At 61.7% G+C, this 43,275-nt stretch carries 34 protein-coding genes; 15 read left to right on the top strand and 19 right to left on the bottom strand.

Annotated elements, in window-relative coordinates:
* Positions 1-491 precede the first annotated feature (491 nt).
* The 5 genes from K9857_RS13165 to K9857_RS13145 form a co-directional block, all read right to left on the bottom strand.
* Entirely contained in the window at positions 492-3,569 is a 3,078-nt protein-coding gene (locus tag K9857_RS13165; protein ID WP_224536373.1) for a multidrug efflux RND transporter permease subunit, read from the bottom strand.
* A 14-nt stretch (positions 3,570-3,583) separates the two neighbouring features.
* Positions 3,584-4,732 carry an efflux RND transporter periplasmic adaptor subunit gene (locus tag K9857_RS13160; RefSeq protein WP_224536371.1) on the bottom strand — a complete coding sequence of 383 codons (1,149 nt, stop codon included), beginning with the start codon at positions 4,730-4,732 and terminating at the stop codon, positions 3,584-3,586.
* Between the two features lie 201 nt (positions 4,733-4,933).
* Positions 4,934-6,034 (bottom strand): DUF1513 domain-containing protein, encoded by a 1,101-nt coding sequence (locus K9857_RS13155; RefSeq protein ID WP_224536370.1) that lies wholly within the window; start codon positions 6,032-6,034, stop codon positions 4,934-4,936.
* Between the two features lie 14 nt (positions 6,035-6,048).
* Positions 6,049-7,113, bottom strand: a complete 1,065-nt coding sequence (locus K9857_RS13150; protein WP_224536368.1) for an imelysin family protein — start codon at positions 7,111-7,113, stop codon at positions 6,049-6,051.
* 24 nt (positions 7,114-7,137) lie between these two features.
* On the bottom strand, positions 7,138-8,565 hold the full coding sequence (locus K9857_RS13145) for a di-heme oxidoredictase family protein (RefSeq protein ID WP_224536366.1): 1,428 nt from the start codon (positions 8,563-8,565) through the stop codon (positions 7,138-7,140).
* A gap of 199 nt (positions 8,566-8,764) precedes the next feature.
* Between K9857_RS13145 and K9857_RS13140 the strand changes: the two genes are divergently transcribed.
* The gene (locus K9857_RS13140; RefSeq protein ID WP_224536363.1) at positions 8,765-12,940 is read left to right on the top strand and encodes a dermonecrotic toxin domain-containing protein; all 4,176 of its coding nucleotides are present in this window, start codon (positions 8,765-8,767) and stop codon (positions 12,938-12,940) included.
* An 87-nt stretch (positions 12,941-13,027) separates the two neighbouring features.
* Here the strand turns inward: K9857_RS13140 and K9857_RS13135 are convergent, their stop codons facing one another.
* From K9857_RS13135 to K9857_RS13115, 5 genes are all read right to left on the bottom strand, one after another.
* Positions 13,028-14,383 (bottom strand): imelysin family protein, encoded by a 1,356-nt coding sequence (locus tag K9857_RS13135; protein WP_224536361.1) that lies wholly within the window; start codon positions 14,381-14,383, stop codon positions 13,028-13,030.
* A gap of 241 nt (positions 14,384-14,624) precedes the next feature.
* Positions 14,625-16,676 (bottom strand): putative bifunctional diguanylate cyclase/phosphodiesterase, encoded by a 2,052-nt coding sequence (locus K9857_RS13130; RefSeq protein ID WP_224536359.1) that lies wholly within the window; start codon positions 16,674-16,676, stop codon positions 14,625-14,627.
* Positions 16,677-17,522: 846 nt separating this feature from the next.
* A complete protein-coding gene (locus K9857_RS13125) occupies positions 17,523-18,119 on the bottom strand; it encodes a superoxide dismutase (RefSeq protein WP_224536357.1) in 597 nt (198 codons plus the stop codon).
* A 210-nt stretch (positions 18,120-18,329) separates the two neighbouring features.
* Positions 18,330-18,932 (bottom strand): LysE/ArgO family amino acid transporter, encoded by a 603-nt coding sequence (locus tag K9857_RS13120; RefSeq protein ID WP_224536356.1) that lies wholly within the window; start codon positions 18,930-18,932, stop codon positions 18,330-18,332.
* 5 nt (positions 18,933-18,937) lie between these two features.
* Positions 18,938-19,339 carry an ACT domain-containing protein gene (locus tag K9857_RS13115; RefSeq protein WP_224536354.1) on the bottom strand — a complete coding sequence of 134 codons (402 nt, stop codon included), beginning with the start codon at positions 19,337-19,339 and terminating at the stop codon, positions 18,938-18,940.
* Positions 19,340-19,435: 96 nt separating this feature from the next.
* Between K9857_RS13115 and K9857_RS13110 the strand changes: the two genes are divergently transcribed.
* From K9857_RS13110 to K9857_RS13100, 3 genes are all read left to right on the top strand, one after another.
* Complete coding sequence (locus K9857_RS13110; RefSeq protein WP_224536353.1) at positions 19,436-20,335, top strand: LysR family transcriptional regulator ArgP; 900 nt, start codon at positions 19,436-19,438, stop codon at positions 20,333-20,335.
* An 88-nt stretch (positions 20,336-20,423) separates the two neighbouring features.
* Complete coding sequence (locus K9857_RS13105) at positions 20,424-21,416, top strand: NAD-dependent epimerase/dehydratase family protein (protein WP_224536351.1); 993 nt, start codon at positions 20,424-20,426, stop codon at positions 21,414-21,416.
* Positions 21,417-21,521: 105 nt separating this feature from the next.
* A complete protein-coding gene (locus K9857_RS13100) occupies positions 21,522-22,397 on the top strand; it encodes an ATPase (protein ID WP_224536377.1) in 876 nt (291 codons plus the stop codon).
* A gap of 122 nt (positions 22,398-22,519) precedes the next feature.
* Here the strand turns inward: K9857_RS13100 and K9857_RS13095 are convergent, their stop codons facing one another.
* Together K9857_RS13095 and pobA are read right to left on the bottom strand one after the other, a co-directional pair.
* A complete protein-coding gene (locus K9857_RS13095; RefSeq protein ID WP_224536349.1) occupies positions 22,520-24,037 on the bottom strand; it encodes an MDR family MFS transporter in 1,518 nt (505 codons plus the stop codon).
* Between the two features lie 79 nt (positions 24,038-24,116).
* Complete coding sequence (pobA, locus tag K9857_RS13090; protein ID WP_224536375.1) at positions 24,117-25,301, bottom strand: 4-hydroxybenzoate 3-monooxygenase; 1,185 nt, start codon at positions 25,299-25,301, stop codon at positions 24,117-24,119.
* A gap of 190 nt (positions 25,302-25,491) precedes the next feature.
* On the opposite strand from pobA, the gene K9857_RS13085 reads away from it, so the two are divergent.
* On the top strand, positions 25,492-26,388 hold the full coding sequence (locus tag K9857_RS13085) for a helix-turn-helix domain-containing protein (RefSeq protein WP_224536348.1): 897 nt from the start codon (positions 25,492-25,494) through the stop codon (positions 26,386-26,388).
* Positions 26,389-26,408: 20 nt separating this feature from the next.
* Here the strand turns inward: K9857_RS13085 and K9857_RS13080 are convergent, their stop codons facing one another.
* Together K9857_RS13080 and K9857_RS13075 are read right to left on the bottom strand one after the other, a co-directional pair.
* The gene (locus K9857_RS13080; protein ID WP_170948630.1) at positions 26,409-26,585 is read right to left on the bottom strand and encodes a hypothetical protein; all 177 of its coding nucleotides are present in this window, start codon (positions 26,583-26,585) and stop codon (positions 26,409-26,411) included.
* A gap of 249 nt (positions 26,586-26,834) precedes the next feature.
* Positions 26,835-27,740: a LysR family transcriptional regulator gene (locus tag K9857_RS13075; RefSeq protein WP_224536347.1), complete on the bottom strand. Its 906-nt coding sequence runs from the start codon at positions 27,738-27,740 to the stop codon at positions 26,835-26,837.
* A 227-nt stretch (positions 27,741-27,967) separates the two neighbouring features.
* Here K9857_RS13075 and K9857_RS13070 point away from each other — a divergent pair, with 227 nt between their 5' ends.
* Complete coding sequence (locus K9857_RS13070; protein WP_224536345.1) at positions 27,968-28,846, top strand: MBL fold metallo-hydrolase; 879 nt, start codon at positions 27,968-27,970, stop codon at positions 28,844-28,846.
* A gap of 84 nt (positions 28,847-28,930) precedes the next feature.
* Positions 28,931-29,545 (top strand): NAD(P)-dependent oxidoreductase, encoded by a 615-nt coding sequence (locus K9857_RS13065; protein WP_224536343.1) that lies wholly within the window; start codon positions 28,931-28,933, stop codon positions 29,543-29,545.
* A gap of 165 nt (positions 29,546-29,710) precedes the next feature.
* On the opposite strand, the gene K9857_RS13060 is transcribed toward K9857_RS13065, so the two are convergent.
* A complete protein-coding gene (locus tag K9857_RS13060) occupies positions 29,711-30,592 on the bottom strand; it encodes a LysR substrate-binding domain-containing protein (RefSeq protein ID WP_224536341.1) in 882 nt (293 codons plus the stop codon).
* A 158-nt stretch (positions 30,593-30,750) separates the two neighbouring features.
* Here K9857_RS13060 and K9857_RS13055 point away from each other — a divergent pair, with 158 nt between their 5' ends.
* The 6 genes from K9857_RS13055 to K9857_RS13030 all read left to right on the top strand — a co-directional run bounded on the left by K9857_RS13055 (position 30,751) and on the right by K9857_RS13030 (position 38,175).
* On the top strand, positions 30,751-32,388 hold the full coding sequence (locus tag K9857_RS13055; RefSeq protein ID WP_224536339.1) for a 5-guanidino-2-oxopentanoate decarboxylase: 1,638 nt from the start codon (positions 30,751-30,753) through the stop codon (positions 32,386-32,388).
* Entirely contained in the window at positions 32,385-33,833 is a 1,449-nt protein-coding gene (locus K9857_RS13050) for an aldehyde dehydrogenase family protein (protein ID WP_224536337.1), read from the top strand. The genes K9857_RS13055 and K9857_RS13050 overlap by 4 nt, the downstream gene beginning before the upstream one ends.
* 217 nt (positions 33,834-34,050) lie before the next feature.
* Positions 34,051-35,154 (top strand): ABC transporter substrate-binding protein, encoded by a 1,104-nt coding sequence (locus K9857_RS13045; RefSeq protein ID WP_224536335.1) that lies wholly within the window; start codon positions 34,051-34,053, stop codon positions 35,152-35,154.
* A gap of 193 nt (positions 35,155-35,347) precedes the next feature.
* Entirely contained in the window at positions 35,348-36,256 is a 909-nt protein-coding gene (locus K9857_RS13040) for an ABC transporter permease (RefSeq protein ID WP_224536333.1), read from the top strand.
* Positions 36,253-37,101, top strand: coding sequence for an ABC transporter permease (locus K9857_RS13035; RefSeq protein WP_224536330.1), 849 nt, complete (start codon positions 36,253-36,255; stop codon positions 37,099-37,101). Before K9857_RS13040 ends, K9857_RS13035 begins: the two co-directional genes overlap by 4 nt.
* 18 nt (positions 37,102-37,119) lie before the next feature.
* A complete protein-coding gene (locus tag K9857_RS13030; RefSeq protein WP_224536328.1) occupies positions 37,120-38,175 on the top strand; it encodes an ABC transporter ATP-binding protein in 1,056 nt (351 codons plus the stop codon).
* 125 nt (positions 38,176-38,300) lie between these two features.
* On the opposite strand, the gene K9857_RS13025 is transcribed toward K9857_RS13030, so the two are convergent.
* The gene (locus K9857_RS13025; protein WP_224536326.1) at positions 38,301-39,233 is read right to left on the bottom strand and encodes an AraC family transcriptional regulator; all 933 of its coding nucleotides are present in this window, start codon (positions 39,231-39,233) and stop codon (positions 38,301-38,303) included.
* A 337-nt stretch (positions 39,234-39,570) separates the two neighbouring features.
* Between K9857_RS13025 and K9857_RS13020 the strand changes: the two genes are divergently transcribed.
* Together K9857_RS13020 and K9857_RS13015 are read left to right on the top strand one after the other, a co-directional pair.
* Positions 39,571-39,924, top strand: coding sequence for an antibiotic biosynthesis monooxygenase family protein (locus K9857_RS13020; RefSeq protein ID WP_224536324.1), 354 nt, complete (start codon positions 39,571-39,573; stop codon positions 39,922-39,924).
* Between the two features lie 40 nt (positions 39,925-39,964).
* Positions 39,965-40,195, top strand: a complete 231-nt coding sequence (locus K9857_RS13015) for a hypothetical protein (protein WP_224536323.1) — start codon at positions 39,965-39,967, stop codon at positions 40,193-40,195.
* Here the strand turns inward: K9857_RS13015 and K9857_RS13010 are convergent, their stop codons facing one another.
* The 3 genes from K9857_RS13010 to K9857_RS13000 all read right to left on the bottom strand — a co-directional run bounded on the left by K9857_RS13010 (position 40,196) and on the right by K9857_RS13000 (position 43,082).
* A complete protein-coding gene (locus K9857_RS13010) occupies positions 40,196-40,825 on the bottom strand; it encodes a flavin reductase family protein (RefSeq protein WP_224536321.1) in 630 nt (209 codons plus the stop codon).
* Positions 40,826-41,068: 243 nt separating this feature from the next.
* The gene (locus K9857_RS13005) at positions 41,069-41,440 is read right to left on the bottom strand and encodes a heme utilization protein (RefSeq protein WP_224536320.1); all 372 of its coding nucleotides are present in this window, start codon (positions 41,438-41,440) and stop codon (positions 41,069-41,071) included.
* 322 nt (positions 41,441-41,762) lie between these two features.
* A complete protein-coding gene (locus K9857_RS13000) occupies positions 41,763-43,082 on the bottom strand; it encodes an MFS transporter (protein ID WP_224536318.1) in 1,320 nt (439 codons plus the stop codon).
* Positions 43,083-43,275 lie beyond the last annotated feature (193 nt).

Raw genomic sequence — 43,275 nt, 5'->3', positions numbered from 1 at the left:
CACGGCGCTGCGCGCCTGACCCCCGGATGAACGCCTCCACTCAGCCTGCCGACGGGGCGGGTGGATCAAAATCAAAAGCGAGGCGGCCTACCGGCCGGCCTGATCGGGATTGGTCCGTGTAGGAGCTGCCGAAGGCTGCGATCTTTTGATCTTGAAAGATCGCAGCCTCGTTCCACTCGACAGCTCCTACAGTGATCCGGGTCACCCACAGATCCTGCGTCCACCACAAAACCTGTAGGAGCGAGGCTTGCCCGCGAATTCGTCACCACAGACGACGCTGATTCTGTAAATGTACCCAATCCCATTGTGGGAGCGAGCCTGCTCGCGATGAATTCCCAGACACCGCGTGCATTCAGGCGCCCCGCGTTATCGTTGACCACCATCGCGAGCATGCTCGCTCCTACAGTGTCCGGCGTCGGCCACAGATTTTGCATCCACCACAGAACCTGTGGGAGCGGGCTTGCTCGCGAATTCGGCGGGGCAGTCGACATCTATGTATCTGATCCACCGCCTTCGCGAGCAAGCCCCACGCCTACGGGGGTTGCAGGCTTGTCGGGTTTGGCCAGCAGGGTGTAGACGCAGGGCAGTACGAACAGCGTGAACAACGTGCCAATCGACATCCCCGTCGCGATCACCGTACCGATGTCGAATCGGCTGACCGCGCCCGCGCCGGTGGCGATGATCAGTGGGACCATGCCGAAGACCATGGCGGCGGTGGTCATGAGGACCGGGCGCAGGCGGATGGAGGCGGCTTCTTCTACGGCTTCGCGGGCGGTCAGGCCTTTTTCCTTGCGCAGCTGGTTGGCGAATTCGACGATCAGGATCCCGTGTTTGCTGATCAGGCCGATCAACGTCACCAGCCCGACCTGGGTGTAGATGTTCATGCTCGACCAGCCGAGGAACAGCGGCAGCAAGGCACCGCAGATCGACAGCGGCACGGTCACCAGAATCACCAGAGGGTCGCGGAAGCTTTCGAACTGGGCGGCCAGGACCAGGAAGATGATGGCCAGTGCCAGGGCAAAAGTTACCCACAGCGCACTGCCTTCCTGCACGTATTGCCGCGAGGCGCCGGCGTAGTCGACGGCGAAACCCGCGGGGGCTTCTTCCCGGGCAATCTGGCGCACGGTGTCGATGGCTTCGCCCATGCTGACCAGGGGAACGCCGGAGAGGATCGCCGAGTTGAGTTGCTGGAACTGGTTCAGCTGTCTCGGTCGGGCCCGGTCCTTCACCGTGATCAGGGTCGAGAGGGCCAGCAGTTCATTATTGTTGTTCCTGACGTAGTAGTTGTTCAGCCAGTCAGGGTTGTCCCGGAACGGTCGCTCGACCTGGGCGATGACCTTGTAACTGCGGCCCTCGATGGTGAAACGGTTGATTTCCGCCTCGCCCAGCAAGGTCGCCAGCGTTCCGCCCAATTCCTGCATCGACACGCCCATCTGTGCGGCCTTGGCGCGGTCGATGTCCACCACCACTTCCGGCTTGTCGAAGGCCAGGTCGACGTCGACGAAGGCGAACTTGCCGGATTCGATTGCACGCTTCTTCACCCGGTCGACCACTTGTAGCAGCAACTCGTAATCGTTGGCGGTGTTGATGACGAACTGGAACGGCAGACCCTCGCCCGTACCCGGCAAAGAGGGCAGGTTGAAACCGAAAATCTGCAGGCCCGCGATGCCTTCGAGCTTGGCCTGAACATCGGGCAGGATCTGCATCTGGGTCCGGTCCCGGTCGTTCCAGGGATTGAGCAGGAAGCCGCCGATGCCCGATTGCACGCCGTTGAAGCCGTTGATCTGGAATGAGGAGTAGTACTCGGGGAAGGCCTTGAAGATCGAAATGAATTCGTCGGTGTAGGCATTGAGATAGTCGAGGTTAGTGGGTTGCGGGGCGCTGGCAATCATGAAGATGATGCCCTGGTCCTCGTCCGGTGCCAGTTCCGACTTGGTGAACTTGAGCAACACCGGAATCAGGCACAGCACGATCACGGCAAATACCAGCACCACCGGCCGGGTGTTGAGCGTGCCATGCAGCATGCTCTGATAACGACGTTTGAGGCTTTCGAATATCAGGTCGAGGCGGTGCGCCAGGCCGGTGGGGTTTTCGTCGTGGCGCAGCAGGTAGGCGCACATCATCGGTGACAACGTCAGGGCGACGACGCCGGAGATCACCACCGCTCCGGCCAGGGTCAGGGCGAACTCCTTGAACAACGCGCCGGTCAGCCCCGTCAGGAAGCCGATCGGCGCGTACACCGCCGCCAGGGTGATGGTCATCGAGACCACCGGCATGGCGATTTCCCTCGCGCCTTCGAGGGCGGCGTCAAACGGTGTCTTGCCTTCCTCGATATGCCGGTGAATGTTCTCCACCACCACGATGGCGTCGTCCACCACCAGACCGATGGCCAATACCATCGCCAGCAGGGTCAACAGGTTGATCGAATAACCCATCATCTGCATGAAGAACATCACGCCGATCATCGACAGCGGGATGGTTACCACCGGGATCACCACCGACCGCAGCGCGCCGAGGAACAGGAACACCACCACGATCACGATCAGCACCGCTTCGAACAGGGTTTTCACCACTTCGTCGATCGACGCCTGGATGAACAGTGTGGCGTCGTAGGCGATTTCGGCCTTGAGGTTGGGCGGAAGCTGGGCCTCGAGGTCCGGCATGATCTTGCGCACTTCCTTGATCACGTCCAGCGGGTTGGCGCCGGGCGTGGCCTTGATGCCGATGTACACCGAGGGCGTGCCGCCGAAGGAGCTGATGGTGTCGTAGTTTTCCGCGCCCATCTCCACCCGCGCGACATCGCGCAACAACACCCGGCTGTCGCCATCGACCTTGAGCGGGATCGCCGCAAAGGCCTCGGCGGATTTGAGTTCCGTGCTGGCGTTGATGCTGGTGACCACGTACTCGCCTTTGACCTCGCCGGCGGCGGAGAGGAAGTTGTACTGGCGCACCGCATTGGTGACATCGCTTGCTGTCAGGCCGAAACCGGCGAGCTTCACCGGGTCCAGCCACAGGCGCATGGCGAACACCTGATTGCCGAGAATCTCGGCTTCGGCCATGCCGGGCAGGGTCGCCAGCTTCGGCTGGATGACCCGCGACAGGTAGTCGGTGATCTGCGGGTTACTCAGTTCCTTGCTGAAGAAACTGATGTACATCAGCGCCGAGGCGTCTGCCGCTTCCTTGCTCAGGACCGGGTCTTCGGCGTCCTGAGGCAGTTGGTTCTTTACCTCGTTGGCCTTCGCCAGCAATTCCGTGAACAGCCGGTCGCTGTTGGCGCCGATGCGGGCGTAGATCGAAATCACCGAGAAATTCTGGCGACTGACCGAGGTCATGTAGTCGATGCCCTCGGCACTGGCCAGGCTCTGTTGCATCGGCTGGGTGATGTAGCCCTGGATGGTTTCGGCGTTGGCCCCGGGGTAGGCGGTGGTGACCGTGATCAGGGCGTTCTCCATTTGCGGGTACTGGCGCAGCGGCAGCTTGCTCCAGGCCTGGAAGCCCAGCAGCACAATCAGCAGGCTCACTACGGTCGCGAGGACCGGGCGGCGGATGAACGGATCGGTAAAAGCCATTGGGAGTTCCTTGATCAGTCAGCGCGTGGCTGGCTGTTCTTCTCGGCCAGGGTCTTGTCATCGCTGATGGCGATGTGTGCACCGTTATCCAGTTTGATCTGGCCGGCGGTGACGACGGTTTCGCCGTTCTGCACGCCTTTGGTGATCATCACCATGCCGTCGCGACGTTCGCCGGTTTCGACGAAACGTCGTTCGGCCACCAGGATCGGCTGGCCCTTGTCGTCCTTCTCGACGCTGCCGTCTTCGGCTTTCTTCTGCGCGGCGACATACAGCGAGTTGCCATAGAGGGTGTAGGTGATCGCGCTTTCCGGTACGACGATGCGCGGCTGGGGATTGGGCAACATCACCTCGAGGCTGGCGAACATGCCCGGCAGCAACTTGCCGTCGGGGTTGGCCAGGGTCGCGCGCACCTGCATGTTGCGCGTGCTGTTTTCCAGTTTCGGGTTGATCGCGCTGATGGTGCCGGGGAAGGACTGGGTGGGATAGGCCGCAACGATGATTTCAACCGGCTGGCCGAGGGCGATTTTCGGCACCGACTGCTCGGGCACGAAGAAGTCCACATAGAGGCTGCTGAGGTCTTGCAGGGTGGCGATCTTGGTGCCGCTGGCAAGGTAGTCGCCGATGTCCACCTGACGAATGCCGATGGTGCCGCTGAAAGGGGCAACGATGCTCTTTTTGCCCAGAGCGGCCTTGAGCTGATTGACCGTGGCCTTGCTCTTTTTCAGCACGGCGGAGAGGCGGTCGAATTCACCCTTGGATATCGCCTGGCTGCCGACCAATTGGCTGCCTCGGCCAAAGTCCAGCTGGGCCAGCCCCAGATCGGCCTGGGCGGTTTCCAGCAAGGCGGTTTCCACGGCGCTGTCGAGTCGCAGCAAGGGTTGACCGGCCTTGACCTTCTGCCCTGACTCGAACTGCAGATCGACGACCGTGCCGTCGGTCTCCAGGCTCAGGTCCACGCCCTGCAATGCCTTGAGCGTGCCGACGGTCGGCAGACGGGCCTGCCATGGCTTTTCGGCGGCCGTGGCCACGGCGACGCTGATGGGCGGCTTGGGCGCGGAGAAACCCTGGATCATCGTATAGATGGAGAAGGCTTTGTACCCGGCCAGTACCAGCACGATCAGCAGCACAACACCCAACATGATCAGCATGCGGCGACGCAGCATATTTCCAGTTCCTTGGAGAAAATCAGGTGAGACAGGAAGGCACATTACCGCGAGTGGGAAGGGGATTCCAACTGCGGGTCGTCAAGGCTTGAGCGCGTGGCAGGTTGCGGATGGGAAAGATCGCAGCCTTCGACAGCTCCTACAGGGTGGACATCATGCCCGAGCGGGAGTTGGCGAAGGTTGCGATCTTTTTCGCAGGATTTACGCCATCAAATGCAGATGGTTGTCCCAGAGCCCCGCCGGCAGCTCCAGTGGTTTTGCAACAAGGTTTGTCTGGCGGCAATCGTAGTAGCGGCAGCGGCCCTGGCCGGAGGTCACGACGAAGCCGTCGGCCACGGCGCCCACGCCTGCGCAGTCAGGAAGTGGCGCGTCGAGGCGTACTTCGCCGCTGTCCAGGTCCCAGATGAAAAAGCGGTTGCCCCGTGGCGCGGTCAACGCCACCAGGCGCAGGTCACTGTGCACCGCGACGCTGGCGGTGTAGTGCCCCATGGCCTGCAACTGGTGATCGGGCACCGGGAACGCCACGAACGGCTTGCCCGGACGCTTGATCGCCAGCAGCTCCGAACGCTCGTGGGAGGCGCCCATGAATTGCTGGCCGGCGACGATGGTGCCGTCGCTGGCGATTCCCAGGTGCCGCACGCTGTTCATCTGCTGGGCCAGGGTTTCCTTGCTCAGCAGGGTGCCGTCGCGCTGCATCAGCACCAGGCTCGGCTCCATGGCGTCGAGGTTCATGTCGACGCGACTTTCCGCCTCGGTGCGAATGCCGCCGTTGGCCACCACCAGGGTTTCGCCGTCCGGCATCCACGACACCTGATGCGGGCCGAGACCGTGGGTTGAAATCTCGCCGCTGTGCACCAGCCGCTCGCCTTCGAACTTGTACACACCGAGCAGGCCGCGACCCGGATCGGTGGTGTCGTTCTCGGTGGCGTACAGCCAGTCGCCGCTCTTGTGAATCACCGCATGCCCGTAGAAATGCCGATTCGGTTGCGAGGTGATGGTTTGCAGCAGCGTGCCGTCACGCAAGTCGATCAGGTAGCTCTCGGTGCCCGGGCGCCGGGCGACGAACAGGGCGATGGGCTGCGTCGGGTGATTGATGATGTCGTGGCAGCGCTGGCCGACCTGGGTGGCGAACACCCGGGTGCCGTCCAGCCGATAGCCGACGGCATAGTGTTTGCCGTCGGTATCGTCCCGTGCCGACAGCAGCAGCGGGCTCTGATCCTTGCGCTTGAACAGCGTCCAGCCGCCCAGTGTCACTGCTCCCAGCAGCAAACTACCTAAAGTCAGAGCCTGACGTCGCAGCATGGCACTTGTCCTCATCAGTCACCGTCGTTGGCGTTGAAGCCCAGTTGGATGCCCAGCGCCTTGGCCAGTTCGCCTTCGTGCAGGCGGTGGACGACGTTCAGGCTGTCGTAGATATCGTTGAGCTGCTGGCGACCGGCGTCGTCGTTGAGCATTTCGGTCAGCGAGCGCTGGTTGCTGGCGAACAGCTTGAGCGACGCGGCATAGGCGGCGTCGATCTTGTCGGCCAAGGCTTTCTGCTCGCTCGGCAGCAGGCCGCGCAGGCCTTTGTTGTCGACGCCTTCCCAGACGGTCTTGGCGGCCGCGAGGCTGGCTTCCATGCTGGTCAGGGACGACTGGCTGCGCCAGGCATCGGCCTGGAACGGCTGTGGCACGCCCTTGGTCTGGCGGCCCATCGGCGTGCCGAGTTTCTTCTTCAGGCTGTCCAGTGCGGTGACCTGTACGCGCAGCAGGTCGGCGATCGCTTCGTGGGAGTCGGCGTAACGCTGGTTCGGGAACTTGCTCATCTGCGCGAGCATGCCGTCAGTGTTGTTCCAGGTTTTCAGGATCTCTTCGGCCAGTTGCTTCTGACGCTCGCCGATGGCGATCAGCAGCGGGCAGTACTTGGCTTTCTGTTCGGCATTGGCCACATCGGGCTTGCTGTCGAACAGGATGTACTCGTAGGCGGAAAGGCCCTGGACCACGACGCTGGACTTGGCCAGTTCAGCGGCATTGATCTGCGGCTGGGCGGTGACCAGTTGCTCGACCTGACGGCCGACGAGGTTTTTCTTGTCCGGCCAGAACTGCACCTGCCACGAACGGTTGCCCTCGGCCAGCGGCCCGATCAGCAGCGGTTGCAGTTCGGCCCAGGCTTTTTGCGCGTGAAGGAAGTCGGCACGGGCGGTTTCCAGAGTTTCCTTGCCTTCGCAGTAGGCCAGGGCGCTGACGGCCAGCTGACGGTCGGCTTCGACCCAGCGGGTGTAGGTCGGCAGGATCACCGATTTGGCGATGGCTGCCGAGGTGACGGCTTGCGGGTCCTGGGGCGAGCAGGCGCCCAGGGCAAGCGCGGCAAGGCTGGTGAACAACAGTTTGGGACGGAACATGTCGGGCTCCCGCGGGAATGGGTATTAAAGGGAATTCAGGAACGCCAGCAACGCAGCGCGCTGCTCGGCATTGAAAGTCAAAACCTGTTGCTGCGCCTTTTTCGCTTCGCCGCCATGCCAGAGCACGGCTTCGAGCAGATTGCGGGCGCGGCCGTCATGCAGGAACTGGGTGTGGCCACCGACCGCTTCGGTCAGACCGATGCCCCACAACGGCGGCGTGCGCCAGTCGCGGCCACCGGCCTTGAATTCAGTGCGGTTGTCGGCCAGGCCGTCGCCCATGTCGTGCAGCAGCAGATCGCTGTAAGGGCGAATCACTTGATTGGCCAGTTCAGGTTCGGCGGCGTTGGCGGCGGTGGTGTATTTGGGGGTGTGGCAGGACTGGCAGCCAGCCTGATAAAACAGGTTCTTGCCGGCCAGCACTTCAGGCGCGCCGACATCGCGGCGCGCCGGTACGGCGAGGTTGCGGCTGTAGAACAGCACCAGGCGCAGGATGTTGTCGCTGACTTCAGGCTCGCCCTGCGGTCCATTGCCGTTCGGGGCCTGCTTGCAGGCAGTTTGCGCGTCCGTGCAGTCATCAAAGGGTCTCAGGCTGGTGGTGAGGCCCATATCACCAGAAAACGCGTGAACATTTTGTTGATTGAGGTTCGGTTGCCCGGCTTTCCAGCCAAACCGGCCGAGAACGGTTTTCTGCTGGGCGTCATCCCAGACCTGGTTCGGGCGGCCGGCGATGCCTTTATTCTCCTTCGCCTGAGCCTCGGCATTGGCCAGGATGGCCTCGTCGGGAATGGCTTCGAGCAGTCCCAGGCCGATCATCGGCGGGGCGACCCGGGCGGAAAAACGGGTGTCGGGATGCATCGGGCCGTAGCCCAGTTGAGTGATGTTCAGGGTCGGCTTGCGCAACTCGACTTCGGTGCCGTCCTTGAAACGCACCGACACCGGTGTGTAATCGACCCGCACCTTGCCTTCCGGAACGACACCGGGAATGGCCATGTCCTGGAACTGTCCGCCGTAGACCGGCTCGGGCAGGACGCCCTGTTGCTCGATGATTTTCGCGTAGGCCGGGTCATCGGGAATCGACAGGCGCACCAGCATCGACACGGCGCTGGTCGCATCCGGTCCCGGCGGATGACCGCGACCGTCCTTGACGTGGCAGTTCTGGCAGGCGTTGGTATTGAACAGCGGGCCGAGGCCGTCGCGGGCGGTGGTGGTTGCCGGCGCGATCACCCAGGGGTTGCGAAAGAAGCTGTTGCCGACGCTGAAGTCCACGCGCCGCGAGGGCGGCAGGTTGGCGGAGGGCAGCGAAAAGGCGTTCTGATCGGTCTTGCGCACGGTCGCACTGCCCCCGGAGCGGGCTTCACCGGGCTCTGCCTTGGTAAAACGCGGGGCGTCATCGCAGGCACTCAGGCCCAGGGCCAGAACCAGTGCGGACAAGCGAAGAAGCAGCGGGGGCATCAGAGATCCTGCAAGACGAGCAAAACAAAGGCGCAAAGTCTAACAGGGCAGGGGAGTTTGAATAAGAGGAATTATCGTTTGCTTGCACGTCGAGCGGCGCCAGATGCCGCGTAGACCCGCTTTTTCATAGATATGTACCGCCCCGGGCATTTGACGCGCGGACAGGATGCCGGTCCTCTTTCAACCGGAGTTATGCGCCATGCCTCATCACACCCAAGCAACCGTGCGGACCGCGTTGTCCATCGCCCGGGCCACCCCGGCCCAGATCACCCTGCAAGAACGGCTGTCGGAAGTGGACATTCGACTGGCGGAGCGATTTGCCGCCCAGCCTCGCTTTCATGAGTTCGTCCGGCAGGCCTTCGACAAACACTTCCCCACCCTGAGCCCCGCACCGGATTTGTCGCTGACCTTCATCAGCCATGAAGACACCCGGCAGATCATCGAGCCAAGCCTGATGGACGCCGTGGTGCGGCGCATCGTCAGCGGCAAGGCTTCGGATCTGGCTGAACGCAAGGCCATGTTCCTCCGAGCCACCGACACGGGCGCAGAGCCCGCGCCTTACACCGCGCTGACACCCGAGGCGTTCGATGCCTTTCTCGACAAGTTGGCCGCAGACCTGCCGGCGCAATACACGCAGTACCTGAAGCGCTACTGGACCACGGCCTGCAGCCCGACGGATGTGCGCACCTACAAACAGTGGCTGGTGGCGACACGCATCGATCAGTTGAAGGCCGAAGTCGCTCTGCTCAAAAGCGATGGTCTGTTCAGCGCCACTGCCGCGACCCTGTTCGAAAAGATCCTGCGTTACCCCGATGCAAAGTCCCGGCAGGCGCTGGAAGACTATCGCCCATGCGTTTACGCCGTTGCCCTTCAAGACGCCGAGGCGAATGCAATGACGCTGCATGGAGCGTTCATTCTGACCTCGCGAGATCCGCAGGACGGCGAAGTGCGCTGGGAAAGCGAAGTGACCGCGCCGGTGGTGCGGCCCGTCGAGCCAAGCGCCAATGTCGGCACGGTGGTGCTGTTCACACCGAACAATGGCCTGGAAGAGTTCGAGTCCCTGGCCACTCTTGATCGCGAACTGCACCGTCGCCTGAGCCACGCCATGGAGTTCGCAACCTTGAGCGAATTGGTCACCGACACCGATCAACCACGAGTGCTGGCGCTGCAGGGCAAGGCGCCGGAACGCGACTCGCTGAAATACCTGGAGCACCTCGATTCTCCCTTCGAGTACGGCATCGAATCGCAATGCCAGCTGATCGAAAAAAACCTCGAGTCGACCCTCGCCCGTTACGTAAAGCAGGGCGTGCATGCGGACATGGCGAACCTGCCCGGCGCCATCGACCGGTTGACCGACCTGCGGCGCGCCTTCGCCACCCAGCCGATTCTGCAAGCCCGGCTGCGCAAACAGTGCAAGGCCCGCCTGATCGCGTTTCTGCAAGGCGCTTCCCGTGCCGATCAGGAGGCCTGGGCCAAGGCTTTCACGAACTACACCGAGGCGTTGGCCAGTCTGTCGGAGTACGAGGGCTTGCCATCGTTGGCCCAGTTCAGCGACCGGCGCCAACTGTTGGCCTACAGCAACCGTCAATTGCGCGCGGCGCTGGAAGCGGAGCACGGCCTGACGGTGAACCCGGACGATATCGTGGTGCACACCAAGGAGCCGCAATTGCCAAGCAATTCGATTCCTTCCGGCGCCCCCGGTACCTCTATCCGTGAGCCGGGGGATTTCAAGTTCAAGCATCGCCAGCGAACCCTGACCGAGCTGGCGCTGGATAACCTTTCCGGAATCGACCACAACTTCACCCGCTACTCCAGGTTGAGCCTGAAAACCACCGAAGCGTCCTACGACGGCCTGACCCTCGAACAGGTCAAGGAGCTGGTGCGTTCAGTCAACGTCGGCCAGAGCTATCAGGATTTCCTCAAGGCAAGCCTCGTCAGCTCGCCGGCGGCATTGGCACGCAAGCATTCCTTCGCCAGCCTGTTCGAGCGGCAGATCCGCCTCGATGCCATTGAGGCCCGGATCAATGGCGACTTTCTTCCCGACCGCCTGGAGCGTGGCTTCAACTGGGTGCAGGCGGTCCTCGATGCCCCCGAGGACAGCGATCAGCGCAAAATCGTCGAAGGGCACCGGATCATCGTCCAGAGCCTGCAATTGCGCGGACAGAGGGTTCGCGGCGTGCTGTTGTTCGCGACGGCTTCGGCCGGAACCAGCTCGGTAGTGGTCTACACGCCGGGCGCGCCGGAAGGGCGTGTATTCAATGAGTACGTGAAAGAGCGCCTGATCACCGACTTTGTCCACAACAGTTCCTGGCGCGACTATCTGGTGGGGCGCTTGGATCGGGCTGCCCAGGCGCAGGTCCTGGCCACCTTGAAGGGCCGGGGCGATGTCTCGACCGTGCACATGGCCAACATCGCCAAGAACATTTTCGAAGACGCCTACGAGGTCGAGGCCAATTTCGCGATCAACGACGCGACGGCCCAAGTCACCACCACCCGCCAGACCGATGTCGAGACGGGCCTGTTCGTTGCCACCACCGTGATCGATGTCCTGACGCTGGTGCTGCCGGTGCATGTCACGCTGCCCGTGGGTGTGGCCAGGAGTCTGATTTCCATCTTCAACGCCGTGGAGACGGCGCAGATCGGCGATCGCGCGGGCGCTGCCCACCACATCGTCCGCGCGTTGGCGGAATTCACCGGGGTACTGATCGATAGCGTCATGGGCGCGGCGCTGCTGCGTGGGACGCCTGCGGTCAAGGTCGAAGCGGGAAGCCGGGCCCTGGATCCACAGACGGCCCTGCGCAAAAAGCCGGACGGGCTGCTCGAACTCAAGGGTTGGGAAGGCAAGGGCATCTACTACAAGCCGGCCAACGAATTCAGCGCCAGACAGTACTTTCTCCATGAGCGTAAACACTGGTATTCGCTCATCAACGAAGGGTTTGAACAGACCTGGCGAATCCGCGATGCGCGCAAGGCGTATCAGATCTACTACAGCCCGATCCGCCGGAGTTCGCGGGGGCAATGGGAGATCGGCAACGCTGCCAATGCACCGAGATTGCTGGGCGGCAACTCACCGCAGAGTGCGCTGCGCGACCTGTATCCGTTCCTTGACAAGCGGCAGGTCGAGCGGGTGTTCGAGGCTTTCGCGTTTCCTCGAGGGCGTGAAGTCGAGTTGGGGTTGAGCTTTGTGCAACATCTGCGATCGGGGGCTGCGCTCGATGCGTTCGGTCAGTATCTGCTGGTCAGCGACCAGATCCTGCGCATGCGTCTGCTGGGGCATGGCGTACCGGCTGGTTTTACCGGTGGGGGCGTGGTTCGCGAACCATCGGCGTCGGGTAGCGGAACGAGCAGGCCGCCCGCGCCGTTGCCGCCGACTCGCGTTCGACCGGCCCATGAACGATTCATGGAATGGGGGCAGGTCATCGACGCTGCGGATGTGCAACTGCAAAACGCCGAGCTGGGTCTTTATCGGCGAACAGGCGGCGACCCGTCTCTGGTGGGGCGTGACTACATCAAGATCGACGACCACTATTACCCGATCCTGCCGGCGGGAAGTATCGCCTCACCCCATCTGGCGTTCAGGTTCGACGACCGGATAGATGTCAGGCATTTTGCCCAGTTCGAGCACCTGATCTGGGCGGATCCCTACAGTCAGCCGCGCCCGGTGTTTTTTGCCTCCGAAGACAAACTTTGGGTCACCTCCGCCTCGTTGCCCTTCGAGAAAACCATCAGCGCTTATGTCGCCGATGCGTTCCCGACGTTCAGCACCAGCAGTCAGCAGCAGGCCGCGCAAACACTGTTCGGGCTGACGAATCCCAACGGCCTGACCGCTTCGGGATTGGCCAGACTTCACCGCACCCTGAAGACCTGGCGTAACCGTTCCACCCCTGATGCGGCGTTGGGTGGCATCGTGGGTGACCCGCTATCCCTGCTGCCGGCGACGCCAAAGAACTCGACGGGCCAGTGGCTGCTTGGGGAATATTCGACGCTCTACAATCGGGTGCAATTGCGCACCGAAGGCGTCGACATGCTGTTGCACGCGGTGATGAGTTCCGGGACCGAGGAGTCGATACGGGTGCTGATGGCGGAGCGGCTGGTCGGCAGCGGATACGAAATGCTTTCGGGCTACCGTCTGGGTTCCGAGCTGCTGTTCAGACGTCCCGGACGCCCTCAATTGTTCTGGCTGTCATTGCGCAGAGTCCGCGGGCACGTGGTCGATGGCAGTGCTTACGTCGCGCCTCGCGTCGAGCTGATGGACACGGCCACTCAGGCGCTGGTCACGAGGGCGCAGGCCAGTAACGATCTTGTGGCGTTGGTGGGAGGCGTTCGTTTACCCAGCGCAGGTGCGGCGCTCGAAATCTTTGTGTTCAAGGCATGAAGCCCGGATAGCAGGGTAAAAATATCGATATAAAAAAAGCCCCGACTCGTCGGGGCTTTTTCATGGGGCGTTGAAACCGGCGTTTGATCAGAACTCGTGATCAGCGTTGTCCGGGTTCAGGTCGGCGATGCCCAGTTTGCCGGCAGCGGCTTCGATCGAACCGGTCTGCTTGACCAGGGACGCGATGGCGTCACGCACGATCTGGTTGCCAGCGGTGTTGCCGGCGGCGATCAGCTGGTCGTAGTGCTCACCCTTGTTGGCGTGATCGACGATGACCTGCATCTTGGCTTCGGTGTTGGCCAGGTCGGCCTTCAGCGCGGTGTCGGTGGCCGGGTCGATTTTCGCGACCAGGGACGACAGGCTGGCGCCGGTCATCTTGGTGCCGTCGACGCGGGTGTACTCGCCCAGGTAGACGTTACGAATGCCCTTGGCATCGTAAAACTGCGAGTTATGGGTGTTGTCGCTGAAGCAGTCGTGTTCGTCTTCAGGGGAGTTGGCTTCCAGGGAAACCTTCATGCGCTCGCCCGCCAGTTCGCCCAGGGACAGGCTGCCCATGCCGAACAGCATTTTGCGCAGGCCGCTTTCGCCTGGCTCGGCTTCCAGGGTGGCGCGGTAGTTGTCGGCCACGTTCGGCTTCCAGTTGCCTACCATTTCTTCCAGGTCGCTGACCAGCAGTTGGGTCACGGCTTTCAGGTAAGCGCGACGACGCTCGTTGTGACCGCCGGTGGCGCCTGCGCCTTCCAGGTAGTCCGAAGCAGGACGGTTGCCGGCGCCAGGGCCGGTGCCGTTCAGGTCCTGGCCCCAGAGCAGGAATTCGATGGCGTGGTAGCCGGTGGCGACGTTGGCCTCGGAACCGCCCAGCTCGTTCAGGCTGGCGAGTTTTTCCGGGGTGATCTCTTTCACGTCGATCTTGTCTTCGCCGACCTGAATTTCGGTGTTGGCGATGATGTTGGCGGTGGCGCCCGGGTTACCCAGTGCGTGCTCGTAGGATTTGTCGACGTAGTCGATCAGGCCTTCGTCCAGTGGCCAGGCGTTCACCTGACCTTCCCAGTCGTCGATGATGGTGTTGCCGAAGCGGAACACTTCGCTCTGCAGGTAAGGAACGCGGGAGGCGATCCAGGCTTCGCGGGCCGCTTTCAGGGTGTCGGCGTTCGGCTTGGCCAGGAAGGCGTCGACGGCGGTTTGCAGGGTCTTCGCGGTGGATTCGGCATCGCTGTAGACGGCGAAAACCATGTCGGCGTAGTGGGCGACAACGGCTTTGGCGGCGGCTTCATCGACTTTGCCGGCAGCGGCAGGCGCGGCGGCTGGAGCAGCCGGGGCAGCAGCGGTGCTGGCAGCAGGTGCAGGTGCGGCAGCTTTTTCTTTGTCTTTGCCTTCACCGCAACCGGCGAGGGAAATTGCGATGGCCAACAGACTGGCGGTAGCCAGAGGCATACGAATCATGGCGAACATCCTGCTTCGAGAGGGGGTGGTGTGGCGCGTTCGGTGCGCAAAACTGCGACATAATGCAAATCTTTCGCATTATGTGTAAAGACTTGTTCTTGGAAATATTTCCTATTCAGACCGATCTGTAGGAGCGAGCATGCTCGCGATGGTGGTCAACGATAACGCTGGGAACCTGAAGCCCCGCGGTGTCCTTGGGTTCATCGCGAGCATGCTCGCTCCTACAGGGGGCGGGGCGGATTTACCAGATCGCGGCATTACTGCGCTGCGCCTGCTTGAGGTAGAGGCTCAGCTCCCGCGAGGACAGCGGTTTGCTGTAGTGATAGCCCTGACCTTCGTGGCAGCCCTCGGAGATGATGTAGGCCTCCTGCTCGGCGGTTTCCACGCCTTCGGCGATCACCTGCATGCCCAGGCTCTTGCCCAGCTGGATGATGGCGCGAACGATGGTCGCGTCATCGTCGTCATCGAGCAGGTCCTGTACGAAGCTCTTGTCGATCTTGATCTTGTCCAGCGGCAGGCTTTTCAGATAGCTCAGTGACGAATAGCCCGTCCCGAAGTCGTCGATCGCGATCAGCGCGCCGGAGCGGCGCAGGCTGAGCAGGTGCTGGGCGGCGGTGCTGATGTCTTCCATCAGGCCGGTTTCGGTGACTTCCAACTCCAGGCTGCGCGGCGGCAGGCGGTACATCTGCAGCAGGTTGTTGACCACCCGTGGCAGCTCGGCGTGGTGCAGTTGCACGGTGGACAGGTTCACCGCCATGCGCAGGTCGCTGAAGCCCTGGTCATGCCAGTCGCGCAACTGCTTGCAGGCCTGATCCAGCACCCATTCGCCAATGGCGATGATGGTGCCGTTCTGCTCGGCCAGCGGGATGAACAGATCCGGCGGCACCAGCCCGTGTTCGGGATGCTGCCAGCGAATCAGTGCCTCGACGCCCACTACGCGGTTGTCGCGGTAGCTGATCTGCGGCTGGTAGACGAGGTAGAACTGATCGCGGGTCAGGGCATCGCGCAGGTCTTTTTCCAGTTCGCGACGACGGCGCATTTCGGTGTCGACGCTGGCGATATAGAACTGATAACGGTTGCGCGAGCGGGTCTTGGCCAGGGTCATGGTCTGCTCGGCCTTTTGTAGCAGCTTCTCGGTGCTGTCGCCGTCTTCGGGGAACAGGGTGATGCCGATGGTGGCGCGCAGGCGGATTTCCTGGTGATCGAGGGCGAAGGCCGCTTCCAGGTCATCGAGAATGCTCTGTGCCAGTTCCGCCGCTTCGTAAGGCTGTTCGATATCGGCCTGGACCAGGGCGAACTGGTCGCCGCCGAGACGGGCGAGGGCGCCGAGGCGTCCGCTGTGCGCCCGCAGGCGATCGGCCAGGGCCAGCAACAGTTGGTCGCCGGTCTGGTAGCTGAACTGTTCGTTGATGCCCTTGAAGTCATCCAGGCCCACGCAAAGCACCGCAACCCGGCGTTGCAGCTTGCCGGCGTCGACTAGGATCTTGTCCAGTTGCGTCTGCAATTGCTGGCGGTTCGGCAGACCGGTCAGGAAATCGTACTGGGCCATGCGCAGCAGGCTGTTTTCCGCTTCGTGGCGCAGGTGGGTGTTGCGTTCGATGGATTCGAGCAACTGATTGGCGGTGTTGATCCAGATCCCCAGTTCGTTCTTTTCGTGGCCCTTGAGCTGTGGAATCTTGTGTTCGCTGGGGCGATCCGGGTTGATTTCGGTCAGGTGCTCGATGATCCGCGACAGCGGCTTGGTCAGCAGCCAGTGATAGACCAGATACAGCACCAGGCCCATCGCCATGGCGCGCAGGACGCCGGAAATGAAGATGATCACCGAACTAACGATGAAACCCTGGCCATAGGTGGCGGTGTCGAGGGTGATGCTCAAGTCGCCGTAATACTCGCTGTACGGCCCACGCCCCACCAGTTGGGTGGTGAAGGTGCGTTCCTGGCCGAGGATCAGGTCGGTCAGCCAGCGGCTGTTGGAGTGCTGCAGGTCGCGGGATTTTTGCGCGAGCATGGCTTCGTTGGGATGGCCGATGGAGGCCTGGCGCACGGCGTCGTCCTGGAACAGGCCCTCGATTACCTGCATGCCCATTTCCCGGTCCAGGCTATAGACGGCCTGAGTCGACGGGTCGCGAAACATGTCGAGGATCCGTTCGGCATCGTTGGCGACGGCCTGGCGTGTTTTATAGGCATCGAAGACGATCTGCGCGCAGCTCAAGACCACGCCGACGATCAATGCCGACAGGAGCACGACCCGGAGCAACTTCACCGACAAGCTGTTTTTGAGTTCCAGCTTCAAAGGGTAATTCCTTGTTCCGTGCGGGTAGCATCAAGTTGCCATGAGTATTGGCAATCCCGAGATGGCAGTCAAAGGGTCAATCATCCTTGCGGGATTTTGCCTGCAGCTTGGCCGATATGCTGGATTATTGGTTCGATGGGTACTGTGTCGGTTGTCGAGTCCTTCAACTTGAGGGGGCGGGGAGATAATTTCCTTTAGGTTGATGGTAGACGGTCTGGGGCTCGGGTGTGTTTTGTTGTGTTCTTTGAATTGGGTGTATATCCGATGCTTCGGTAACGGCCGCTTTCGGTTTCGCCCTGACGGTCGAGTCCCTTTTGGCAAACGCCCCAAAAGGAACCAAAAGGTCTCGCCCCGACGTTCGGTCCCTCGCTGAGGCTCGGGATCCCTTCGCTCCGGCATTCATCCGGGGGCATCGCCTCCGGTTTGCTTCGCTGCACCTCCTCTCGATGTGTGCGGCTTCGCCGCACGGCGCTGCGCGCCTGACCCCCGGATAAACGCCTCCACTCAGCCTGCCGAAGGGCGGGTGGATCAAAATCAAAAGCGCTCGAGGCGAGCTGACACTCGACCTGTTGGTTTTCCGCGTTCTACTGCACGAACCTGTGGGAGCTGGCTTGCCAGCGATGGCGGCCTGGTAGCCGACCTGATCTCGCGGATGTACACCAAACCCCTGTGGGAGCGGGCTTGCTCGCGAAGGCGTCCTGAAAGACGACCTCAATCTTTCGGATGTACCTCGGGCTCCCCTGTGGGAGCGAGCCTGCTCGCGATGGCGGCCGGTCAGATAGCAGATCACTTCCAGCCATAAAAAAACCCGGCATAAAAGCCGGGTTCTTCATCTGGCATTCAAGCTTAGGCCGTGAAGGTTTTGCCTTCGAACTGCTCAGCCACGAATTTCCAGTTGACCAGGTTCCAGAACGCTTCGACGTACTTCGGACGAACGTTGCGGTAGTCGATGTAGTAGGCGTGTTCCCAGACGTCGCAGGTCAGCAGCGGGGTGTCGCCGTTGGTCAGCGGGTTGCCGGCGCCGATGGTGCTGGCCAGGCCCAGGGAGCCGTCAGCTTTCTTCACCAGCCAGCCCCAGCCGGAGCCGAAGGTGCCGATGGAGGTCTTGCTGAATTCTTCCTTGAACTTGTCGAAGGAACCGAAAGCGGCGTTGATGGCTTCAGCCAGTGCGCCGGTTGGTTGACCGCCGGCGTTTGGTGCCAGGCAGTTCCAGTAGAAAGTGTGGTTCCAGACCTGAGCGGCGTTGTTGAAGATACCGCCCGAGGAAGTCTTGACGATTTCTTCCAGGGTCTTGCCTTCGAACTCGGTGCCTGGCACCAGGTTGTTCAGGTTCACGACGTAGGTGTTGTGGTGCTTGTCGTGGTGGAATTCCAGAGTTTCCTTGGAGATGTGCGGCTGCAGTGCATCGTGAGCGTAAGGCAGTGGCGGCAATTCGAAAGCCATGGTGGATCTCCTAATCAGGTCAGGTGCGGTGAGCGCAAGGCCGATCACGGGCGGCCAGACTAGCGCCGGGGAGTTTTGTACTCTTTGCGGCGCAGGGTCGGATCATAGCACCGGGGGTGCGGCATAACCACGCAACAACTGTGTGGAATAGAGGTTCCAGAGCTGTTTGGAATAAAGAGTGGTTTGGAATAAAGAGACGTTGGAAATAAATCAGCCCGCCGTGATCAGCTGCAACGCGACCGCGAACATCATGACCGCCACCAACAGGTCGAGAATGCGCCAGGTACTCGGCCGGGCCAGCCACGGTGCCAGCCACGCGGCGCCCAGTGCCAGGGTGAAGAACCACAGCAACGAAGCAGTTGCGGCGCCGACCACGTAAGCCCCGGGCACCGACTGTTGCGCCCCTAGAGAGCCGATCAGCAGCACCGTATCCAGATAGACATGCGGGTTGAGCAGGGTCACGGCCAACGCGCTGAGCATCACCGCCCGCAGGGAGCGCACTGTCTGGTTTTCACCCTGGTGCAGGCTTTGCCTGGAAAAGGCCCTTCGCAGCGCCTGGCTGCCGTACCAGATCAAAAACACCGCGCCACCCCAACGGGCGACCGCCAGCAAAGTCGGGTTCTGCGCCAGCACCGTGGCCAATCCGAACACCCCGGCGGCCACCAGAATCGCATCGCACATCACGCACAACGCCGCCACCGGCAAGTGATGCTCACGGCGCAGGCTTTGCGCCAGCACGAAGGCGTTCTGCGTGCCGATCGCCATGATCAGGCCGAAGGCCACCAGGAGGCCGTTTACATAGCTTTGCCACATGATAATTACTCCGCATTCGCTGCCAGTTTGCGCAGCACGTCCACGGCGCGTTCGGCGTCGGCCTGGCCGACGAACAGATGGTCGTGGTAATACCCGGCGATCACGTTGCAACTGATGCCGGCCTGGCCCAGCGCCGTGGCGAATGCGGCGGTCAGGCCCACGGCTTCCAGGGCCGAGTGCACGTTCAGGGTGATCCAGGCCGCGACGTAGTCGAAGCTCAAGCCGGCCTGTTCTGCCAGTGAGCGTTCGAGAATGACCGTCAAACCTTCCTGCTCGCGAAAGCTGCCGATGATTTCCAGACCCGCCGGCAACTGCCCGTCGCTCACGGTGCAGAACACGTATTCGCCGGCATTGAGTTGCGGGCTCATGCTGCGCAGCAGCGTTGCCAATGAAGTTTCGCCAGCCATTTGGGTGTTTCCTGTTCGAGAGTTCTTGCTGGCCATTCTCCGGTACAAGGCTGTATAAGAAAAACCAATACTGCTGATCGCTCATTAGGAAAACTGATGTTCGACTATAAATTGCTCTCCGCCCTCGCCGCCGTGGTCGAGCAGGCGGGTTTCGAACGGGCCGCGCAGGTGCTGGGGTTGTCGCAGTCGGCGATTTCCCAGCGGATCAAATTGCTCGAAGCGCGGGTCGGGCAACCGGTGCTGGTGCGGGGCACGCCGCCATCGCCGACGGAAATCGGCCGGCGCCTGCTCAACCATGTGCAGCAGGTGCGCCTGCTCGAACGGGATCTGCAAAGCCTGGTGCCGGCGCTGGATGAAGAAGGGCTGCCCGAGCGCTTGCGCATCGCGCTGAACGCCGACAGCCTGGCGACCTGGTGGGCGCAAGCCATGGGCGACTTTTGCGCCGACCAGCATGTGTTGCTCGACCTGGTCGTGGAAGACCAGACCGTTGGCCTCAAGCGCATGCGCGCCGGTGAAGTGGCGGCCTGCCTGTGTGCCAGCGAGCGCCCGGTGGCCGGCGCACGTAGCGTGTTGCTGGGGGCGATGCGTTACCGCGCACTGGCCAGCCCGGCCTTTATCGAACGGCATTTCCCCGATGGTGTACGGGCCGAGCAACTGGCGCGAACCCCGGCGGTGGTTTACGGCCCGGATGATTTTCTACAGCATCGCTACCTGGCCTCCCTCGGCGTCGATGGCGGTTTCGAACACCATTTGTGCCCCTCGTCGGAAGGCTTTTTGCGCCTGGCCGAAGCGGGACTCGGCTGGGGACTGGTGCCCGAGTTGCAGGTTCGCGACCAACTGAAAAGCGGCATCTTGCGCGAGCTGTTGCCAGATAAACCGATCGATGTGCCGCTGTACTGGCATCATTGGCGCAATGGCGGGCAGTTGCTCGGGTTACTCACCGATCAATTGCTGCGCGCGACAAAGCAATGGTTGGTGCCCTACGGGCAGCTGTGAGCGTCAAGCTGCAAGCGGCAAGTGAAGGCCTGCGCATCATCATTCAATTTGCAGCTTGTAGCTGTTTCCGTATCCCAAGGAATCGTCCATGAAAATTCTGGTCACCGGCGCAAGCGGCTTCATCGGCGGACGCTTTGCGCGTTTCGCCCTGGAGCAGGGGCTGGATGTGCGGGTCAACGGACGCCGGGCCGAAGCGGTGGAGCATCTGGTGCGCCGTGGCGCCGATTTCGTCCAGGGCGATCTGAGCGATCCGGGGTTTACCCGCGAGCTGTGTGCCGACGTCGAGGCCGTGGTGCATTGCGCAGGAGCCGTAGGGGTGTGGGGGCGTTATCAGGATTTTCACCAGAGCAATGTCGAGGTCACCGAAAACGTGGTCGAAGCCTGCCTGAAGCAGCGGGTCCGGCGGCTGGTGCATCTGTCCTCGCCGTCGATCTATTTCGACGGTCGCGATCATCTGGGCCTGACCGAAGAGCAGGTGCCCAAGCGCTTCAAGCATCCCTATGCCGCGACCAAATACCTGGCCGAGCAGAAGGTCTTCGGTGCTCAGGAGTTCGGTCTGGAAACCCTCGCCCTGCGTCCGCGCTTCGTCACCGGCGCCGGCGACATGAGCATCTTCCCTCGCTTGCTGAAGATGCAGCGCAAAGGGCGCCTGTCGATCGTCGGCAACGGCCTGAACAAGGTCGATTTCACCAGCGTGCAAAACCTCAACGAAGCCCTGCTCAGCAGTCTGCTGGCCAGCGGCTCGGCCCTGGGCCGTGCCTACAACATCAGCAACGGCACGCCGATTCCGCTGTGGGACGTGGTCAATTACGTGATGCGAGCGATGGAAGTGCCGCAGGTCACGCGCTATCGCTCCTACGGCCTGGCCTACTCCGTGGCGGCGCTCAATGAAGGCGCCTGCAAGCTGTGGCCGGGGCGCCCGGAGCCGACGCTGTCGCGCCTGGGCATGCAGGTGATGAACAAAAATTTCACCCTCGACATCAGCCGCGCCCGGCATTATCTGGACTACGACCCGAAGGTCAGCCTGTGGACTGCCCTCGACGAGTTCTGCGCCTGGTGGAAAGCCCAGGCGTTCCGCTGATCGGCCCGACACTGAACCGACTTGGGGGTTGAGGGTCAATCGTTGCGGCGGTTGCGGGGTATACTCACATCACAACGCCATCACCGATTCATAGAGGTTGACTCAATAGCCATGCGTAATGATGCCAACGACGACTTCGATGTACCGAGCCTGCGTGCCGACAGCCTCGATGACGATGATGATTATCCGGTTACCGCGCGCAATTCCGTGCACTCACGGCCGGCACCGGTCGTAAAGGTCAAGGGCGCGAGCACCGGGCCGCTGTGGGCGCTGGTCGGCGCCTTGTTCTTTGCCTTCGCGGGCCTGGCCTGGTGGAGCTTTCAGCAGATCTCGCTGATGGAGCAGCAACTGGTCGCGACCCAGGAAAGTTTCGCGCGGATCAGCGAGGAAGCGGCGGGGCGCTTGCAGGACATTTCCGGCAAGGTGGTCGCCAGCCAGACCAACGTCACCACTGATAGCGAAGCGTTCAAGCTGCAGATCAAACAGCTGGAAACCAGACTGCGTGATCAAGGGCAGCAGCAACAGGGCGTGGCCGGTCAGGCCTCGGATCTGGACAAGAGACTGGCGCAGATGAGCGCGCAGACCAGCGAGCTGGACAAGCGCCTGGCCCAGGCCGCCGCGCAGAACGCCGAACAGCAGGCCGCCAATGCGCAATTGCAGGCCCAGCTCAAAACCGTGACCAGCGAACTGACCGCACTGAAAAATGCCCCGGCGGAGACCGATAAATTCGATGCCCAGCTCAAGAGCCTTGGCGCGGATATCACCGCTCTGAAAAAGCAGGGTAATCCAAGCGCGGCCATCGAGCGCCTGGAGCAGGAAATCGTGGTGCTCAAGAGCGAGCAGGACAACCGCCCGGCGACGCCTCAGGGCTCGACCAACACGGCTGAGTTCGACGCTTTCCGTGGCCAGGTGACCCGCAACATCAACACCCTTCAGGCGCAGATTCAGAATCTGCAGCAGCAGCTGCGCGCCCGGCAGTAGGCTGATCTGCGATCAATCGCTTTCGCGAGCAAGCCCGCTCCCACCTTCGACTCCGTTTCCATGTAAGAGCGCGGTCAAATGTGGGAGCGGGCTTGCTCGCGAATGCAGGCGACTCGCTTTAACTATCGAACCTTGTCTTCCCGCCCCCGCAACATCCTGTTCGGCATCGCCACCGCCGCCGCCAACCCCAGCAACGCCACCCCCGCACTGACCATCAGCAAATCCCGGAAGGTCAGCAGCAGTTCGCCGCGCAAGGCATCCTGCGCATCACCCGGCGCTGCGTTCAGGCCGTCCAGCAGGACATTGCCCGAGTGTCCTTCACCGACCAGCGCCGAGCCGGTCAGGTGGGCGAAGCTCGAATCCTGCAGCAACGCCAGCAACAGCGCCGACATCAACGCCACGCCCACTGCACCGCCCAGAGAGCGGAACAGGTTGGTGGTGCTGGTCGCCACGCCGATGTCCCGTTGATCCACTGAGTTCTGCGCACCCACCAGCGAGGTGGGAAATTGCATGCCCGAAGAAATTCCGCTGAGCAGCATGAACAGACTGCTCAGCAAAAAAGCCTGGGGCGGGCTGAAGGCCATGCCCAGGATCGAGATTGGCATCAGGATCGCTCCGGCGAGAATCTGCGGCTTGTAGCGACCGGTCACGGAAGTTCGACGCCCGGCGAAATAAGCACCGATCGGCAGTCCCATCGCCAGCGGCAGCAGATGCAGGGCCGCACTGTCGGCACCGGCGCCGGTGACGCTCTGAAAGCGCAGTGGCATCAACACGATCAACGAAATCGCCTGGAAACTGGTGAAGAAAATCGTGCACCAGCATAGAAGGGCGTTGCTATTGGCGAACAAGTGCATCGGCAGCAACGGCTCCCGTGCTCGACGCTCATGCCTGACGAAAACAGCCAGCACCACCACCGCACAGGCAAACAGCCCCAGCACTTCACTGCTGCGCCATGAATGCCCCTGTCCGACTTGAGTGATACCGAGCAGCAGGGCGGTCAGGCCAATGATCATCAGCAGCGTGCCGAGGTAATCGATGATCGGTTTGCGCTGTGGAATCGGCAGACCCACCAGATTGCGTCGCGCCACCCAATACGCACCCAGCCCCAGCGGCAGGTTGATCAGAAACACCCAGCGCCAGGACAGGTATTCGGTCATGTAGCCGCCCAGGACCGGCCCGGCCACACTGGCCACTGCGTACATGCTGCTGAAATAACCCTGATAGCGACCCCGTTCCCGCGGTGGCACGATGTCGCCGATGATCGCCTGGCTGACGGAAATCATCCCGCCGGCGCCGATGCCCTGGAATATCCGCGCCAGCACCAGTTGCTCCATGTTCTGAGCCAGGCCGCAGAACAACGAGGCCAGGGTGAACAGGCCCATGCCGAACAGCATCAACTTGCGCCGCCCGTACAGGTCGCCCAGCTTGCCGTAGATCGGCACCGCCACCGTCATCGCCACCATGTAGCCGGAAATCACCCAAGCCAGCAGGCTGACATCCTTGAACTGGGCGGAGATGGCCGGCATCGACACGGCGACGATGGTCTGGTCCAGGGCGCCGAGAAAAATCGCCAGCATCAGCGCGATCAATACGCTGCGGATGGCGGGCTTGGGCGTTTCGGGGTGGTTGAGATTGGTCACGGGAGAACCTGCGGGCAGTGAGAGTCCCGCACGAGGCACGGGCGAGCGGGGATGCTCGCCAGTGTAAGTCGGTAGCAGGCTATTCGATAGCCTCATAAGGAAGCCCGACGTAATTTTCTGCAATAGTTTTTCTACCGGCTTCGGAGTCGATGAAGTATTCCAGTTCCGACTCGGCAATGCGCTGGCTGAAGGCGTCGTGCTCCTCGAAGCGGTGCAACATCGAGGTCATCCACCAGGAAAACCGTTCAGCTTTCCACACTCGGCGCAGGCAGATTTCAGAGTATTTCTCGAGCAGATCGACACGGCCTTCGCGGTAAACCTTCAACAGGATATTGAACAGCGTGCTGACGTCGCTCGCCGCCAAGTTCAGGCCCTTGGCACCCGTGGGCGGGACAATGTGCGCGGCGTCGCCGACCAGGAACATGCGCCCGTACTGCATGGGCTCGACCACAAAGCTGCGCAGCGGCGCGATGCTTTTTTCGATGGACGGTCCGGTCACCAGATTGTCCGCCAGCGGTTGCGGCAGGCGGGTCTTGAGTTCATCCCAGAAGCGCTGATCGGACCAGTCTTCGGCCTTCTCCTCGGCAGGGACTTGCAGGTAGTAACGGGTGCGTGTGGCCGAACGCATGCTGCACAGTGCGAAACCCCGTTCGTGGCGGGCGTAGACCAGTTCGTCGTGGACCGGCGGGGTGTCAGCCAGAATCCCCAGCCAGCCAAAGGGGTAGACCCGTTCGAAGACCTTCAGGCACTCGGCGGGAATCGACTGCCGCGCCACGCCGTGGAAACCGTCGCAGCCGGCGATGTAGTCGCAATCCAGGCGATACAACTCGCCGTCCTTCTCGAAGGTGACGAAAGGTTCTTCGGTTTTCATGCCATGGGGCACGACGTTGGCGGCCTGGTAAATCGTCTTCGCGCCGGCCTCCCGACGAGCGGCCATCAGGTCCCGGGTGACTTCGGTCTGGCCGTAGATCATCACGGTCCTGCCGTCGGTGAGTGCTTGCAGATCGATGTGTACGCGACGACCATCGAGGGCCAGTTCGAAGCCGCCGTGGACCAGTCCTTCGGCGTCCATGCGCTGACTCACACGAGCCTCACGCAACAGCTCTACCATGCCCTGTTCGAGGACCCCGGCACGGATGCGACCGAGTACATAGTCGCGTGTCTGGCGTTCGAGGATCAGGGTGTCGATGCCGGCGTTGTGCAGCAACTGACCGAGCAGAAGTCCGGATGGACCGGCGCCGATAATGACAACTTGAGTTTTCAGCGTTTTCATTATTTTTATGTCTCGCAAGCTTTACACCACCTGGGGCGGTGAGTGTTTTTTGTGGATCGAGTGCTTGCATTTTTCACTTGCGAGTCTGTCAATTGAAGGTGAAAACTGAGCCGATACCTGTACATTCTGCCAATCGGTGCGATTATCGCCCGTCATCAACTCCGAGGCCTGGATTGAAGTGATGAACAAGCCTGACCTGCCTTCGATTCCAGTGTTCAAGCTCTACGGTGAAAGCCTGGATTGGCCGACCCCCGACTTGCTGCACTGTGAAACCATCTCCAAACGCAGCCGCGAACATCAATGGGAAATCAAACCTCACCGCCACGCCGATCTGTGCCAGTTGCTCTTCGTATTCAAAGGTCAGGCAGAGCTTGAAATCGAAGGCAAACGTACGCATCTGACGGAACCGGCGATCCAGATCCTGCCACCGCTGTCGGTGCATGGATTCCGTTTTTCAGAGGACGTCGAAGGTTTTGTGGTGACCCTGGCCGCGCCCCTGATCGCTCACCTGCAGGCGCAGCTCGGGCATTCGGTGAATGCGCTGGCCCATGCCGAGAGCTATCCGGCCGCGCAGGACGCCGATTACCTGCATAGCCTGTTCGCCGCGCTGCAAGCCGAGTACACCAGCCATCAGCCGGCGCGGGACATGCTCATGCATTCGCTGGTCAGCGTGATCATGGTCTGGGTCAGCCGCCAGGTGATCCAGCGCCATACCGCCAACCAGCGTCCGCAGCGGGCGAGGGAGTACCTCAACGGTTTCATTCAACTGGTGGAAGAGACTTACCGGCAACACGTCAAGGTCGAGGACCTGGCCCATCGGCTGGGCATCTCCGTGTCGCACCTCAATGGCACGTGCCGCGAACTGGCGGGGCAGCCGGCGTTGCAGATCATGCACGAGCGGCAATTGCTGGAGGCCAAGCGCTTGCTGACCTACACCAGCATGACGATCTATGAAATGTCCGACCTGTTGGGCTTTTCCGATCCGACCAACTTCACGCGCCTGTTCCGGCGCCGTGTCGGTATCTCGCCCAAAGCATTCCGCGACCGCTTGAAGGCCGATCAGGACAACCCGAGCTGAAGCGATCTTCGAAAGATCGTTCAGCGCAGGGCGTTGAGGGTGGCGTTGTGGGGAATGCAACGCTCGAAATTGCAGCTGGCGTAGTCACGGGGCAGGTTGCGCAACTGCTCGACGCGCCAGGCTGCCGCGCCATAAAGCCCGAGCGTGACCGCGCAGGTGATGAAAATGGCGAGGTACCTTCTTGTTCTGATGTTCATGGCATAGACCTCTGAACGAATACCCTTGGGTATTACCTTGAGCATAGGTCAGGGGCGGCGAGTTGCCAGTGTGTTGGGGGTGTGCATGTGACGCGGTATTCAGAACACTGATGAACCCTGTGGGACCACTTTGTGGGAGCGGGCTTGCCCGCGATTGCGGTGGTTCAGTCAACACCAGTGTTGAATGTCATGCCGCCATCGCGGGCAAGCCCGCTCCCACAGGGGATGTGTTCCCACAGGCGGATGTGTTTACAGGCCGGCATCCCAAGCAGGCTCTTCGGGAAATCTCTCCACCAGAAAATCCAGCAAGCTGCGCAACGCCGCCGGCATGTGCTTGCGCGAGGCATACACCGCATACACGTTCATCTGCCGTGGTTCGGCTTGCGGCAGCAGGCGCACCAGTTCGCCGCTGTGGATATGCACCCCGGCCTGATAGGTCGGCAGCATCGCCACGCCGGCCCCGGCCATCGCCGCGCGCAGCAGGGTGCTGGCTTCGTTGGCGCTGATGTTGCCCTGCACCGGCACCGAAACCTGCTCGCCGTCCTGTTCGAAATGCCACAGGCTCTTGCCGAAGTAGGAATGGGTCAGGCAGTTGTGCCTACTCAGGTCCTCGACCCTTTGCAGTGCCGGGTGCTCGCGCAGGTAGGCGGGTGAGGCGCAGATCACCGAACGACACACGGTCAGGCGCCGGGCGATCAGGTTGGGGTCCAGTTCGGTGCTGGTGCGAATCGCCAGATCGATGCGCTCGTCCACCAGGTTCACCGTGCGATCGATCATCTGCATGTCGATGCTGACACCGGGGTAGCGCTTCACATAAGCGGCCATGGCATCGGCCAGTTGCGCCTGACCGAAGGAGGTGCTGACGCTGATGCGCAACTGGCCGCGCGGCGCATCCTCCGGTTCGCTGACCGCAGCCTGCAAATCGTTGCACAACTCCAGCATCTGCCGGCAACGGGGCAGGGTTTCGCTGCCGGCGGCGGTCAGGCTCAACTTGCGCGTAGTGCGATGCATCAGGCGTGCGCCGACCCAGTCTTCGAGCTCCGCCAGATAGCGGGACACCACCGGCCGGGACAGCTCCAGATGCTCGGCGGCGGCCGACTGGCTACCCAGGTCGACCACCGTGACGAACACCCGCATTGCTTGTAGACGATCCATGATTTGCCCGATTTCAGAAATAAACTATGTCTGAGCATCGCATTTTTTGTATCGATCCGGGCAACTAAGCTCTGCCTCATTCCCCGATCCTGTAGGAGCGAGCACGCTCGCGAAGGTCGTGAACGATGACGCTGGCAGCCTGACACCCAGCGGTGTTCTCGGGTGCATCGCGAGCATGCTCGCTCCTACAGGGGGAGTGGCGATCTTCTTGGACTACGGAGCAACAAATGATCGGAATCTCTTCTATCAAGCGTATTTTGCTGACTGCAGCGGCCCTGGCTTTCGCCGCCCACGCCAGCGCATCGACGCTGACCCTGGACGTCTATAACCCCGGCGAAAAGGCGATCTTCCCGGTGACCTCGGTGCTAGTCAGCGGCGACAAGGACGCGATCCTGGTGGACGCGCAATTCGGCAAATCCCAGGCCGAGCAGTTGGTGGAGAGAATCCGCGCCAGCGGCAAGCAACTGACCACCATCTACATCAGCCATGGCGATCCCGATTACTACTTCGGCCTCGACACCCTGACCGCCGCATTCCCCAAGGCCAAGGTGCTGGCCTCGCAGCCGACCGTCGACCACATCAAGCACACCGTCGACGGCAAGCTGGCGTTCTGGGGGCCGAAAATGGGCGCCGATGTGCCGACCAAAACCATCGTGCCCGAGGTGCTCGAGGGCGACAGCCTGATGCTCGAAGGGCAGAAGTTGCAGGTGGTGGGGCTCGAGGGCAAACAGCCGGATCGCAGCTTCGTGTGGATTCCGTCGATCAAGGCGGTGCTCGGCGGTGTGGTGGTGGCAGAAAACATCCACGTGTGGATGGCCGACACCCAGACACCGCAGTCCCATGTCGACTGGTTGGCTACGCTGCATTCCATCGAAACCCTGAAGCCGACAACCGTCGTGCCCGGTCATTACCTCGGTAACAGCGCCCGTTCCCTGGCGGCAGTGAAGTTCACCGCGGATTACATCAAGGCCTTCGACGAAGAAACCGCCAAGGCCAAGGATTCCGCGGCGCTGATCGCGGCCATGAAAAAGCGCTATCCGAAATTGGGCGAAGAAAGCTCTCTGGAGCTGAGCGCCAAAGTCGCGAAGGGCGAGATGAAGTGGTAACCCGCTGTTGCCCTTGATCTGTGTAGAAGCAGCCTTCGGCAGCTCCTACACAAGCAATCGATGTTCAATCCACTGGAGAGAGTCATGAGCAAAATCGCAATCATCGGTGCCACCGGCCGTGCCGGCAGCCAACTGCTGGAAGAAGCCCTGCGTCGCGGTCACAGTGTCACCGCCATCGCCCGTGATCCGTCGAAGATCGGTCAGCGTGCAGGCGTGGTCAGCAAGGCGGTCGATGCGCTGGATGGCGCCGCGTTGCAAGCAGCCGTCGCCGGGCATGACGTGGTCATCAGCGCAGCGCATTTCGCCACGCTGCCCGCCAGCGCCGTGATCGGGCCGGTGAAGGCCGCCGGGGTCAAACGCCTGCTGGTGGTGGGCGGTGCCGGGTCACTGTTGCTGCCCGACGGCACGCGGGTGATCGACAGCGAAGGCTTCCCCGAGGCCTACAAGGCCGAGGCGGGCGCGGGGGCGGTGTTCCTGGAGAACCTGCGTCAGGAAAGGGATCTGGACTGGACCTTTGTGTCGCCGTCGGCGGAGTTTGTCGAGGGTGAACGCACCGGGACATTCCGGGTCGGGAAGGATGGTTTGCTGGTGAGCAGCCAAGGGCGCAGCTGGATCACTTTTGCCGATTATGCGATCGCGATGCTGGATGAAATCGAAGCGCCGAAGCACTCGCGTCAGCGTTTCACTGTCGGTTACTGAAAACACCGGACAGGGTGCATCTGATACCCCGTGTCATCGTTAAAGACCATCGCGGGCAAGCCACGCTCCCACAAGGTTTTGTGTCGAATGAAAAATGTGTGACCGGCGCAAAACCTGTGGGAGCGGGCTTGCCCGCGATGGCGGCCTGACAGGCAAAGCACCATTTCACCGCGCCTGAGCCTGCTCCACCAACCACCCCATCAATTCCCGCAGTTTCGCCGAAGGTGCAGGTTTTTCCGGGAAGACCAGGTAGTAGGCCAGCCCGGTTTTCACCTTCAAATCGAAAGGCATGACCAGCCGCCCGGCACTCAGGTCATCGCCGATCAGCGACCAGTCGCCAATCGCCACGCCGGTGCCCTGGGACGCCATCGACATGGCCAGGTCCAGGGTTTCGAAATGCTGGCCCTTGCTGACGTTGGTCAGGTGTACATCCGCCGCCTTGAGCCAGGCCTTCCAGTCCCGTTCATCGCGAGTGGGGTGCAGCAGCAGGTGCTTTTGCAAGTCATCCGGCGTCTGTAATGCGAGCGATCCTTCAAGCATCGGCCGCGAGCACACGGGCGTCAGTTGCTCATCGAACAGCAATTGCGACTCCAGCGCACTGTCGGGTGGGGCGCCATACATCACCGCCGCATCGAATTGCTCGCGATGAAAATCGACCCCGTGCTTGACCGTAGTGGTCAATTCCACCGGTACGTCCGGCCGCTCCTTTTGCCATTGCAGCAAACGCGGCAGCAACCAGCGCATGACGCAGGTCGGGGCCTTGAGTTGCAGGGTTTCGCGCTTCTCGCCGACCTGTTCCACGGCCTCGTCGATCAGGCCGAAAATCTGCTGCACCCGTGGCAGCCAATCCTTGCCTTCGGCCGTCAGATCCAGTCCACGGGCCTGACGAACGAACAATTCATAACCGAGAAAATCTTCCAGCCCGGCGATCTGTCGGCTCACTGCGCCCTGGGTGATGTGCAGCTGTTCGGCGGCCCGGGTGAAATTGCAGCACTGCGCGGTAATCAGGAAGGTGTGCAGGGCCGGCAGGGGAGGCAGTCGTTTCATTGGTATCCAAGGTATGACGTGAGGACATGGCTAGTATGACTTTTTATCCATTGTTAGGGCTACGTGTCGCCCGTTCAATGAGGCCATCCCTGGACCTGCCAATTCATCATAAACACTGCGCAGGCCCGGCGTCTCAAACGAACAAGAAGGGCATACAGATGGCGACGTGCGGCGAAGTATTGGTCAAGTTACTCGAAGGTTACGGAGTCGAGCAGGTGTTCGGCATTCCGGGTGTGCATACCGTCGAGCTGTACCGCGGGCTGGCCCGTTCGAGCATCAACCACGTCACTCCACGTCACGAGCAAGGCGCCGGCTTCATGGCCGACGGCTACGCCCGTACCAGCGGCAACCCAGGTGTGTGCTTCATCATCACCGGTCCCGGCATGACCAACATCACCACGGCGATGGGCCAGGCCTACGCCGACTCGATCCCGATGCTGGTGATCTCCAGCGTGCAGACGCGCAATCAGCTGGGCGGCGGTCGCGGCAAGCTGCACGAGCTGCCGAACCAGAGCGCACTGTGTGCCGGTGTCGCCGCGTTCTCCCACACCCTGATGTCGGCCTCGGAATTGCCGGGTGTGCTGGCCCGCGCCTTCGCCCTGTTCCAGGCCGGTCGTCCGCGCCCGGTGCACATCGAGATTCCACTGGACGTGCTGGTTGAGGAAGCCGATGACCTGCTGGCCAGCCTGCCGGTCAACATCGACCGCGCCGGTGCCGCACCATCTGCCGTGAGCCGCATGACCGAGCTGCTGGCCGGCGCCCAGCGTCCGCTGATCCTCGCCGGTGGCGGTGCCATCGATGCCGCCGCCGAGCTGACCGAGCTCGCCGAACTGCTGGACGCGCCGGTGGCACTGACCATCAACGCCAAGGGCATGCTCGAATCCGCTCACCCGCTGCTGATCGGCTCCACCCAGAGCCTGGTAGCGACCCGTGCGCTGGTGGCCGAGGCCGACGTGGTTCTGGCCATCGGCACCGAACTGGCCGAGACCGATTACGACGTGACCTTCGCCGGTGGTTTCGAGATTCCCGGCAAGCTGCTGCGTGTCGACATCGACCCGGACCAGACCGTGCGCAACTACCCGCCGCACGTGGCCCTGGTCGCCGATTCGCGCAACGCCGCCCAGGCCTTGCTCAGCGCCTTGTCGCACAAACCACTGGCCGAACGCCGCAACGATTGGGGCCAGGTACGCGCCGCCCGTCTGCGTGAAGAACTGGCCGCGAACTGGGATGCGCCGACCCTGGCCCAGACCCGTTTCCTTGAGACCGTCCTGCACGAATTGCCGGACGCAGTCTTCGTCGGCGATTCGACTCAACCGGTGTACACCGGCAACCTGACGTTCAACCCGGAGCGTCCGCGCCGCTGGTTCAACTCGTCCACCGGCTACGGCACCCTCGGTTACGCCCTGCCGGCGGCGATTGGCGCCTGGCTCGGTGGCAGCGTTGAAAACGGCGCGCGTCCACCGGTGGTGTGCCTGATCGGTGACGGCGGCCTGCAGTTCACCCTGCCGGAACTGGCCAGCGCCGTCGAAGCGCGCACTCCGGTGATCGTCCTGCTGTGGAATAACCAGGGCTACGAAGAGATCAAGAAGTACATGGTCAACCGCGCCATCGAGCCGGTGGGCGTCGACATCTACACCCCGGACTTCATCGGTGTGGCCAAGGCCCTGGGCTGCGCGGCAGAAGCTGTCGGCAACGTCGACACGTTGCGCAGCGCCCTGCGTGCCGCCACCGATCGCCAGGGCCCGACCCTGATCGAAATCGACCAGGCGACCTGGACCCAGGCGGTGTCGAAATGAGTTTTCCTACGACGCTGGATGGCCTGTACATCGACGGCAAATGGTCCGCCGGCAGTGAACACCTGCGGGTGATCAACCCGGCCACCGAAGCGCTGTTGACCACCGTTGTCGGCGGTGATGAAACCGCGGTCGAGCAGGCCGTCAGCGCGGCGACCCGAGCGTTCGTTGACTGGTCGAAAACCAGCGGTGCCGAGCGCGGCGCGATTCTGCGCAAGATCGCTGCCGGTGTCGCAGCCAATCGCGAACAGTTGATGCACCTGCAGTCGTGCAACAACGGCAAACCGCAATTCGAAGCGGCCATCGACGTCGATGACGTGATCGCCACCTTCGAGTACTACGCCGGTCTGGCCGAAGGGCTGGATGCGAAACAGGACAGCAACGTCGAACTGCCGAGCGATGACTTCAGCGCCCGCCTGCGCCGCGAGCCCTGCGGTGTGGTCGGCCTGATCGTGCCGTGGAATTTCCCGATGGTCACCACCGCCTGGAAACTCGCCCCGGCCCTGGCCGCCGGCTGCTGCGTGGTGCTCAAGCCGTCGGAAGTGACGCCGCTGCCGGAGCTGGAACTGGCAACGATCATCGCGCAAGCCGGCTTGCCGGCCGGTGTCTTCAACCTGGTCTGCGGCACTGGCCTGGCCGTGGGTGCGCCGCTGTCGGCGGACCCGCGCCTCGCCAAGATTTCCTTCACCGGCAGCAACGCGGTGGGCGTGCAGGTGATGCAGCGCGCGGCGGAATCCGTGAAAGGCGTGAGCCTGGAACTGGGCGGCAAATCCTCGCTGCTGGTGCTGGCCGATGCCGACATCGAACTGGCGGTGGAAGTGGCCTGCGGTGGTGGTTTCTTCAACGCCGGGCAGATGTGTTCCGCCACCAGCCGCGCGCTGGTCGCCGATGAACTGGCCGATGAATTCATGACCCGTCTGAAGGCCCGCGCCGAAGCCATTCGCGTGGCCGACCCGTTCGATCCGAACGTGGAGATGGGCGCGTTGGTGAACCAGGCGCAGTACCAGCGCGTACTCGGTCACATCGATCGCGGCCTGAGTGCGGGTGCGAAACTGGTGTGCGGCGGCAACCGTCCGGTGGATCTGCCGCGCGGTTATTTCCTGCAGCCGACGGTCTTCACCGACGTGCCCCTGGACAGTGCGCTGTGGTGTGAAGAGATCTTCGGCCCGGTGATTTGCGTGCGCCGTTTCAGCTCCGAAGCCGAGGCGATCGCCCTGGCCAACGACAGCCAGTTCGGCCTGGTCGCCAGTGTGGTCAGCGGCAATGCAGAGACGGCCGATCGCGTCGCCAACGCCTTGCAGGCGGGCCTGGTGTGGATCAACGCCCCGCAGGTGATCTTCCCGCAGACCGCCTGGGGTGGTTACAAGCAGAGCAGTATCGGCCGCGAATTGGGGCCGTGGGGCTTGCAGGCGTTCCAGGAAATAAAGCACGTGGTGCGCGCCGTCTGACGGCACGAAAACGGGCGTCGCATGCCTCCTTGTGAGGCATGCACTGCCGTCATGGCTCCAATGAGTTTTTATCGATAGTCAGGTGTTTTGCACGACCTCAGGATGAACCCGCCGGCTCAGCCAAGGCCCCCAAGAACAGGGGCCGAAGAGGCTGACTCGACGCACAGATGCACGGTTGCTACCAGTCTCATACTTACAAAAATAATGGGAGTCCGTAATGGGCGAGCACGATCTGAACAGACGTCAATTCATCAAAACCGTAGGCGTCGCCTCGGTTGCCGCGGCCGCCATGAGCATGCCGTTCATCAAGGCCAGCGCCAGCGATACCCGCTTTGCCGGCAAGACCCTGCGCCTACTGACCTGGTCCGATGACACCGGACTTGCCGCACTGCGCAACATCGCCGCGACCTTCGAAGACAAGTACGGCTGCAAGGTCGTCGCCGACCGCACCGGCAGCACTTCGGAAATGGTCGCCAAACTCAAGGCCGGCGGTGATCGTCCGCAGTACGACATCATCACCCTGGCCGGTGTCGGCGCCGAAGGTCTGGCCGCCGCCGACCTGCTGGAAAAACCCGACCTCAACCGCATTCCCAACCTGGTCGACGTACCGGAGAAATACCGCACCGGCGCCAATGGCCACGGTATCGGTTACCTGCTCTGGTGCAACAGCCTGGTCTACAGCACCCGCACCATCAAAGAGACGCCGGACAGCTACGCCGCCCTGTGGGACGCCGAGCTTTCGCCGAACATCTTCCTGCCGCCGCCGAACTGGACCGAGGCCATGGACCTGATCATCATCGCCGCCAAATTGGCCGGTGGTGACGAGCACAACATCGAACCTGGCTTCAAGAAGCTCGCCGAGCTCAAGGACCGCGTGGTGACCCTGGGCGAGAACCCGAACCAGATCGCCGAGCTGTTCCGCACCGGCTCCCTGGACATGGGCGGCCTGTACGCACCGGCCTTCTTCCCCAAACAGATCCGCGACCCGAACTACGGCCTGGGCGCCACCTTCGGCATGAAGGAAGGTTTCTACACCGACCTGATGCTTTCGGTGATGCCGAAAAACCGTCCGGGCGACACCGATCTGGCCTATGCCTTCATCAACCACTCCCTGGACCCGCTGGTGCAGGGCAAGATGGCCGAAGACATCTACAACGGCCCGGTCAACGCCAAGGCGATCATCTCCGCCGAAGCGCGCAAGAGCCCGTTCATCCTCACGCCTGAACAGATCTCCGAGAAGGCGATCATGCATGACAACGCCTTCCTGGCGACCGTGCATGACCAATGGATTCGTCGTTACACGGAAATCTTTTCTTCCTGATCGAGTGACGAACACAAGCCTCGTTATCGCCACAAATCCAATGTGGGAGCGGGCTTGCTCGCGAATGCGGTATGACATTCAACATTGATGTCGACTGACACGGCCTCTTCGCGAGCAAGCCCGCTCCCACACGGGGACGATGTGGTTTCGAGTCTTGTGTCAGCCATTGCTTTCCATTGACGAGACCCTTGCTATGGAACACCAACCTCTGATCCATCCGGTGAGTGCCGCTCCCGTGCGCGCCGCTCGCGGTGTTTCGCCGACGGCCCGTGCCTGGTTTTTCCTCACGCCGTCGATGCTGTTTCTGGGTGTGCTGATTGCCGCGAGCCTTTTGGTACTGCGCATGAGCGTGGGCACCAAGGGTGCGGAATGGTCCGGGTTCAGCCTGGCCAGTTACGCCCAACTGCTCGAACCCTACTACCTCAAATCCCTGCTGCTGACCCTGCGTCTGGCGCTGATCAGCGCGGTGATCGCCGTAGTCCTGGCGATCCCGGTGGCCTACACCATGTCGCGCCTGACTTCGCCTTTTGTGCGCCGAATCTTCCTCGCAGCGGTGCTGCTGCCGCTGCTGGTCAACCTGCTGCTGCAAAGCTACGGCTGGCTGGTGATTCTCGGCCCGGGCGGGATGCTCAACCAGGCGCTGATGGGCCTGGGCCTGATCAAGCGACCGATCATGCTGCTGTACAACCAGAACGGCGTATTGATGGGCCTGGTGCAGACCGCCTTCCCGCTGGCCGTACTGCCGATTGCCAGCGCCATGCGCGGCGTCGCCCGCAGTTACGAAGAAGCCGCCGCCACCCTCGGCGCCAGCCGCTTTCAGGTGTTCCGCCAAGTGGTATTGCCGATGAGCCTGCCGGGGATCATCACCGGCGCGACCCTGGTGTTCGCCTACAACGCCAGCAGTTTCGTGGTGCCGCTGCTGCTCGGTGGCCGTCGCGTGCCGATGCTGGCGGTGATGGTGCATGACCAGATCGCCCCGCTGATGAACTGGCCCGCCGCGTCCGCCGCCGGTGTGGTGCTGATCGTCACCACCCTGTTGATCATGACGCTGTCCGAATACATCACTGGCCGTCGTCGGCGCATGCTGGAGGCTTCGCAATGAGTACCCTGATCAAAAAGCGCCAGTCGCTGCTGCCCGGCGAGACCGGCAAGTTCGCCGGCACCCTGTCGGGTTTCATCCTGCTGCTGGCGGTGCTGCCGATCCTGACCATGATCGTCATGTCGTTCAGCGGTTCGTCGAACCTCGACTTCCCGCCCGCCAGCTACAGCCTGCAGTGGTACAAGGCCGCCTGGCACACCTTCGTCTCGCCGGATGCCAGCGATGTGCTGAGCCTCGGCCAGGCCATGGCCACCAGCCTGCTGGTGTCGTGCCTGACCATGATCTTCGCCACGCTGATCGCGGTACCGGCTGCCTATGCGCTGACCCGCTGCGAGTTTCGTGGCAAGGCCGTGGCGCTGCAACTGATGTCGCTGCCGCTGGTGTTCCCGATGGTGGTGTTGGGCCTGGCCCTGCTGCTGGTGTTCGACAGCCTGCCGTTCCACATGACCACCTCGCGGCTGGTGATCGCCCACGTGATCCTCGCATTGCCCTTCGTGGTGAAGAACTGCACCGCAGCCATGCTCTCCATCGGCACCGAAGTGGAAGAAGCTGCGCAAATGCTCGGTGCCTCGCCCATGCGGGCGATTGTCGATGTGGTGGTGCCGTTGATGAAGTCGGGGATTCTGGCGGGGATGCTGCTGGCGTTTATCGTCTCGTTCAACGAATTCACCGTGACCTATTTCCTCTACACCATCGACGTCATGACCGTGCCAATCTGGATGTACAGCCGCACCGTGTCGTCTCTGGATCCCACCGTATTTTCGTTTGCCGTGCTGATCGTGCTGATCGACTTCGTCCTGATCTGGGCGCTGGAGAAGCTGGTTGGTGAAGGTGGCGTTTCGTTCTGATTTCTTGAGGTAGTTCTTATGTCTGGTCTGATTCTGGAAAACGTCGAGAAACATTACGGCTCGGCCTGCGCGGTAACCGATGTGAACCTGCATTTGCCCGAGGGCAAGCTGGTGTGTTTCCTGGGGCCTTCGGGCTGCGGCAAAACCACCCTGTTGCGGATGATCGCCGGGCTGGAATCCCTGACCGGTGGCGAGATCCGCCTGGACGGTGAAGACATCGGCCACACCCCGGCGCACCTGCGCAACTTCGGCATGGTCTTTCAATCCCTGGCGCTGTTCCCGCACATGACGGTGGGGGAGAACATCGCCTATCCGCTGAAGCTGCGCGGCGTCAGCAAGGCGGATCAGCACAAGCGGGTGGTGGAGTTGCTGGAACTGATCCAGCTCAAGCCGATGATCGATCGCCCGGTGGCCAAGCTGTCCGGCGGTCAACGCCAGCGCGTGGCGATTGCCCGGGCGATTGCCTCGCACCCGAAAATTCTCCTGCTCGACGAGCCGCTGTCGGCGCTGGACGCCAAGCTGCGCGAATCGATGCAGGTGGAAATCCGTCAGCTGCAACAACGCCTGAACATCACCACCATCATGGTGACCCACGACCAGCGCGAGGCCATGACCATGGCCGATATCGTGGTGGTGCTGGGTGAGCATCGGGTGCAGCAGGTGGGCACACCGATCGAGATTTACCGCCACCCGGCCAACGAATTTGTCGCCGACTTCATCGGCTCCGGCAACATCTTCCCGGCCACGGCGCTGGGCGATGGCAAGGTCAGCCTGCCGGGCGGCGACGCTCTGCAGGTGCCGATCTGCAGCAGCATTGTGGTGGGGGAGAAGGTGAAGATGCTGATTCGCCCTGAGGATCTGCAACTGTCCGCGCCGCAGGCTTCGGCGGGGAATAGGTTGCTGGGCAAGGTGACGTTTGTGCGGGATATCGGTGCGACCATCGAGACCACCGTCGAATGTTCCGGGGTGACCTTTACGGCGCTGAGTACACCGAATCAGGGGGTTGGTTTGGGCGTTGGACATCCGGTGTCGGTGACCTTGCCGGCTGGGGCTTGTCGGGTGCTTGGGGCGTAATGCTCGCCACCTCCCCTTGTAGGAGCGAGGCTTGCCCGCGAAAGCGTCATATCGGCCAACATCAATGTTGAATCCGAAATAGCCTTCGCGGGCAAGCCTCGCTCCTACAAGGGGGAGGCAATCCGTTAGACCGACAACCGCAACCGCGCCAAATCCCGCAACGGCGGCGCCCCGAACAACCGGCTGTACTCCCGACTGAACTGCGACGGGCTTTCATACCCAACCCGATACCCCGCCGCCGAAGCCTCCAGTCCTTCGGCCAACATCAGCCGCCGCGCCTCCTGCAAGCGCAGCTGCTTCTGATACTGCAACGGACTCATCGCCGTCATCGCCTTGAAGCGATGGTGCAGGGTCGACACGCTCAGGTTAACTTCCTTGGCCAGATCATCGATGCGTAACGGCTGTTCGTAATTGCCATTGAGCCATTTGATCGCCTGGCTGATGCGATGGCTCTGGCTGTTGGCGATGGCGATTTCATACAACCGGTGGCCCTGTTGGCTGCGCAGCAGGCGATAGAGGATTTCCCGGCGAATCAGCGGCGCGAGCATGGCGATGTCTTTCGGTGTGTCGAGCAACCGCGCCAGGCGCAGCACCGCATCGAGCATCGCGCTGTCCAGGCGTTCCACATACAACCCACGACCGGTCGGCCGGGCCGGAACGCCCATGGGGCCGGCGTCGGCGATCAGCGCGGTGATTTCCGCCGGGTCGATGTCCAGCCGCACGGCCAGAATCGGTTCGGCGGCGGTGACATTGACCACCCGCCCGCTGAGCGGCATCGACACCGAGACCACCAGGTAATTGAGCGGATCGTAATTGAAGTACTCGTCCGCCAGCCGCACTTCCTTTCGGCCCTGGGCCATGATGCACAGCGCCGGTTGCGCGAGCACCGGGGCGAACTCGTGGTTCTGACTGTGGCGCGACATGAACAGCGAACCGATAGCGGTGGCGTAATTGCCGTCTTCGGCGGTGTGACTCCGGATGATCGCCGCCAATTCCGCGCGCTGCTTTTCCATCTCGGCATCCGGTGGCGGGGCTTGAAACTGATCGAATGACGACATGCGTTGGCATCCTCGTTAACGCATCGGTAATGGGCCGAGCTTAAGTTTGTGCAAGCAAAAGCGGTAGACACATCCTGCCTCATACTTGCCTGATTCTGCACGGGCTTGTGAGTCGGCCCTGACATGGCAGGAGGTAGAGGGCGAAACTTGCTTGAAACTCGTGTGACGTAACGGTGACCGAGTTTTACATATTTTTACAGGTTGCCCCGACACGCTCGCAGGATCGTGCAACGCGGCGGCAGGAATCGACTAACGACGCAGGTGCAGCACCCCTTAACCTTTGATCCTGTCGCAGCCCGTCCCAAGGCTGCCACGCAACTCCTCGGGAGGATTGAACATGTCTAAGCAGATCCCCGTCAGTCATATGGCTTTTGTCCGGGCACGCGCCGGGCGTTCGCAAGAGCTGGGTGTGCGCCTGAGCGCACTGATCGAACCGTCCCGCGCTGCGTCAGGCTGCCTGAGTTTCGCCCTGCAGCATTCGCAAGGTGATCCGGACCTGTGGCTGGTGTCCGGCTTCTGGACCAATCAACAGTCCATGACCGCGTATTTCAGTACTCCGGCGATGGAGGTGTTTACCGAGTTGGTGCAGGACCTGGTGGTCAACAGCCTGGATTTCCACACCTTCAAGGACGTGTCGGAGGCGCATGCTTTGCGTCAATCCGGGGCGGCGGTACACAAACTGGCGGGTTGAGGGTTTAATGGCGCATTCTCAATCAGCCAGGATGCGCGACATGGCACGCAAAGCCTTTGAACACTTCGAAGCCGTATCGGCTGTAGTCCCCCGCGAAGGCGGGTATTACGCGGCGATCGCCACCAAAGCCATCGACGGCTCCGGTGCGCCTCGTTTCAACAAACTGCTGGAAGAGCAGACCTTCAAGACCGCCATGGCTGCCGACGAAGCGGCGGCTTTGCAACTGACTCACCTCAAGGGCGTCAGCGAAGATGGCGGACTGATCTGGTAATCATCGCTTCGCCCCGGGGCGATACATTTTGAACAACGCCTCAGGCCCCAGCTGGAAATAATCCGCCGGCCCGCCGCCGCGCAGAATCGGTTCTGCCGCGGCGGTGTCGTAGACCCCGTCCTTCAATAGCCATTTGGCGATATGCACGGCAACCACTTCGCCGAGGATCAGCCAGCTCGGCACCACGTTCCCGTCCGCGCGCTGCAATTGAATGATCTGCGTGACCTTGCATTCGAAGGACACCGGGGTTTCGGCTACCCGTGGCACCGAAATGATTTTCGAGGCCACCGGGGTCAAGCCCGACAGCTCGAACTCGTCGACTTCGGGACCGACGTTGGCGCAGCTCTGGTTCATCTGCTCGGCCAGCGGCCGGGTCGCCAGATTCCAGGCGAATTCGCCGGTCTGCTCGATGTTGTTCAGGCTGTCTTTGCGCCCGATGCTGGAAAAACCAATGATCGGCGGGATGTAGTTGAAGGCGTTGAAGAAGCTGTAAGGCGCCAGGTTCAACCGGCCTTCGGCATCCTGTGAAGAGATCCAGCCAATGGGGCGCGGGCCGACGATCGCGTTGAACGGATCGTGAGGGAGGCCGTGGCCGTGGGCGGGTTCGTAGAAGTGGATGTCGTCGGGCATGGGGCAATCCTTGAGTTCACAAGTCGCCCATGGTGCAAGGCCGCACGACATTTTTCCAGCGATCAAATCCCCCTGTAGGAGCGAGCATGCTCGCGATGGATGCAAGGGCACCGCGGGGTTTCAGGCAGCCCGCGTCATCGTTAACGTCCATCGCGAGCATGCTCGCTCCTACAGGTCCTTTTTTCAGCCCTCCAGAAACGACCAAGCCCGGCCGAAGCCGGGCTTGCTGTCACACGAGGTGAATCAGCTGATGGACGCGCCACCTGTGCGGTCGTAACCATCTTCGGCAACGGTAGCGCCGTTGGTGCGATCGTAACCATCTTCAGCGACGGTAGCGCCGTTGGTGCGATCGTAACCGTCTTCGGCGACGGTAGCGCCATTGGTGCGATCGTAACCGTCTTCGGCGACAGTGGCGCCGTTGGTGCGGTCGTAACCGTCTTCAGCAACGGTAGCCGAACCGGTGCGATCGTAGCCGTCAGCAGCAACAGTGGCAGAACCGGTGCGGTCATAGCCATCCGCTGCAACGGCGGAGCCAGTGCGGTCGAAACCGTCGGCGGCGAAGGTGTTGGCGGCGAGTACGGACAGGGCGATGGCGAGGAACAGTTTGGTTTTCATTTTCATTTCTCCAGATTCTTTGGCGTTTTGTGTCTTGGGCATGGGTTTCATGCTACGCCAATTAAACTGATTAAAAAGCGCAAAATAATGGTAGTAACAATCGATTAATTAGATATTAAGGCCGTCGGCCTTTTTCGCTTTCAAACATTGAGTGAGCGAAGGGCAATTAATCGATCAGGCAGGATCAAGGATGGAGGGCGGGCATTAACTCGTGATTAATCCGCCTTCCATGGGGATTAAGGAATTTTCATACAGGCATTCCAGATACAAAAAAGGGGCAGACCCCCGACGGTCTGCCCCTTTTGGTGAAGCGCGGCTGGACTTAGTCCGTAACGATCCGCGAATGCTTCTGGGTGTCCTTCATGGTGACGTACACCAGCAACGAAATGGCGATACAGCCGGTGACGTACCAGTAGTAGCCGGTTTCCATACCGATGCTCTTGAACCACAGGGCGATGTATTCAGCGGTGCCGCCGAAGATCGATACGGTCAGTGCGTACGGCAGGCCGACGCCCAGGGCGCGGATTTCGGTAGGGAACAGTTCAGCTTTCACTACCGCGTTGATCGAGGTGTAGCCGCTGACGATGATCAGCGCGGCCATGATCAGGAAGAACGCACCCCACCAGGTCTGGATGGTGTGCAGGGTCATCAGGATCGGTACGGTGAAGATCGTTCCCAGCACGCCGAAGGCGATCAGGATCGGACGACGGCCGATCTTGTCCGACAGGCCGCCGATGATCGGTTGCAGGCACATGAACAGGAACAGCGTGGCGGCGGAAATGGTGGTGGAGTCGGAGATGCTCATGCCGACGGTGTTCACCAGGTATTTCTGCATGTAAGTGGTGTAGGTGTAGAACGCCAGCGTACCGCCCATGGTCAGGCCGACCACGGTCAACAGTTCCTTCGGATGGCGCAGCAAGGTGCGCATCGCGCTTTCCTTGGCTTTGTCTTTCTTCACGAACGACTCGGTTTCTTCCATGCCGCGACGCAGATAGAGCGCGACCACGGCACACAGTGCGCCGATGGCAAACGGAATGCGCCAGCCCCAGGCGTACAGCTCTTCGGTGGTCAGAACCTGTTGCAGGATGATCAGCACCGCCAGCGCGATGAGCTGACCGGAAATCAGGGTCACGTACTGGAAGCTGGAGTAGAAGCCGCGACGCTCCTTGGTCGCCATCTCGCTCAGATAAGTGGCGGAGGTGCCGTATTCGCCACCGACCGACAGGCCCTGCAGCAGGCGGGCGAAAATCAGCAGGATCGGCGCGCCGATGCCGATGCTCTCATAGCCAGGGCTCAGGGCGATCAGCAGCGAACCGAAGCACATCAGGTACACCGACGCCATCAGCGCTTTTTTGCGACCGGCACGGTCAGCGTACAGGCCCATCAGCCAGCCACCGATCGGACGCATCAAAAAGCCCACGGCGAAAATCGCAGCGGTGTTCATCAGCTGTGCGGTTGAGGAACCGGCAGGGAAAAAGGTCTTGGCAAAGTACAGCGAGAAGGCGGCGTAGACGTACCAGTCATACCACTCGACCATGTTGCCGACGGAACCGCTGAAGATCGATTTGATGCGACTGGCAGTGGTCCTTTCTTTGACCGGCGCGGCGGCCGACCCAAGGGGCAGGGTATTGGAGTTATCCATTGAAGGATCCTTCGTTTAGTTGTTTTTGTGGAGCGCGTGCGAACGCGGCCTGCAGGGGCTATAGCAGGAGCTGTGCCAAGGGGGAGAGGGCCGGTTTAGAGGGGGTGGGGAGATTTGATGAGCGGAAATCCGCTTATATTGGAGGGAGGGTGAGCGGAAAATTGCTCATTCCATTTGGTTTTTTTGTGCCTGA

It is taken from the genome of Pseudomonas sp. REP124 (assembly GCF_020164475.1).
GTDB lineage: Bacteria > Pseudomonadota > Gammaproteobacteria > Pseudomonadales > Pseudomonadaceae > Aquipseudomonas.
The sequence above is the reverse complement of the archived record's forward strand: the minus strand, read 5'-3'. Positions and strand labels throughout refer to the sequence as shown.

Bases quoted from the DNA above. Each gene is read 5' to 3' on its own strand.
- K9857_RS13150 (WP_224536368.1), bottom strand. From the start codon at position 7,113: ATGTTCCGTCCCAAACTGTTGTTCACCAGCCTTGCCGCGCTTGCCCTG.
- K9857_RS13075 (WP_224536347.1), bottom strand. From the start codon at position 27,740: ATGGATCGTCTACAAGCAATGCGGGTGTTCGTCACGGTGGTCGACCTG.
- K9857_RS13060 (WP_224536341.1), bottom strand. From the start codon at position 30,592: ATGAAACGACTGCCTCCCCTGCCGGCCCTGCACACCTTCCTGATTACC.
- K9857_RS13005 (WP_224536320.1), bottom strand. From the start codon at position 41,440: ATGAAAACCAAACTGTTCCTCGCCATCGCCCTGTCCGTACTCGCCGCC.
- K9857_RS13140 (WP_224536363.1), top strand. From the start codon at position 8,765: ATGCCTCATCACACCCAAGCAACCGTGCGGACCGCGTTGTCCATCGCC.
- K9857_RS13045 (WP_224536335.1), top strand. From the start codon at position 34,051: ATGGGCGAGCACGATCTGAACAGACGTCAATTCATCAAAACCGTAGGC.
- K9857_RS13030 (WP_224536328.1), top strand. From the start codon at position 37,120: ATGTCTGGTCTGATTCTGGAAAACGTCGAGAAACATTACGGCTCGGCC.
- K9857_RS13135 (WP_224536361.1), bottom strand. From the start codon at position 14,383: ATGATTCGTATGCCTCTGGCTACCGCCAGTCTGTTGGCCATCGCAATT.
- K9857_RS13000 (WP_224536318.1), bottom strand. From the start codon at position 43,082: ATGGATAACTCCAATACCCTGCCCCTTGGGTCGGCCGCCGCGCCGGTC.
- K9857_RS13040 (WP_224536333.1), top strand. From the start codon at position 35,348: ATGGAACACCAACCTCTGATCCATCCGGTGAGTGCCGCTCCCGTGCGC.
- K9857_RS13020 (WP_224536324.1), top strand. From the start codon at position 39,571: ATGTCTAAGCAGATCCCCGTCAGTCATATGGCTTTTGTCCGGGCACGC.
- K9857_RS13070 (WP_224536345.1), top strand. From the start codon at position 27,968: ATGATCGGAATCTCTTCTATCAAGCGTATTTTGCTGACTGCAGCGGCC.
- K9857_RS13050 (WP_224536337.1), top strand. From the start codon at position 32,385: ATGAGTTTTCCTACGACGCTGGATGGCCTGTACATCGACGGCAAATGG.
- K9857_RS13120 (WP_224536356.1), bottom strand. From the start codon at position 18,932: ATGTGGCAAAGCTATGTAAACGGCCTCCTGGTGGCCTTCGGCCTGATC.
- K9857_RS13105 (WP_224536351.1), top strand. From the start codon at position 20,424: ATGAAAATTCTGGTCACCGGCGCAAGCGGCTTCATCGGCGGACGCTTT.
- K9857_RS13160 (WP_224536371.1), bottom strand. From the start codon at position 4,732: ATGCTGCGTCGCCGCATGCTGATCATGTTGGGTGTTGTGCTGCTGATC.
- K9857_RS13010 (WP_224536321.1), bottom strand. From the start codon at position 40,825: ATGCCCGACGACATCCACTTCTACGAACCCGCCCACGGCCACGGCCTC.
- K9857_RS13065 (WP_224536343.1), top strand. From the start codon at position 28,931: ATGAGCAAAATCGCAATCATCGGTGCCACCGGCCGTGCCGGCAGCCAA.
- K9857_RS13055 (WP_224536339.1), top strand. From the start codon at position 30,751: ATGGCGACGTGCGGCGAAGTATTGGTCAAGTTACTCGAAGGTTACGGA.
- K9857_RS13110 (WP_224536353.1), top strand. From the start codon at position 19,436: ATGTTCGACTATAAATTGCTCTCCGCCCTCGCCGCCGTGGTCGAGCAG.
- K9857_RS13035 (WP_224536330.1), top strand. From the start codon at position 36,253: ATGAGTACCCTGATCAAAAAGCGCCAGTCGCTGCTGCCCGGCGAGACC.
- K9857_RS13165 (WP_224536373.1), bottom strand. From the start codon at position 3,569: ATGGCTTTTACCGATCCGTTCATCCGCCGCCCGGTCCTCGCGACCGTA.
- K9857_RS13155 (WP_224536370.1), bottom strand. From the start codon at position 6,034: ATGCTGCGACGTCAGGCTCTGACTTTAGGTAGTTTGCTGCTGGGAGCA.
- K9857_RS13025 (WP_224536326.1), bottom strand. From the start codon at position 39,233: ATGTCGTCATTCGATCAGTTTCAAGCCCCGCCACCGGATGCCGAGATG.
- K9857_RS13115 (WP_224536354.1), bottom strand. From the start codon at position 19,339: ATGGCTGGCGAAACTTCATTGGCAACGCTGCTGCGCAGCATGAGCCCG.
- K9857_RS13080 (WP_170948630.1), bottom strand. From the start codon at position 26,585: ATGAACATCAGAACAAGAAGGTACCTCGCCATTTTCATCACCTGCGCG.
- K9857_RS13145 (WP_224536366.1), bottom strand. From the start codon at position 8,565: ATGCCCCCGCTGCTTCTTCGCTTGTCCGCACTGGTTCTGGCCCTGGGC.
- K9857_RS13125 (WP_224536357.1), bottom strand. From the start codon at position 18,119: ATGGCTTTCGAATTGCCGCCACTGCCTTACGCTCACGATGCACTGCAG.
- K9857_RS13015 (WP_224536323.1), top strand. From the start codon at position 39,965: ATGGCACGCAAAGCCTTTGAACACTTCGAAGCCGTATCGGCTGTAGTC.
- K9857_RS13085 (WP_224536348.1), top strand. From the start codon at position 25,492: ATGAACAAGCCTGACCTGCCTTCGATTCCAGTGTTCAAGCTCTACGGT.